Here is a 57671-nt window from a genome sequence, read left to right on the forward strand (position 1 = left end):
CATCAGTCACAGTGCTCATCGTTCCCGAAAATGCAGCTGGTCAGCAACTTTACCCAAATTGAAAACGGAGATACTTTGGCTCAGCCTGTGCATTTGGGCAGAATCAAGATTCTCAACCAGCGTTTTATCCGGTGTACTCAAGAACCCCATTTCATCAAAGAGTTTGAGTAGAGTTTTGTTATTTTCAGCAGTGAGTGCTTGCTTAAGCTGAGCCTGTTGTTGAGCCGAGCATTGGTACATTTTTTCCTGATAAATATACAGCACAACGTGTTTCTGCTGAATTGCGCTGAGTGAATGAAACCAAGCATCGTCTTCGGGGAATCTGACCGAACTATTTTGCTCTTGCGCCAGACACTGGCCGTAAGCTTTGTCCCATTAAGTGAGTGCTTGAACACTATTGACCCGATTCGCACAACCACCCATCAACAGCATGATGAATAGATAAAAAAGGCTATAACGCAGCTTCACTGATACATCTCCAGAATTCTCCTTCTTTTCCGCCAGTATACCAACTCATGGGTTCTGCAACAGAACGGATTCTATAGCGAACGATTTTCGGCACAGAACCCATAGCATCGCCAAATGTTTGCCAATCATATTGGTAAATCCAATGCACCAATACCGGGTTTGACAACCTGCTGCTGATTGGCTTTAAATACCCGAAACGGCTGAGGATGAGCGGGGTAACTGATGAAATTTTGTGATGAAGCGTTGGGGCCGCCAATTATTGCCTATGCCCATAATTATTCTCACGGGGACGTGGAAGCGCCTCATATTCATCAGTGTGCCCAGTTTTTACATGCCTTGAATGGGGTGATTCGTGTCGATACCCAAGCGGGCGCGTGGGTGGTGACAGCGAATAAGGGGTTGTGGATCCCAGCGGGAGTCTCTCATAGTCTGCGAATTACCGGCGATGTGCGCGTTCGCACACTGTTTGTCGATCCGATGGCACGGGCCGATCTGCCGAATACCTGTGTGTTATCGACCGTCTCCCCGTTGCTGACCTGCTTAATTGTTGAAGCGGTTGCTCTCCCGGATGTCCGTATGGCGGGCACCCGGGAAGAACGTATTTTTGAATTGATTCTGGACGAATTACGTCGTTTGAATCCCATCGATTTTGTGGGTCGATCCCTTGTGAGTAGAGATTTAAAGCCAGTGTCACCAAATCAACATTGCCGGAGCGCTCCCCGTTGCCGAATAAACAGCCTTCGACCCGTGTCGCCCCGGTGAGCATTGCCAGTTCAGCACTGGCCACCCCGGTGCCGCGATCATTATACGGATGGACACTGACAGTAACATGATCCAGAGAATCAAAGTTGTTGATGAAGTGTTCGATTTGATCGGCAAACACATTGGGAGTGTTGCGTTCCACTGTGGTTGGCAGGTTGATAATCAATGGCCGTGACGCACACGGTTGCCATACCGCGGCCACAGCCTGACAGATTTCAAACGCAAATTCCGGCTCGGTAAAGTTAAATGTTTCCGGTGAATATTCCAGCGTCCAGAGCGGTTGGGGAGATAAGCAATCGATTTTGTTCGATAGCGTGGTTGAGGTGAGTGTGACACTTGTACTGTGAGAAACTAGCAATTGTGCCGTTTTCGGATGAATGTACTCATTCTGACTCGAGCTGGCTGTCACCTATGTTAGACATGGTGACTGCCAGAACTTACTTCGTTACTCTGATTTATGCACGCTCAGGGTCATTAAATATTTTGTTGTAATCTTCATTACTTTTAACTGATAGAGTGTTGAATACATGCCCAATTGCGTTATGTCGTCCCCAAATATCGTAGTAATCTGGTTCACCTTCAGTAAGATTTGATGCATGCTTCTGACGTTCATATTTGGCATAAACCCAGTCAGTAAACAGCGGTTTTCGGTGGTGAAAATCATGTTGAGGTAAATCCCCGACAAGAATCAAACAACGTACTGGCATATGGTAGATAAACTGTTTCACGTACCACCAGAGTTTTTTCATGACACCGCTTTCTGGGTACATTTCCCCACAAAAGCGTCCCCAAGAAATGTCGGCATAAAAGTAAGGATCTTTGCGTACCTCTTCGAGAGTTTTAATTTCAGTGTCAAACCACGCATGCTCGCTGCAAATCTCAATAAATGCGCTCATTTGGTAGCCGATCACTAAGGGAACACCGAAAACAAAAAATAGTACAATCAACGGGTCACCTAGCGTGGCAGCAAGCCAATACAAAGCAGTTAAGTATGCTAATACACATAAGGTACGTATTGGCCGAACCGCATTAATGTTGTAAGCCGCACGTGCAATTAAGAATGAAGCATGAAATAGCGGTGAAAAAATATTAAAGAAAAAGGTTAGATACAAACTCTTCTTACTTTTGGTAGGTTTAATTCCGAAGTTAGTAAAAAACTGCACAATCGGATCTTTTTTCGTCGCAAATGTATCTGGCCCATGATGCACAATACAGTGATCGTGTTTGTACGATACATAGTCTTGAGTAAACATCAGAGTAGTGACTAGCTCACCAACGAAAAAGTCAACTTTTTCTGCGCCAGATAGACGGTTGTGTACTGCTTGATGAAGAACAACTGCGGCCATACGACGAGACGAAAAAATTAATCCAAACCAAGAACCTGCCAAAATCCAGTATGATGCATTATCAAGGTAGAAAAAGAAAAATCCAGCCGCTAGAGAACATAGAAATAGTGCGACCATGCTAAAGGTGTAACCCAACCAGTTTAATTTTAATCGCGGTGTTTGGCCTTCAAGCGGTTTGCCAGTAAGCCAAGTGGCAAACGATGATGGTAACAATGAGTTTTCATATGAGGCTCGGATCGGATTACTTTGTGATTGTGTGACCATTCCTGCCACCTTTACATTTGTACGATTTTTAAGTTGCTCTTGGGGTAAGAGCGACACGACAACACGCAGGTTTTGTCGTCAGCGATATTTCTCACGGAACCATGCTCCACATAGATTTTGCATTGTCGGCATACACCACTTCCACAACTATAGTTGATATCAATGCCATGATTCAGCGCTGATTCTAAAATTGTCTTATTTTCTTTGCCCACAAACGTTTTGCCGTTGAGATTTATTTCGTACTCATTATGTTTGGGTAAAAAACTACTCCCAATTTTTTTATTTTAGATAACATGTAGTTAACTTTCCTATATATAATATTTTAATAGTAAGAAAATAATCATTCCTAAAAATACGACCATTAATGTGTTTCGTATTATAAGCGCCATAATGATGGTTGCTATTCCACCAATTAAATAAGGGCTATAGATTATTAAATCATCCACCGGTGTAAACATTATTGGTGCAACCATCGCTGACAGCACGCATGGTCCAGTAAATTTAAGGAATTCTTTTGCTTTGTAGTTCAGCTTAAAAGGAAGATTTGTAATGAAAAATAGGTAACGAACACTAAAAGTAATGGCCGCCATCAGAAGAATTGTTATGACTGTCATTATTTCACCTTATTGATGTTTGCCATGAAGCCGATGACCATTCCCACCAGTGTTGAGATGATTAAAGCGTGAGGCATATGAATGACATTGAGGTAAGCGGACAGCGCAAAACTCACGATGGCCCCCAGTATCACTGGATAACGATTTAGACTCGGGATCACAATAGCGATAAAGGTTGCTGCAATGGCAAATTCAAGGCCAAAGTTTTGTAAGTCTGGTATTTTCTGACCGAGAAATATGCCAAACAGCGTAGAAATATTCCACAGAATGTAGAAGGTTAATCCTGATGAAATCGCATAGGGAACACAGAAGTGTCCAATGCGTCCTTTGTAACTCTCCGTCACCGCAAACATTTCGTCAGTCAACAGAAAAGCAAGGATGATTTTTTTATGAAAAGGTAAGTCTTTTACATCATCACGGAAGGTTGCTGAATATAGTAAATGACGTGAACTAATTACAAAGGTAGAACCAAAAATAGAAAGTCCGGGTGCGCCTTGGCCTATGAGTGCCAAGCCACCTAATTGTGCTGCTCCAGCAAAGACTAAGGCGGACATTAAAATCGCCTCAATAATGCTTAGTCCATTATCGATCGACAGAGAGCCGCATAGTATGCCCCAAGGAACGGTTGCAATAGCCAATGGTAATATATCGATAACCCCATCCATGACGAACCGAGTATTGCCTGTTGTCGATATTTCTTTAGTTGATGAACTTTCCATACCACATTTTCCATCAAAGATTACTGAGTCAAATTTACAATAAATTGCTGTAGTTCAATTGTGTTTTGTTGATACTATCCAGTAAATTGAACTAATCAATTCATACTTTGTCACTGTGACAATTAATGTGATTTATCTTTTATATAACTCTCAGGGTAGAACGTTAAATGAAGCAACTTGAGACAAACTGGATACCTGAAATTACAGGTAGTCACCTTCCTGCTTATAAGGCGATTGCGGATGCAATCGCTCAAGGAATCAAGTCTGGTGCATTGCAGGCAGGCCATCAATTGCCGACCCATCGAGCACTTGCCGAATTGCTTGGGCTGAGTATAGGAACAATAAGCCGCGGTTATGCAGAAGCCGAAAGGTTACAATTGATACAATCGACAGTAGGGAGTGGGACATTTGTCTTCTCAAAAAGTCAAAATAATGGTGATTTAGGTATCAGTGCGCCTTGCGCTGAAATACTTGATATGAGTTTAAGTGTGGCTTTACCACTGGAAGATAATTTCATCATTAAGTTCTATCTTGATTTGGCTGCTGATCCTGCGGCTGTCGCAAAAATGAGTCGCTATCAACCCGAGACCTGTCATGCTAATCTTCAGGCTGCTCATGAGAAGTGGTTATCCACCATTGGTGTGAATTTGCTTGAATCTCAGCATATTTGTACCACGATCGGTGGCCAACACGCTTTATATGCAGCGCTTTCATCGGTGTGTGAGGCTGGCGACACCATCTTGAGCGACCAACTGACATATCCTGGGCTTCTGGCAATTGGCCGGCGCTTAAACATTAAAGTTGTAGGAATTGAGTGCGATGAACATGGTATGGTTCCTGAAGCATTGGAACTGGCAATCCAGCGCTATATGCCCAAAGCGGTTTATTTGATGACGCGTCTTTCTACACCGACTTGTGTTTCGATGCCGCAAACACGGATTGATAGCATCGCCAGAATCGTGCAAGAAAAGTCAATTTGGGTGATAGAAGATGATGTTCAAGGTTGTTTGCATCCGACTTCGAACGCGATGTTTATTAATACGATACCACACGCTACCTTACTGGTTTCCAGCTTGTCGAAGGCGCTGCTTGGTGGACTGCGTATTGGTATGCTCTATGTTCCAGAAAGTTTAAGTCATGGTGTACGTCATACCGTGACCACACAAATTTTAGTTCCCCCAATGCTAACGACTGAGCTTTATACCAAATTAATTCTTGAGAGTAATTTGCACGCTTTGATGGAGAAGCAAAAACAAAAGCTGGCTGAACGTAATCGTATTGCGCATGCGCTTCTTGGAGACTATCTCAGTGAGCGCATGACGGACTCGCTCAACATTTGGCTTACCTTGCCAACACAGTGGCGTCCTGAAAGTTTCGTGAAAGCTATGAAAGATCAAGGAGTGATCATTAAATCTGCCGATTCGTTTTGTACCTCGAGAACTTATATCCCCGCGGCCGTGCGTATTTCTCTCGGTGGCACTTTATCTGATACGCAAATCTTTCAAGGGCTTACTGCAATCAAAGCAACCCTGAATACTGAAGCTCATGAGAGCTTTGTTTAATGGACGAAATCGCGGTTCACTTGCTTTTAGCCGAGTTTGACAACCTGCTGCTGATTGGCTTTAAATACCTGAAACGGGTGGGATGAGCGGGTGAGTGATGAAATTTTGTGATGAAGCGTTGGGGCCGCCAATTATTGCCTATGCCCATAATTATTCTCACGGGGACGTGGAAGCGCCTCATATTCATCAGTGTGCCCAGTTTTTACATGCCTTGAATGGGGTGATTCGTGTCGATACCCAAGCGGGCGCGTGGGTGGTGACAGCGAATAAGGGGTTGTGGATCCCAGCGGGAGTCTCTCATAGTCTGCGAATTACCGGCGATGTGCGCGTTCGCACACTGTTTGTCGATCCGATGGCACGGGCCGATCTGCCGAATACCTGTGTGTTATCGACCGTCTCCCCGTTGCTGACCTGCTTAATTGTTGAAGCGGTTGCTCTCCCGGATGTCCGTATGGCGGGCACCCGGGAAGAACGTATTTTTGAATTGATTCTGGACGAATTACGTCGTTTGAATCCCATCGATTTTTATCTGCCTCATCCGAGTTCTGAAGCGTTGATCTCGCTTTGTCGCAATCTCTCGGAGCGTCTTTCCCATCCGTGGACGGCTTCTGATGCCGCCAAATCGCTCGGCCAGAGTGAGAGAACGGTATCCCGTCGCTTTCAGCAAGAGCTGGGATTAACCTTTACCGAATGGTTACGTCAGAAGCGTTTGCTCCACGCGTTAGAACTGTTAGCCAGCGGCTGTAGCGTGTTAGATACCGCCTTAGCCATTGGCTATGACAGCCCGAGTGCATTCAGCGCTATGTTTAAAAGCCGCACCGGGTTGTCACCGAGTGAATATTGCCCGCCGATCCTGCCTCTGGCGCGTGAGTGAGCGCGCTGATCGTCATGCCTGACCTACCGCGCCTGTATGAGCTGCGCATAGGCGTTCAGCAATGCCTGTAACGAGGCTTTGGTGGCATCTTCTTCAATGGCGACGCCGAAAATACTCACATTCGACCTCGCAGACTGCAACTGAACGTAACTCGCCGCTTTACTGTGGGTTTGGGTGCCCAGCGTATGCTCGTGGTAATCCACCACATTGGCCTGACAGTCAAATTGCTGCATTAATCCGGTTAACAAGGCCGACATCAGCCCGATACCACTGCCGACACAGACGATCTCTTGCTCGCAGTAACGGATCTGTGCCTCAATCTGTTGTCCGCCTGCGGTGGGGTGGGTGTGATAGCGTTGCAGGCTCATCACCGGCTTGTGAACTAAGCCATAAGCGGTGCGGAACAGTTGCCATAATTCGGCAATGTTCATTTCGTGCCCGGTGCTGTCGGTATGCTGTTTGACCCGTTGGCTTAAATCGACCTGAAGCATTTTGGGCAGGTGCAAGCCGTGATTCTGTTGTAGTAACCATGCTGCCCCGCTTTTGCCGGACTGGCTGTTGACCCGAATCACTTCTTCATAAGTGCACCCCAGATCCATCGGGTCGATGGGTAAGTAGGGGATATTCCAGTGGCTGGGTGAGGCGCCTTGAGCATGGGCAAATCCCTTTTTGATTGCATCTTGGTGAGAGCCGGAAAATGCGGTAAACACCAGTCTGCCCGCATAAGGATGGCGTGGATGCACCGGCAGCTCATTACACTGCTCGACCAGTTCAACCGTCTGTTGAATGTCGTCGAAGCGTAATTGTGGGTCGATCCCTTGTGAGTAGAGGTTTAAGGCCAGCGTCACCAAGTCAACATTGCCGGTGCGTTCCCCGTTGCCGAATAAACAGCCTTCGACCCGCGTGGCTCCGGCGAGCATCGCCAGTTCAGCACTGGCCACCCCGGTGCCGCGGTCATTATGCGGATGGACACTGATAGTGACATGATCCAGTGAATCAAAGTTGTTGATGAAGTGTTCGATTTGATCGGCAAACACATTGGGAGTGTTGCGCTCCACAGTGGTTGGCAGGTTGATAATTAATGGCCGTGACGCACACGGCTGCCACTCTGCCGCAACGGCCTGACAGATTTCAAGCGCAAATTCCGGCTCGGTAAAGTTAAATGTTTCCGGTGAGTATTCCAGCGTCCAGAGCGTTTCAGGATGCTGTTCACACAAGGCTCGGATCTGCTGCGCGCCTTTGACTGACAGCGCTAAAGTTGCCGCTTGGTCTTGGTTGAATACAATCTCGCGAAAAGCGGGCGCTGTGGCATTGTATAAGTGAACAATCGCCTTGGAAGCACCGATCAGCGATTCGATGGTTCGCTCAATCAGATCCGGTCTGGATTGGGTGATGACCTGAATGGTGACATTGTCAGGAATCAAGGCGTTATCGATCAGCCGGCGGACAAAGTCGAAATCTGTTTGCGAAGCAGAGGGAAATGCAACTTCAATTTCTGTGAAGCCACACGCAACCAGATGATCAAAAAACTTCAGTTTCTTATCGATGTTCATCGGGTTCGCCAGTGATTGATTGCCGTCTCTTAAATCGGTTGAGCACCAACGCGGTGCTTGTGTTAACTGTTTTGACGGCCATGTTCTTTGCGGAAATGTGATCACCGGTGCGGGCGCGTATTTGTCTGAGGGGGTGGCTAACATATGAATTGTCCATCGGTTTGAAAAGGGAACATTCATGCTAGAAGGTTTTGTCTGTGATATCTCAATAGAAGCTGACAAAAATCGTCGGGTTTTGGACACCATACCTTCCCGGCAGGTTTCAGCGATGGTTTGAATTATGGTTGGGTAAACACGCAGTGCATCCCAGTCAGCACCAACAGCAACTATAACGCTTCCATGATCGCCACGGATAACCAGCCGAGTGTGCCGTGAATGGTTATATACAACCGCTGAAATGGCACAGATGCCGACCGGACCAATGATGCCAATTGAGTGTATTCAGGTTTGGTCAATTCACTGGACCTGCACAAAAATTATACGACAGCCATATTTCGTTCCTCAACGAAGCGTCATTTTTTCCGAATAGCTATAGTACCTGTAACAACTAAGTGACATTGATAGGGGAAAAAATGATAGCCGTATTATTTGAGGCAATGGCGGTCGCAGAAAAGAAAGATCGTTATTTCCAGTTAGCTGAACAGTTAAAACCACTTCTCAGTGATATCGATGGTTTTATATCTATCGAACGCTTCCAAAGCACAACGAACCCAGACAAATTTATATCCTTATCTTGGTGGAAAGATGAGGAAGCGATCAAGCATTGGAAGACAAATGTGCAGCACAAGCTTGCTCAAAACGAAGGCAAATCTTCTATTTTCTCTTCATACAAGATTAATGTTTTAACCTCAACTCGCGAATATAGCTCACGATAACATAGGGGAAAAAAGATGTATGATATCCATATAATTTTAAAAAATAGTCTTGGAGAATTAGCTCATTTTGGAGAGCTTCTTGGAAAGAATGGAATTGGATTAGAAGGTGGCGGCGTATTTACGGTTGAAAATCAAAGCCATGCTCATTTTTTGGTTAAAGATGGTGACAAAGCTAGGCATGTTCTTACCGACAACGGATTTGAAGTAAAAAGTGTTGTCTCTCCACTCATACGAAAACTCAAACAAGAACAACCCGGTGAACTTGGTGCAATAGCTAAAGCATTAGCGGATAAAGGTGTTAATATTATTGTTCAGTATAGTGATCATGAAAATCGGTTAATTCTTGTAACGGATAACTATACATTGGCCGAGAATGCGACAATTGATTGGGCTGTCCGAACTTGAGTAAACAAAGTATCCCTTCAATAAAATTAGCAGACTATAGTCAGGAAGCTGATATGGCAGCCTTAGCGACTGCCATGTCGGACACTTCCCGGATGAAGATCCTATGTGCATTGATGGATGGAAGGGCTTGGACAGCAACTGAACTTAGCGTAATAGCAGATATTGCCGCATCTACAACTAGTTCTCACCTCTCTCGTCTGTTAAAAGCCAATCTTGTGACATGTTTATCTCAGGGCCGGCATAGATATTTTCGCCTCTATAACAGCAACATTGCTTCATTACTCGAAAAAATGATGGGAATTACTTTTCAAGTCAGTAATCCGTCTCGCGCCAAAGTGCCGCAAGAACTATTAAAAGCAAGAACATGTTATGACCATTTAGCCGGTGAAATGGCGGTTAAATTGTATGACTCTCTGGTAGAAAATAGCTGGATTGATAAGGATGGTAGTGAGCTCACAGTGCAAGGACAAGAAAAGTTCTTGCAGTTAGGCATCAATATCAATGCGAAAACGAAGCGGAAAAAATGTTGTCCATGCTTAGACTGGAGTGAGAGAAAGTTCCACGTTGGCGGTTACTTAGGTGCATCCCTACTCAGTTTTTTTGATAGTAATAACTGGATAGAAAGGGTTCCTGGATATCGCGAAGTTATTATTACAAGCAAAGGTAATCAAGAACTTCATCGACACTTCCTCATTGTTCAATAGCTTCAACCAGCGATCTGTAAGTAAGGATATCAACAAAGTAAAGTGAGGGCTGAACTTCACGAATCCAATCGTTCTATTGCCGCGTCAGAAATTGTCGCGTCAGAAAATGGAATCGAATTTATCTTTGCAGATGATTCGGAACGATTGGAATCTATATTGATGAAGCTGGATATACCTGTGAAAGATACTATTCCGTCGTCATCATCGTTGTCGGTGCTGAGGGTTTGAGATAACTGCCGATGATAAAGGTGATTAACCCCAGTACCAACGTTGGTACAATCGGATGAATCCCCCCCAGATCAGGCTTGAATGCCACCAGCGAGATATAACTGCCCAAACCAACGACCATGCTACTCAGGGCACCGGTTGCCGAAGCTTTGGACCAGTATAATCCCAGCACCAGCGGCCAGAGGAAGACAGCCTGTAAACCACCTAAAGCCATCAGGTTGAGCCAGATAATCATATCCGGCGGGTGGGTGGCCGCCAGAAATACCAGCAGGGCAAAAATGGCGGTAACCCAGACGGAGAGACGGCTCAGCTTACGTTCGCCCCGCTCTTCGTGCAGCATCCGGGGATTGATATAGTTGAGGTAGAGATCTTTGAGCAGGGTTGCAGAAGCCTGAATCAGTTGTGAGTCGATAGTCGACATAATCGCAGCCATTGGTCCGGCGAGAAATATCCCTGCAACCATCGGGGGCAACACCGTCATCATCAGTGTTGGCATGATAAGATCAGGACTGGCAACTTGCGGGATAATCCCTCGGCCAAGCGCGCCGGCCAGATGGGTGCCGAACATCAGTAAAGCCATCATCACGGTACTGATGACAATCCCTTTATGTAACGAAGCACTGTCTTTATAGGACATACAGCGGACCGCTGCATGAGGTAAACCGATCACCCCGAAACAGACTAATACCCAGAAACTCAGAATAAACGGTTGGCTGAGAAAATGATCCGGCCCGTATGGGGTGACTAGCGCCGGATCGATATGATGCAGCCGGGTGACTAACTCACCGATACCGTGGCCGGCATGGATGACACCCCACAGCAACACGAACGTCCCAATCAGCATCATAATCCCCTGAACTGTATCGGTCAGGACGACCGCCCGGAATCCACCGATGGTAGTATACAACCCGACCGTACAGGCAAACAGCAACAGCCCTTGATGATATGACAGTCCGGTGACCGTTTGCAGTAACCGCGCCCCACCGACGAACTGTACTACCATGGTGCCGAAAAAGGCGAGCAGGAGGGTGAGTGAAGCAATAATGACCACCGTGCGACTCTGAAAGCGGGCAAATAAAATATCATTGAGTGTCACAGCGTTGTGGCGTCTGGCTTCCATGGCAAATTTCTTCCCCAGCACACCTAAGGTCAGCCACGTCGCCGGCAATTGAATCATCGCCAGTAATACCCAGCCAAGTCCCATTTTATAGGCTGCGCCCGGCCCACCGATAAAACTGCTGGCACTGGCATAGGTTGCCGCCAGTGTCATCGCGAGGACAAACCCGCCAAGGCTACGACTGCCAATAAAATATTCGCTGAGAAATTGCCCCGGTCGGTGATGGCGGCGGGTCAGTATAGCCAACGCAAAGACAGCGGCAAGATAGATAAGTAAAGGGATAATCAGTTGACTATTCATGATGATGATTCTGTTGTGAAGTGTCAGGGTGCCGGGATAAATTTTGTAAGTGTCGTTGTGGCTCGTCACTGTCCTCTGCTGTGGATAGCGAGAAATTACGATACACATATTTCACCATCAGGCCGCACAGAAGTGTAAACAGTACCGGGCCGACGACACAAGAAAGCAAAAACCATAATGGCATTCCCCAATAAAGTTCAGGTAATGCCTGAGATTCAGGCGGTGGAGAAAAACCGTAAGCCGTGGCATACCACCAAATAAAATATCCCAGTGCCAGTGCAATTGCCCACAAGGCTTCCCGGTGTGCCTGACGATAAGGTTTGGTCTGTTGATTCATCGGCTATGATTCTCCCTGTTCTTATCATCTAAAAAGACCATCATCTTTGAAATCATTCAGTTGAAGATGATACCTGTCACTAAATTTGGTTGGCGATGATACCAGAATGTAGGCCATGAAGGTAAGTTGAGAATGCGCTTCATGACGGTGAATCCGGGCTCGACCTCGTCAAATAATCGTGACGAACAGCACTCAGAGGTGATCCGGTGATTTGTCAATGGTGTCCCTGACAGATTGGTTGTTGCATCAATAATATGAGTATTATTTCACGTAATTTATGATTAATTTTTGTGTTTGGTACACCTTCTGACCATATTTTCTCTATGTTCCGGGAAATGTTCAGAGGGAAATTTCCTGCTAAGTACTCGGTTTCGTCCTGATAATGAAGCGTTGCTCAGATGCGTGTCCGGTGCCTGACGTGTTGGATTCATGGCGTTAGAGACATGGATAGATAATGAGCAAGGATATTCCCTGTTTGAAATCCGGGTCCCTTTAATCGGGAGATGAATTTCATGGTATTGACTCAATTATTTCGCAGCCGTATTGGGATCGGGCAATCTCGATACCGGCGGGCTGTCCTTGCGATGCTTTACCCGCTGTTGGTGATTTTTTATGCCCCTTTTAGTCAAGCCGATGGGGTGGTACGTGGTGATACGAGTAACAAAAGGATTGCATTTAGTAATTCCTATGCGGGTAGTGATTTTCGCAAAGTGATGGTGCAAAACTGGAAAGATGTTGCCTCTCAGGCGCAGCAGGATGAGTTGATCAAAGATGCTCCGGTGCTCAGTGCGAATAATTCCGTGCCTGAACAGGCTCAGCAAATCCAGAATATGATTATGGATGGCTACGATGCCATTGTGATTCTGGCGGCATCGGATACCGCACTCAGAGGCTTGGTTCATGATGCCTGTCAGGCTGGCGCTATCGTCGTGGTTCTTGCCAGTAAAATACATGACCCTTGTGTTTACGAGGTGAACTACGATTGGGATGAGATGGGACGGGCAGAGATTGAATATGTTGCCAAACGCCTGCAAGGCAAAGGGAATTTGCTGGAAATCCGGGGCATTGCCGGTGATACGACCGATGAGGATATCAGTGCCGGTATTCATAAAGCCGCCCAACAATATCCGGAGCTGAAAATCGTGCATACCGTTTATGGTCAATGGACCAATGCAGTTGCGAAAAAGGAGGTGGCGTTAGCCCTGCCTGCCCTGCCGAAAATTGATGCGGTGGTGGTTCAGGGCGGAGATGGATACGGTGCGGCGATGGCTTTTCAGGAAGCCGGAAGGCCGTTGCCGATTATTGTGATGGGAAATCGCCAGAATGAGCTGGCATTCTGGAAGCAAGAGCGGGATGCGCATGGTTATGAGACATTTTCTATTTCGGCGACCCCAAGTATTTCCCAGGTCGGTTTTTGGGTAGCGCAGCAAATTCTGGCCGGAAAAGACGTTCCGAAGATGGTGCATGTCCCGTTAGTGACCATATACAGCGACGAACTGGATGCATGGCTTGAAAAGATGCCCGTCGGTGGTGCTGCAAATCCGTCATACTCTCAGCAAGATGTGGCGAACATGATTGATGCTGCCTTGCATCAGTAAGCGCGTGGATACGGTGTTATGCTGAAAATCAGGTCATTTGAGCACTGGTCGATTACCACCAAGATTACGGTATCAGTGGTCTTGTTGGTGTTACTGAACATGGGTGTTTCGATTGTGCACTTCTATAGTTTGACCCAGTTGAAAAAGTCAGTGGAAATGATCGGCTACGGTTCAGCAGTGATGGTCTCGGTGAATGATGCAGCAGAGCGGATCGAAAATTTTATCTCTTCTCATCAACCCTCTCGTTTGAATGAAGTTAAAGCGATTATAGAAGAGAATGTGGAAACGCTTGCTCATCTGGATTTGAGTGAATTGGAGAGCGTTCATGCAGAAGAGGTCTCCGCACTGAAAAGAAGAATGCGCTATTTCTCCAACTCGGTCGATATTTTGGGACTGGCGACCGAAATGATGAATACCGAAACAAACAATATGGCTCGTCAGCAAGCGCAGTTACAAAACGTAGCAACTGCGATTGAAACACATCTGACGCAACGACGGGAACAGCTCGAGCAGCGGATGAATTTGCAGGATGCCGAGATGGATAAAGTGTATCAGTCCCACCAGATTATCCAAAGTCTCCGTGCGGGGGTGCATAAAATGTCTTCTGTGTTGCTACCGCATGTGGTCGGGGAGGTTGATGAGCCGCTGATGGAAATCAGACAGGCTTTGCAGGCGATGCTTCCGGTCGTGAATATGCTAAAAGAACTCAGTGAGCAAGAGCAATGGCTGACTACCATCGAGCAACTGCAACAGGAGATCATTGTTGCCCGGCAAAATATTGATGCATTAAACGATGTCAAATCGGAGCGCAGTGCGGTTTATATGCAGTTGATGGTGCATTTTAAAACCATTGAGCGGGTGCTTGACCAGCTTGAAAACCTCGTTGCAACGCGCGAGGACGAAGTGGGAGAGAAGATGGATTATCTACGGATCGAGATTGGCTTACTGCAAAATTCAGTCAATATTTCCAGACGATTCGCGGAGCGAGTGGCCTATTTAGAAGCGAAGACATTGACTTTTCTGTTGCGTTCAACAGATGCCGAGGCGGCATTTGTCCATGAAACGTTGGATCAATTGAGTCATTATTCGCGTATTTTACCCGCTGTGAACACCTTGGAATCGGCGCAGAATGCGGCGGTGACGGTCAATTCGTTGATTGATGGCTACCGTGATGCTTTTATTCGCTTCCGGCAGGCAAGCTATGCACTGTCTCGGGTTCACCAAAAAGTTCGTGAAGAGGTTGAGCGAACGTCATTACTCGTATCCCAGTTTGCTAAAGAACAACAAGTTGCCGCTGATAAACATAATGAATGGAGTGAACTCTCCGGCATGATTGTCGGTGGTATTACTGCGTTGACCGCACTGTTCATTGCCTGGTCAACTTCTCGCTTGATCGCCAGACCGATTATCTCGCTGGCTGCGGTGATGCGTCAGTTAGCCTCCGGTCATCTGGATGTGACGATTACCGGAGTAGAACGTGAGGATGAAGTCGGCAGTATGTCTCGTGCAGTGAAAATATTTCAGGAAAATGCTGTCAAGGTTCAGGCAATGGAAGCTGAAGCCGAATCGGAACGACAACAGATTATGGCGCAACTGGAGCGGCGTGTTGTTGAACGGACAGAAGACTTACAGCACAAAACGGAACAATTGGAAGCACAAGCTCGTGAACTGAATCGTGCTCGTATTCAAGCGGAAGCTGCAACCCATGCCAAATCGGTTTTTCTGGCGAATATGAGTCATGAACTGAGAACACCGCTCAATGCAATTCTCGGTTATGCGCAGTTGATGCACCGGGCGCCTGAATTGAATGAACAGCAAAGAGAGGGACTGAATACCATCATCCAGAGTGGTCATCATTTACTGACCCTGATTAATGACTTACTGGACTTGTCGAAAATTGAAGCCGGACGGATGGACATGACTCCGGAGGCGGTTGATTTGACTCGCTGCTTCCAGAATGTGCTTGAAATTATTCGGATTAAAGCGTCTCAGAAAGGCTTGGCGCTCAAGCTTCAGGTCAAGCCCCAGACACTGCCTTGGGTCTTCGTGGATGAAAAGCGCCTGCGTCAGGTTTTACTGAATTTGTTAGGCAATGCGGTGAAGTATACCGACGCGGGCTATATCTATCTCAAAGTTGTCGCTGAATCGGTTGATACGGCTGATCCGGTGCGGGTCACATTTTCAGTCGAAGATAGTGGTATCGGGATTGATCCCGAAATGCAGAGCATTATTTTTCACCCCTTTGAGCGGGTCGGTGATAAAAAACGTCGCATTATCGGTACGGGGCTCGGCCTTGCGATTAGCCAACAGCTGGTCAAGCAGATGGGGGGCGAGATTCAGGTGACGAGTCAGGCTGGTGTGGGGAGCCAGTTTTTCTTTACGCTGACGTTGCCTGTTGTAGCAGAGAAGCGCGAGCAAGAAGTTTGCTTCAGCCAAGAGAATATTATTGGTTATGAGGGGAGTCGCAAGCAGATTCTGATTGTCGATGATGTGCTGGAAAACCGTATGCTATTGGTTGATTTATTGGGTGAAATTGGCTTTGAAACCAGTGAAGCCGTCGATGGTCAGGATGGTGTTGAGCAGGTGTATGCGAAGCGACCGGATTTGATTTTGATGGATATCGTGATGCCGGTGATGGATGGACTGGAGGCGACACGGAATATCCGACAGATTCCGGAACTGGAGGATATTCCGATCCTGATTGTGTCTGCCAGTGCATCACAAACCGAGCTGACGCAAGGAGAAGAAGCCGGAGCAAGTGGTTTTGTAAGCAAACCGATTGATAGAAATCGGTTACTGATTCAGATCGGTGAACAGCTGAACCTGACGTGGATCGTCGATGTACAGACATCGGAATTGGATGCATCACCGATGATGTCCGATACTTCAGAATGGGTGACGCCACCGAGAGAGCAATTAGAGGAACTTTATCATTTGGCATTGCTCGGCAATATGCGTCATATCCGCAACTGGGCTGAAGGCTTAAAAGCAGAAGATTCCCGTTATAATGCTTTTGCTGCGCAATTGATTGATATGACGAAAGCGTTCCAATCCCGGGCGATATCCCAGCTAGTCAATGAGTTATTAGAAAGGAAATCTGCCATATGAGTATTGTGGAGTATCCGACAGTGAAGCATCAGGAGCAAATTATCTTGATCATCGATGACACCCCCGCCAACTTGGGCGTATTAGTGGATGAACTCGATGGTCGGCACTTTCAGGTTTTGATCGCGGAAGACGGAGAAGAGGGGTTACTGCGGGCTGACTATGTGGTGCCGGATTTGATTTTGCTGGATGTGATGATGCCGGGCATGAATGGTTTTGAAGTGTGTACTCACTTGAAGCAGAACGATAAAACTCGCCATATTCCGGTGATTTTCATGACGGCCTTGAATGATGTGACGGATAAAGTCACAGGATTTGAAGTGGGCGGTGTAGATTATATTACCAAGCCTTTTCAGATCGAAGAGGTTGTGTCCCGGATTAAACTTCATCTGTCTTTGTGTGACATGCAGCAGCGATTAACCGAAAAAAACCGACAATTGGTTGAAGAAAGCCAAGTTCGTCAAAAAGCGCAAGTGGAACTGAATCAGATTTTACAAGAGCAGCAACGCTTACTGGAATACTCCGGAGTGGGGATCGCATTTTTACAGCAGCGACGGATTGTCAGATGCAATCAAAAACTGGCGACACTGTTCGGTCAGGAGATCGAGACTTTAAAGGATCTGCCGCTCGAATCGCTTTATTCGGCTGAGTACCATGATGATTACATTCATCAAGCTGCCCATCAATCACTCGTCGAGCAAGGTGAGTATGTTTTGGATATTCGCTATCAGCGCAGTGACGGTCGTTGTTTCTGGGGAGAAACGATTCTGACCGCGATTGATCGCGACGATCTGTCCAAAGGCGAAATTCTGGTCATTCATGATATCGATCAGCGTAAACGGACAGATGCATTGCGTATCGGTCAAGGGCAACTGTTTGAAATGATGGTCACCGGCTCACCATTGGATGATATTCTCAACCGTTTAATTCAATTGATTGAAGCCCATCAGGTGAAGACGTTGGGCGCTATATTTTTGAAAAATAATGATCGGTTAACGTTGCGCACAGCGCCAGAGCTACCGGATATGTTTGCCGTGCAGTATGAGACATTATTTCCCGAAGGCGAACTGGTGACTGAGTCATCGAGTCCGAATAGTGAATCAGTGATACGGGAACAAGCCGTCTGGTGCGAAAATCCGCTGGCACCGATGCCCGGATGGGAAGCCTACGGTACGTTACTGAATCAGTTTGGGATCCAAGCGTGCTATACCATACCGATGGTCACCTCACAGGGAGACATATTAGGTACACTGACACTTTATTTTCTTGAAAAATATCAAATAAATCAGTTGGATATGACGTTTGTTGATATGGTGACACGGATTGCGGGTATCGCGATTGAACGCCAGCATAACGAAGAGCGGATTCAATATTTGGCACATCACGATACATTAACGGCATTACCGAATCGAACTTTGTTGAATGACCGTTTAAATCAGGGGCTGTTATGGGCGCAACGCTATAGTCGGAAGGTGTCCGTTGTTCTGATTGATCTGGACCATTTCAAAATGATTAATGACAGTCTGGGTCACAGCGCCGGAGATGCGTTATTACAAATTATTGCGAAACGGATGGAAACCTGTATCAGGAAAACCGATACCTTGGCACGTTTGGGGGGCGATGAGTTTGTCGTGATCCTGTATAACGCGAACCCGATTGAGCTGGTACTCAATCGAATCAAAGAAGTGATTGCCCAACCGATACAGATTGCCGATCACGAAATCAGAATGACCGGCAGTATTGGGTTTGCGAACTACCCTGATGATGGTCAGAGCGCTGATGTCCTGTTAAGAAATGCTGATGTTGCCATGTACCATGTCAAAGAGTTTGGACGGAATAGTTTTCAGCATTATAGCCTTGATATGAGTAATGAGATTCAGGAACGGATGGTTCTGCAGGAGAACCTGCGTCATGCATTGGAAAATCAAGAATTCATCTTGCACTATCAGCCTCAATATTGTTTTCATACGCAGCGTATTGTTGGGGTTGAAGTTCTGTTGCGTTGGCAGCATCCTGAATTCGGTATGGTTCCTCCGGTGCGTTTCATCCAGTTGGCTGAAACGACAGGCATGATTGTTCCGATCGGGGATTGGGTATTGCAGACTGCGTGTAAACAGAATAAAGCCTGGCAGGATGCCGGCATTAAAGATCTCTGCGTGGCGGTGAATGTTTCTGCACGTCAGTTTCATGAGAAAGACTTACCGGAGCGGGTGGCTGCTGCTTTGGAAATGAGTGGATTAGAAGCCCGTTATCTGGAATTGGAAATCACTGAGAGTGTGGTGATGCAAAATCCGCAAGAAGCGGTTGAGATCATGCAAAAAATTAACCGCATGGGCGTTCAGCTGTCGATTGACGATTTTGGAACGGGTTACTCCAGTCTCAGTGCGTTGAAAAACTTTCCGGTTCACCGTTTGAAAATTGATCGCGCTTTTGTCACGGATCTACCGGACAATCCTGAAGGGTGCAGCATTGCGCAAGCGGTCATTGCGTTAGGTCATAGTTTAGGGCTGAATGTGATCGCAGAAGGGGTTGAAGATGACCGGCAACTGGCTTTCTTGCATCAGCACCAATGTGATGAGATTCAGGGGTATTACCTTTGTCGTCCTGAGCCGGTTGATCGCTGCGAAGCCTTTTTGCGGTCACGTCCCTGCCCACTGAATTTGTTGGGTTGATAAATGAAACTGTGGGCGGAACAAGCAAATTGACGTTGGGCATGGCTATATTCTGTCACCCTTGAGTTTGGCAGGGAATTATTTTACCCATCATTTCAATTCAAGAATAAATGAGATGGCTCACTGTATTTTTATGTTTATCGTTACGCGATCAAATTTTTGAATGCTTTTGCTTTATTTTTGTTACATTTTCTGGAAACTTATCAATCTTTTTCTATGATTTTGTTAAGTAATTGTATGAGGCCTACCCAAGCAGTCTCGAGGTACTGGGTTCAGAATGCCTTCAGACAGCTTTCTGAGTCGTATCGTACAGTCACTTGGGGAAATCAATATAACAATAGAGTATTACCCCTTGAGAGTTTTTTATGAATTATAACAATATAAAGAAATTGAGTCAGTTGAGTGCTCAACAATGGAATCTTATTCTATTTATTCTGCAACTGCCTTTCTTGGCCTATTTTATTTCACAGCAACTTTGGTGGTGGACAGGGGGGCAAATCCTGTTCAGTACGGTGGTGTTTTTGACGTTACAGTCATTTCATCGTTTACTCGTGGTAACCCAAAGTGTTGCGATTGAGTTGTCTGAAGGTGACTTGCGGGCCAGAATCGAGACTGAACGTGAAGGTGCTCATCCGCTTTATCGCTCCTTTAATCGAATCGGTGAAGATGTTTCAAGAACGGTTGGGGCATTAGGGGAGACCTCTGCGGCGTTGCTCAATGTTGCTGAATCGGTAAAAAAAGATTCGGAAGTGTCTAAAACCGGTGCTTTACGGCAAAGGAGTGATGTCGAACAGGCGGTAGAAATTGTCGGGCATCTGGTTGAGACGACTCGGCAAGTTGCTCGCTTTACCGAGATTTCATCCGGCTATGCCAATGAAGCGAAAATACAGGCTGATGAAGGTTGCAACGGGATGGCACAACTGGAACATGCGTTACATACGGCCAGCGAGCAGATTGAAACATCGCATCAGCACATTACAGCGCTGGAAGGAGAGAGTGTCAGTATTGGTCAGGTGATCGGTACGATTAGTGACATCGCGGAGCAGACCAATTTGCTGGCATTGAATGCCGCGATAGAAGCCGCCCGGGCCGGGGAGCAAGGACGCGGATTTGCCGTTGTTGCCGACGAAGTCCGGACACTCGCGACACGAACACAAACGGCAACCAATGATATTCATATGCGGATCGAGGCGCTGCGCTTGAGTATTAACACTGTAGTTGAAGCGATGCAGAGAAACAGTGAATGTATGCATGAATCCATGGGAATTGTCGAGCAGACCAGTCAATCTTTCACGCAGTTGTTGGATAAGATCGCAGAAATTAAAGGGCAAAGTAGTCAAATTACGAGTTCTCTGGATGAGCAGGTCAATGCGACGGTTGATTTGGAACACTGTTTGTCGGAAATCACGGTTGTGGCAAAAGAGAATGTCAGAGCGACACAAGAAACATTGATGGCGAGTGTCACGGTGCAAAATATATCCGGTGAAATTAACTCACTCTTACACCGCTTTGCCATTGATAGTCGTCAACTGGAAGCTGAAGATAAGCAAAGAAATAAGTTAATCGAGTGGGGGCCATCGCTTGATTTGAATATTAAGGAAATTAACCGGCAGCATCAGACTTTAGTCCACTTGATTAATGAACTGAATCACTTACTGAATAACGGTTATGGGTTGGCATCGATTAAACGGGTCGTACAAGGCTTGATAGATTATACAGCGAACCACTTTCAGTATGAGGAAACGCTGTTTGAACAGTTTGGCTATGTGAATGAACATGAACACGTCGGGGCTCACCATCGATTGGTTGAGCAGGTGCTTGATTTCCAAAAACGGGTCGAAAATGGGGAAAACATTGGCAAGGAGCTGATGTCGTTCCTTCAAGATTGGCTCACGCTACATATTCAGAAAGAAGATAAACAGTACGTTGAGTGTTTTCGTGAGCATGGCGTGAACTGAAGACATGGCATGAACTGAAGATGAAGGGGTTCCGCCCGGAATCCCTGAACATGACGACAGGCGTGATAAAAATATCCCTTCAGAGACGGATCATCTGAAGGGATGGGAAAAATGAAAAAAGTTGAAGATGTAGCTGATCAAATGATTATTTTTTGATCAGACGATGGCCAACAGGATACTGCCAACGGTTGCCGCTGCGGAAAGATATTGCCCCGCAGAGTATGAGCCGTCTTCTTCCTCTTCTAATTTTTTAGGATGTTCCATTCCCAGAGCACCATAAGTAAATGATTCGACTTTATCACCAACACTTTTATCTTCACTAACTTTGTTTTCTTTGTCGATTTCTTTCAGTGCGGCAAGCAAAGCTTTCCCTTCGTCAGATAAGATGACTTTGTTCTGCTCAACTTTTGTGAATTCATTGGTTTTATTTGGCGCACTCTGAGCTGTCGGCGCAATCTGTTTCGCTTTAACCGACTGAGGTGAATACAAAGTTGTAGATCCTGTTGCTTTTACTGGGTCCATAACATTCTCCTGCCCATCTCCTTAAATGTTAACGGAGGTTGAAGGAAAAACTTGAGTCATTTTTTCTCAAAATTCTTCCTGCAAAGAAGACAGCAAAAAATATGCCCGAATTGGAGTGGTGTTTATATTTTTCGATAAACCCGCAGTGTGAAGTCCGCTTCACAGTGAAATGTCTCTTGCTGTTGTAATGTTGTTTTGACAGCGTCACTGGCGCGCCAGGCAAAAGGTGTCATTTGAAGTAAGTTAAATGCGTCTGTACCACTCATCTGCATCGGATAATGTAACTGCTCTTCATGAACCGGGATAAATCCTTCAATGGACTCTACCTGTGGATTATGGAGACGAACATCTTGATAAATCAGTGCTTTTAACTGATATAGATGACGTGCGGCCGGTGTCACGGTGACCACAATGCCCTCAGCTTTCAGACAACGTTGGAGTTCTTCTGATTTACAGGGTGCGTAGATACGCAAGATCGCATCGATACTTTGTGCGGCAAAAGGTAGCCGGTGACTTGATGCAATACAAAACTGGCAATTGGGGTATCGTTTGGCAGCATAGCGAATCGCAGGTTTGGAGACATCCAGACCATAGACCTCCAAATCGGGAATGTCGGTGTGCAGGGTTTTGGCAACATGCGTGGTGTAATACCCTTCGCCACAGCCGATGTCCAACAGCAAAGCAGCAGGTTGTGAAATAAATTGTGCGCAGAGCTGAGCCGCTTTATCACGCATGGCAATATAGTAACCCTGTTCCAGAAAATGACGTCTGGCTTGCATCATCGCTTTGTTATCACCGGGATCTTTGGAACGTTTATGCTGGACGGGCATCAGATTGACATACCCTTCTTTGGCAATATCAAACTGATGGCGATTGATACAACGGAATGTACCGGATTCTTGCTGAAGTGGGGCGTCACACAATGGACATTGATAAGACATAATCAGCCTTGTATTTCGTATCGATTGGAGGCGGGCAGTGTATCGGGTTCCACCGCAAATAAAAAGCGCTTGTCAGGCTTATCGCCATGCAAGAGACAAGCGCTAACGATAGACCGGTTAATCTGCTGCTGAGAGTTTCGTTTTCAATTGATACTGTTCACCCGGTTGCAAAGTAATCCCGGCAGAAATACAGGGAGCGTGAACGGTGGATTCAATACACAGCATGGTTTGATAGCCTTCGTCAGTCATATCTGCCATTGACTGGGCTCCTTGTGACCAAGGATTCCATAGGACAGCTGAATTGTGGCCCTCGTTTTCAACCTGAATCGTCCGTTTTAGCACCGGATCATGCAGGTGAATCTGTGGCGCTGGCTTGGTGTAAACGCGGTCGATAGTATCCGTCAGTTGTAACTCATCATCGCCCTGACACATCATATTATTTTGCAGGCTATCAATATATTCGTTGCCCATGCCAGTTGTTGTGGTTTGCCGGATATCACCGACATGCAAATAGGTATGTAGTGCCCCGGAGAAGTGCCAGGCTCTTTCGTCTTCGTTGGTTATCTCCAGCGTGACTTCAAGCGTGTCGCTAATGGCAACGTGCAGCAGTAAGCTGAATTGATATGGCCAGATTGCCAGTGTTTCAGGATTGTCTGTCAGACCGAGTGTCACCACTACACCCGCTTCACTTTCCCGGTGTTCAACCAGTGCCCATTGTTGGGTACGGGCAAAACCGTGAGACGGTGAACCAATCCGGGCAAACCAAGGCCAGCAAACGGGGATACCACCACGTAGAGGGGTTACGCCATCAAATTTGGCAGCGTCACTCATCCAGATTAAATCTGCTTTGCCGCTTGGCTGAAAGGAAATTACATGTCCACCGTATAAAGAAATGCCGGCGGTTGCCTTATCGTGTATGACACGCACTATTTTCGTGTTCTCTCGCTCTACGATTGAGACACAGTCAGAAAGATTGGTCAGGGTGGGGAAAGCATGTAAATCCATTTTTTCATCCTCGCATTTTGGTGTCACCGGAGATTAGGTTTAACAAGTGATCGGTCTGAAAATATAAAAGGCGGCTGAAAGCCGCCTTTTGAACAAGTTCAGATTGAATCCGGATTACTTAATTACTTAGAGATATGAGCAATCAGATCAAGAACTTTGTTTGAGTAACCGATTTCGTTATCGTACCAAGATACAACTTTTACGAATTTGTCAGTTAGTGCAATACCGGCTTTCGCATCGAATACTGAAGTGCAAGTTTCACCGATGAAGTCTTGAGATACGACTGCATCTTCAGTGTAACCAAGTACGCCTTTCAGTTCGCCTTCAGACGCTTCTTTCATTGCTTTACAGATATCTTCGTAAGAAGCACCGTTCACAAGGTTGACAGTCAGGTCAACTACAGAAACGTTTGCTGTTGGTACACGGAAAGCCATACCAGTCAGTTTGCCGTTCACTTCAGGAAGTACAACGCCTACTGCTTTTGCAGCACCGGTTGATGATGGGATGATGTTCTGAGAAGCACCACGACCACCGCGCCAGTCTTTTGCAGAAGGACCGTCAACAGTTTTCTGAGTTGCAGTTGTTGCGTGAACTGTAGTCATCAGACCAGATTCGATACCAAATTTGTCGTTCAGCACTTTAGCGATAGGTGCCAGACAGTTTGTTGTACAAGAAGCGTTAGAAACGATGTCTTGACCTGCGTAAGTGTCGAAGTTGACACCATTAACGAACATTGGCGTAGCGTCTTTAGAAGGACCAGTCAAAACAACTTTTTTAGCCCCGGCAGTGATGTGCTTACGCGCAGTTTCGTCAGTCAGGAAGATACCGGTTGCTTCAGCAACAACGTCAACACCGATTGCATCCCATTTTAGATCTTCTGGGTTGCGCTCTGCTGTGACACGTACAGTCTTACCGTTAACGATCAGGTTACCGCCTTCAACTTCTACAGTTCCGTTGAAACGACCATGAGTTGAATCGTATTTTAACATGTATGCCATGTAATCTACGTCGATCAGATCGTTAATACCAACAACTTCGATGTCGTTACGCTCTTGTGCTGCACGGAAAACAAAACGGCCGATACGGCCAAAACCGTTAATACCTACTTTGATAGTCATTGTAGTTGCTCCACAACTTAATTTCTTGATGAAAGATACTGGTAGTAAAATTACAGAAACCGACTCATCTCTGCAACCAATAATCCTACTTTAGTTGTTTAAAATCAAAAAAGTGAACCTTTCTTTCTATTGGTTACATTTATTCTACAATCTAGTCTCTGCCAATCACCAGTTGGTCTAGAATACCGAAGCATCCATGGTATTCTAAAAAATCTCAACGAATGATGTTAAGGTGTTGAAGTATGTGCTACAACACCGAGGATGTGCAAGTTTTTCATGAAAAAAACATGATAAAACCGAGCACGTGAAAGTAAAGTTCCAAGTATGAGTTGTGAGGATATGAAACAGGTTAAAAAATCAGAATCTCAGTGGCGTCAAGCGCTTACCGATGAGCAATTTCGCGTTTGTCGCCAGCAAGGCACCGAGATGCCGTTTTCAGGGACGCTACTGCATAACAAAGAGACGGGCATCTATACATGCACTTGTTGTCAGGCTCCGTTGTTTTCCTCAGCGAGTAAGTATGATTCTGGATGTGGCTGGCCAAGTTTTGATGCACCGATCAGTGCCGATGCAATTCGATATTTACAGGACGACAGTCATGGTATGCGCCGGATTGAAATCCGTTGCGCTGCTTGTGACAGTCATCTCGGACATGTTTTTGATGATGGTCCTCAGACGACCGGCGAACGTTATTGTGTCAATTCGGTGTCGTTAATTTTCAACAAAAATGATCAAGAGTGAGTGTTTTTTCATCACTATTGTATGATTTGTACAGAATGGTTATTTTTTGAACTCAGGTATCATAGATGGGTGATATTCTTGATTTTCTACAGCATCAATAATCATATCAGCGATATCATCTAACATGCTGAATTTTTCATCACTGAAACCGTACATTAGCTGGATATTTTGGGTTGATGCGATAGGTACACCAAAGTGTTTGCCGACCATCGCCCAAATATAAGACGCTTCTTGATGACGAAGCAGTTGGTTCAAACTGGCTAATGATTCTAGGATACTGGTATTTAATGACTCCGGATCAGAGAGTTCCAGTGCGTGATTGAGCAGTTTGATGGTTTTTTCTCTGTCTCTGTCAATGTAGAACGTCGCCAGTGCATATTGAAGGGCCGCTGTTTCCATCTCTGGTTTGCCTTCCAACTGTAAAAATTGCCGACGAGCTTGTGTATCACCCGTTTGACTCCATAAAAAATAGAGTGAAGAGGGGGTGTTAAATTGCATAAGCTCTTTTTCCAGGCGTTCCATATTTTTCCCGGAATTGAGTAGGGCATTGAAGCGCCTTTTCTTGAGATCGGCTTGATCAATCGGTTGAATCTGAGCGGCAACTTCCAGACATTTTTTATATTGCTGAGTGAGTTGGTACTCAGTAATTTTATTGATATCAGTCGGGTCTTTGTTGACTTCGAGACGATGCCAGATGAGATTGGTTCTGGCGACACGGCATTGCCCGTCATTAATGTTCAGCTCTTCACATCGGAGCTCAGGGTGATCCAGACAGAGTCTGTCTGTGTTTCTGGTATTTTCAAAACAACCGTTCAACAGGAGAACAGCGATAGCAAGACTAGTATACTTCATTGGTTGTTGCATATAACGATAGCCTGTGATCATATACAATTATTTATACGACATATCTTGACGTTAGCAGCTGAAACTTCATTATGTTGAATTGTTTGTACAACCAACCATCCGGGATATGTAATGGATACTCAACAACTCATCGATGCGATTACACCTGAGGCTTACCAACGTTTACTCTATGCTGTTGAAACAGGTAAGTGGCCCGAAGGTACGACACTTTCTGCACGACAGCGAGATTCATGTATTCAAGCTGTGATGTTGTACCAATCTAAGCATAATGCACAGCCGGAACATATGACAGTTGCTGCGGGCGGAGAAATTTGTTTCAAATCGAAGTCTGAGTTGAAAAAGCAGTTCCAAGCGGGGTCGGCAGAAGAAGATATTTTGCGGGTTAATCCCCATCAAGCCGAGTGATGTTGGGTGTCGTTGATTGAAGTCGCACTCCCAGTGTTAGCTGGGAGTGCGTAGTGAATTGTCGTCGTAGATACATCTGTATTGATATTGTGAAAGAAGTGTTTACCTGAAAAACATGTTTATTTTGGTAAACAGGACTGTTCTACAGACTCATTTCTCCCCGTAGGACTTTTTGCATCTCTGATTTGACAGTTTCGTAGTCAAGCCCTTTACTCAAAAGATAATGCAGTTTTGCCAGTGCAGCTTCCGGCGTCATGTCGAACCCGCTGATGACTCCCGCTTCTGCCAGTGCGCTTCCGGTCGCATAGCCGCACATATTGACTTTCCCGGCAAGGCATTGAGTGAGGTTAACCACAATCACACCACGTTCTGAAGCCGCTTTGAGTTGTGCGAGTAACTCTGGATTTTGCGGGGCATTGCCGACACCGAAGGTCAGCAGAATCATGGCATTGACGGGTTGAAGCAGTGTATTGCGGATCACCTCGTGGGAGATGCCCGGATACATGGTAATCACCCCGATGGGTTGTGGGGTGATATCACTGACCTGAAAAGGGCCGTTTGGCTGCTTGCCGACGGTCACATGACTACTCACCGAGATATTGATACCGGCTTCCAGTAGTGGCGGCAGGTTGGGTGAAGTAAATGCATTAAAGCCGTCTGCATGGGATTTGGTGCTGCGGTTGCCTCTCATGAGCTGGTTGTTGAAAAACAGCGTCACTTCGTTGATGGGATAGTTTGCAGCAATGTGCAGCGCGTTGAGCAAGTTGGCTTGTCCATCGGAACGCAGTTCGGCCAATGGAATCTGTGAGCCAGTTACAATGACCGGTTTTCCCAGATTTTCTAGCATGAATGACAGCGCTGAAGCGGTGTAAGCCATCGTATCCGTTCCATGCAGAATGACGAAGCCGTCATATTGCTCGTAGTTGTTGCGGATATCATCAGCGATGAGTTGCCAGTCTTCAGGCGTCATATCTGATGAATCGATCAGCGGATCGTATTCGTGGATGGTGTATTCAGGCATTTCCGGACGATGAAACTCGGGCATACCCGCGAGTTGCTTTTCCATAAAGCCAGCCACCGGGACATAGCCGTGTGATGATTTTTGCATACCAATCGTGCCGCCCGTATAGGCAATGTAGATATGTTTTCTTGCCATGACTGAAATTACTCTTCTATCAAGTTCAGGGAGTGCGATTATAGCGGAATCATGCGTAATAAAAAGGGCGACAGTGTCGCCCTTGATCACGATTAATGCTTATTCGACCTCACAATTGAGACAGAATGCATACTGTCCTTTGGGGTCGTTCAACTGGTTGAGTAGCGTTGCATCACTGAGGATTTTCTGGGTTGTTGAACGCAGACTCTCGGGGAGGAGCGCCGTCACATCCAGCCCCAGTGATACCCGGGCTTCCGAGAAGAGTCCAATCAGTAATTTTTGCATGGTTGAAACCGGTTCTTCCAGCCAGTTGAGTTGATAGTCATCCACTTTGGCAAGTTGGGCAGCCAGAGCTACGGCATCATCAAAATCACCCATTTTATCGACTAAACCGAACTTGAGCGCATCCTGACCCGTCCAGACGTGTCCCTGTGCTACTTTATCTACGTCTTGCAGAGACAAGTTACGATGTTCTGCGACCAACGAAATAAAGCGCTGGTATCCGTGCTCTATCGTTAACTGCAAGGCTTGTTTGGTACCATCAGACAGCCCGGTAGTAATACCTTGGCCGGAAAATGGGGTTGTCCCCACACCGTCGGTGGATACACCGATACGATCCAGACTGTGTTCAAAGGTGGTCAGCACACTGAATATGCCGATCGAACCGGTGAGTGTCGTGGGTTGGGCAACAATTTGGTCAGCACTGGTTGACAGCCAGTATCCCCCTGAGGCGGCAAGGCTCGACATCGAGACAACAACCGGTTTGCCCGAGGCTTTCAACGCATCAATTTCGCTGCGGATGGCTTCAGACGCTGAGGCACTGCCTCCCGGGCTGTCAACCCGTAACACAACCGCTTTAATATGTGGATCATTGCGTGCTTCTCTCAGCAACACACTCATATTCTCTGAGCCAATCGCTTCACCACGAGGTTGATTGCCATCCATGATTGTTCCTGAAGCGACAATTACAGCGATTTCGTTTTGCGATGTCAGGCTTGGTTTCAACTGTGAGTCGAGAGAGTTAAGGTAGTCGTAGTAACCAATCGAACGATAACCATCTTGGCCATCGCTGCCAAATGTCTCGGTTAATTCCGCACGCATTTGTGGACGGGATGCCAGTTCATCAACCAGCCCGAGATCGAGTGACAATTTGGCGATATCGCCGTGGACGCGTTTCAGTTGCGTCAGAAAATCATCCATCGACAAGCGTAACTTTTCCGGCGGGATATTTCTGTTGGCTGCAACGTCGGTCAGATAGGCATCCCAGAGTTGTTGTAGCCAGCGCTTGTTCGATGCTTTTGCTGCGTCCGACATATCATCGCGCATAAACGGTTCAACCGCAGACTTGTAAGTGCCGACGCGGAAGATATGGGTCGTGACATCAAGCTTGTCGAGCAGGGTTTTGTAATATAAACCGTAAGCACTGTAGCCTTTGAGCATTACCAGTCCGTCGGGAGACATTAGAATTTTGTCAGCGTAACTGGCCAGATAATACTGGCTTTGTGTGTACAGGTTACCGACTGCAAATACCGGTTTGCCACTGGTTTTAAATTCATTAATTGCTTTTGCGATATAACGTAACTTAGTCAGGTTGGTTTCAGACATCTCTCCGAGTGAGAGCACCAGTCCCGAAATCTGTTCATCATCCTTTGCATGGCGAATGGTATCGACGATATCAAACAGAATATTTTCTTTCGGCAGTGAGTCACCGAGTAGTGAACTGGCAATTGAATCAATCGATTGAACATAAGTGGCTTGTTCACGGATGGGGCCGGATAAGTTCAGCACCAGCGCAGAGGGCTGATGAATCTGAATGTTTGTATCCTCTTGTGTGGATTGAGTATACAGGATGTAAATGATGACAAGAGTGAACAGAAACAACAAGTTCGTAACGAGATGGCGGAACAGGGTGATCGTTTTCCAGATAAACCGAAAGATCATACCGATGGCTTTTAGTATTGTTTTCATAATCGCTTTAACATCGTGGCTGATTAGGCACCATGGTCGATAAAACCGATGGTACACGGTGTATGGTGATATGATCCTACGTGATAACCCAGAGAGGAACAACTATTCCGTTATGAGGCAGGCTGGATTGCCGTGTCAGAAGAGTCAATACGATTTATTGGGCGGGGTTCAAAGGGGATTTCAGATGGGACATTCTGCCATCGAATCATCCCCAACAGACGAAAATCCATTGGGGACATGATTGACTCGGCGTCTACAGAATAACGGTTTTATTGCCGTAGACAAATACCTTGTCATTCAACACATTTGCCAACGCTTTGCTTAAAACATTCTTTTCGACATCACGTCCTGCTTGCGCCATATCCTGAGCACTGAATGTATGATCAACAGGGATGACATCTTGTTTGATGATTGGCCCCTCATCGAGATCATCAGTGACGAAGTGTGCGGTCGCACCAATAATTTTGACACCCCGTTCATAGGCTTGCTGATAAGGCTTGGCACCGATAAATGCCGGCAGGAAGCTGTGGTGGATGTTGAGGATACGGTGATGGTATTTTTCAACAAAGGTGGGGGTCAGAACACGCATATATTTTGCCAGCACAATATAATCCGGCTGATACTGATCGATCACTTCAAGCATTTTCTGTTCGTGTTCCTGACGATTGAGACCATCATGAGAAACACAGTGATAAGGGATATCAAACCGTTCAGTCAGCGTTTGTAACTTATCGTAATTGCCGATGACCGCTGCAATGTCTACGTCCAGACTGCCGTCGTAGCTTTTGATCAGGATATCGCCCAGACAGTGAGCCTCTTTGGTCACCAGAATCACGATTTTCTTGCGTGAAGAACCGATCAATTTATATTTGGCACCTTCGGGGAGCGCCTGATCTAAATCAGCGTTCAGGGTTGTGTCGTTAAAATAGCCTTCCAGCTCGGTACGCATAAAAAAATGGCCGCTGGTATTATCGACATATTCATTGTTGTGAATGATATTGAGCTGATGCTTGTAACAAATATTGGTAATTTTAGCGATCAGGCCCGGTTTATCCGTGCAATGTGTGAGGAGCGTTTTCTTTTCCATCAATGATGACTTCCGATGATTTTTTTTGAATTAAAAACTATTTCAGAGTACCCAAAACGGTGATGAGTTCCACAATACTGCGGCTATAATTAATCTATTCTCAATAGACTTTCAACCTAATAACAAAAGTAATTTCCCTCGGCTTATCTAGTTGGTCTTTATTTCGGGCAACCGTTGTGTATCACATTTTTCATCAAGGTGGTGGTTATGGATAAGGAATTGCTGGCTCGTAAATTATATGTTGAGCGTGTCCACGAGTTAATGGGAACTCATGAAATCGATGAGATCGTCTTGAATGCGATGTGGGAAAGTAAAGCCTCTCCTGCTGATGCCGCCAGAGTGATGTTGGAGCAGCCGACCAATGTACTGGAAGCCGCCTCTTGGTTACAACGGTACCTGAACCGCAAGTAACCCCTTCATCGAGCGTTTTGCAGCGTGAATCGTAAGAGAAAGGTTCGCGCTGCTTCATCAAACCTGACATAATCGCATATTATATTTTTAAATCCTCTATGCGATGATCGAACAGACTTTTTCAGCTCATGGTGCTTTGGGGAAAGCCATCCCCGGATTTCAGCCGCGTCAGGCTCAGCTCGATATGGCCAGAGCGATTGAATCCGCTATCCGTAATCAGTCACAGCTGGTGGTTGAAGCAGGAACGGGGACCGGAAAAACCTTTGCCTATTTAGTCCCGGCGTTGATGAGCGGCAAAAAAGTGGTCATCAGCACGGGCTCGAAAAACCTGCAAGAGCAGTTATTTCATCGTGATTTACCGTTGATTGTTAAAGCTATCGAATTTTTCGGCCAGATTGCCTTACTTAAAGGGCGCGCGAATTATTTATGTCTGGAACGCCTGAATCGACAGATGGTTGAGAGTCACGGTCATGAAACGGATTCCCAGCATTTTGCCCAGCTGTTTCAGATCCGGCGCTGGGCATCGGAGACCAAAACCGGTGACCTCGGCGAGTGTGAAACGTTACCGGAAGATAGCCTGATCATTCCGACCATTACTTCGACCAATGATAATTGTCTGGGCAAAGACTGCCCGGATTTTCAGGATTGTTTTGTCTCGAAAGCACGTCGAAAAGCGATGGATGCGGATATTGTGGTGGTCAATCATCATCTGTTTCTGGCTGATCTCGCAATTAAAGAGACAGGCTTTGGCGAGCTCATTCCCGAAGCCGAAGTCTTCATTTTTGATGAAGCCCATCAGCTACCGGATATCGCGAGTCAGTATTTCGGACAGTCACTGACCAGCCGTCAGATTCAGGAACTGGCGAAAGATATTGAGATCGGCTATCGCACCGAAGCGAAAGATATGCGTCAGTTGCAAAAAATCAGTGATAAGCTGATTCAAACCGCGATGGATGTCAGAATCGCACTGGGCGAGCCCGGTTATTGGGGCAACTGGCGCGAAGCTCTCCGCCAGCCCAAAGCGGGTCAGGCGATTGAACGTTTGGCGGACAGTCTTGAGTTTGCATTAGAGGTACTGAAACTCGCGTTAGGACGCAGCCAGTTACTGGATACGGCGTTTGAACGAACCAGTACCATTCATGCGCGTCTGAAACGAGTCTGTGATGTCTCGATTACCGGCTATTCCTACTGGTTTGATACCACGCCTCGCCACTTCGGACTGCATATCACGCCGCTTTCTGTCGCAGATAAATTTCAGGAACAGATCAAGCTTAAGCCGGGCACGTGGATTTTCACTTCGGCAACATTGGCGGTCAATCATGATTTTAGTCATTTCAGCCATCGTCTGGGGCTGATTCCCGAACAACAGTTTTCCCTGCCGAGTCCGTTTGATTATCAAAAGCAGGCTCGGCTGTGTGTCCCGCGTTATCTGCCTGAACCAAATTCACCGGGGCTGGCCGACAAATTAGTCGCTATGCTTACGCCCGTTATCGAGCAGAATCAGGGGCGCTGTTTTTTCCTGTGTACGTCACACCAGATGATGCGAGATTTAGGCGAACGATTCCGTCAATCTCTGGCATTGCCGGTACTATTACAGGGGGAAACCAGTAAGCAGAAAACTCTCTCTGAGTTTATGTCGCTCGGCAATGCTTTGCTGGTTGCAACCGGTGCTTTCTGGGAGGGGATTGATGTTAGAGGCGATGCCCTGAGCTGTGTTATTATTGACAAATTACCGTTCACCGCACCGGATGACCCATTACTGAAAGCCAGAATTGAGGACTGTCGTCTGCAAGGCGGAGAACCTTTTCAACAGGTGCAACTTCCGGAAGCGGTGATTACCCTCAAACAAGGGGTTGGCCGACTGATTCGCGATGCAAGCGATAAAGGGGCGCTGATCATTTGCGACAATCGGTTAGTGACCCGGGATTATGGCGGCGTGTTTCTTGCAAGTTTACCCCCGATCCCGCGCACTCGTGATTTAGAACAGATACAAGCGTTTCTCCGTGATATATCGGAGCCGTCGCACTCGGAAAGTGATGAAGTGAGTACAGAGAGTTAAATGAGTCCAAAAATTCTTGCAATTGATACATCAACAGAAAACTGTTCTGTTGCATTGATGGTCGATAATCAATGCTTTGTCCGGCGTGACATTGCCCCACGGGATCATGCAAAAAAGATTCTGCCGATGGTCGATGAAGTGTTACACGAAGCGAACATTCAACTGACCGATTTAGATGCGCTGGCATTTGGTCGTGGTCCCGGCAGTTTTACCGGTGTTCGTATTTGTATCGGGATTGCTCAAGGATTGGCGTTTGGCGCCGGATTGCCGACGGTCCCCATTTCGACGCTGGAAGCGATGGCGCAAGGGAGTTACCGCTTATACGGTGCCAACCATGTGGCAACCGCCATTGATGCGCGGATGAGTGAGGTATACTGGAGCCGCTTTACCCGTCAGGATAATGGCGCTTGGCAGATCGTCGATGCGGAGTGTGTGATTCCGCCTCAGACATTGGCACAACAGCTTGAGCCGGACTCGAATGCATGGCGCTGTGCCGGAACGGGGTGGGCGGCTTATCGTGATGAACTAGCTCAATTACCGTTGCTGGCGGAACCGGGTGAGGTGCTTTATCCCGATGCCGAAGATATTGTATTTTTAGCCAAAATTGCGTTTGAGAACGGAAAAACGGTTCCGGCAGAAGAGGCCAGCCCGATTTATTTACGTGATCAGGTGGCCTGGAAGAAAATACCGGGTCGTGAATAGCCGTATCTCGCGAGCCAGATCATGCAGCATAAGCGGGCGGTGATGTGTCACCACCGATACACGAAGATAGGTGAGGAACATTATGGTTTCGATTCAGGGATTACCACCTTCGCGGATACCGGGAACCGGAAAATCATCGAAGGCAGCGAAAGCAAAACGGCAGGGTGATGCTTCAAGTGCTGCTTCCGGCACCTATGAACCGACTCCTGTTGCCAATGCTGTCACTCATTCGATGCGTTCGATGAAAGAGACCGAGCGTTTTCAGGAAAACCTGCAATATGACTTACCGGAGGGGCAGGCCCGTAAAGCGCTGGAGGCGTATTTCGGTGTCATGACTCAAGCCCGGCGGGAGGAACTTGCTCAGATGCTCGGGGTCGATATTTATATTTAATATGAGGGGAAACTCATGGTTCGCTATCATTTCAATCGTCGTATTGGCAAAGGCATGGCGATAGCCTTCGTCTGTTTGGTGCTTAGTGCCTGTGTGTCACTGCCGGATGAGTTGTCAGTACCTGACGGCGCAGCGGTGATTCAGGATTATCAAACTTTTTCCGCACTGAAGGGGACTCAGGCACCTTATGTACGGCTGGGTGGGGTGATTGCTGAGATTAAGAACCTGCCGAACCAAACTCGTCTGGAAATGGTCAATTTGCCCATTGATGCCAGTGGTAAACCTGATATCCGAGAAGAACCAAAAGGGCGGTTTATTGTGTATGTGAACCACTTTCTTGATCCGGTGACTTATGCAAAAGGCCGATTACTGACGGTACTCGGCAGTGCCATTGCACCGGAAAAGAGTCAGGTCGGTGAATACCGTGCTGAATTTCCGGCCTTGTCAGCATCGGCTTATCATTTATGGCGGGTGACGGAGCGTGTTGTCATTCATGAACCGGGCTCATTTTTACGTGATTGTGATCACTGGCGTTGTCGGGAGAGTTTCGGCTCGCAAACCGGTAAGGTGATACCTGAGGTCAAATAATTTTCTATGCTCGTGCAACACACTTATTCTATTGCTGAGCGGAACATTGCGGTGATTGAAACTCGCAATCATCAAACCGCAACATGTTCCGTCGTTTTCCTGCATGGCTGGCTGGATAATGCTGCCAGTTTTATGTCCGTGATGGAGGCTGTCGCGTATCAGGTTGCACCCCAGATTCATTTATGCGCGATTGATTTACCGGGACATGGTCTGTCAAGCCATAAGTCTGCAGACAACTTTTATGCATTTCATGACTATATCGATGACGTTCATCAATTTTTAGTGACATTGCCAGCGAAAAATAAGATTTTAGTTGGCCATTCGCTTGGTGGATTGATTGCAAGTTGCTATAGTGCCGCCTTTCCTGAATATGTCGATGGACTGTTTTTGATTGAGAGTCTCGGACCCTTGACCGAATCAGCAGAACATAGTGTCCAACGGTTACGGGATGGGGTGAATAGTCGTACCCGCATTCGACGTAAATCGCGCAGCAAAGGTTATGACCATTATGAGGCGGCTCTGAAAGTTCGGGCGGCACATTCGGCACTGCCGGAATCGATCATTGAGCCCATTGTTGCACGAGGTCTCGAATTGCGAGACGGGCAGTGGATGTGGCGGGCCGATCCGAAATTGTCTGCCCAGTCGTTATATCGAATGTCTGACGCTCATGCTGAAGCCGTGCTGGCTGCGATTCAATCTCCCTTTCACGTCGTTTTAGGGGACCAAGGGTACCCATCTTTAAAGTCATATTCCCAAGCTTTACTACCAGAGCAAATTGAGATTCAACATGTGAAGGGCGGCCATCATTGTCACTTAGAGTGTCCTGAGCGCGTTGGTCAGTTGATATCACAGTTTGTAATGAAAATTGATGAAACACCATTTTTTTAAATTAGAGTCTATACTTTAAATACTTTGATAATTTAACAAATAATTAACATATATAATAAGGCAGGGCATTGACCTGCCAGCACGAGGAGTATCTCTGTGGAGCATCCATGGCTTGCACGTTACCCAAATGATGTGCCTGAAACTATTAATCCAGATGTCTATTCATCTCTGGTTGAGATGTTTGAACAGTCGATCACGAAATACGCTGATCAGCCTGCTTTTGTCAATATGGGAACGGTGATGACCTTCCGCAAGCTGGAAGAGCGTAGTCGCGCTTTTGCCGCTTATTTACAAAACGAGCTACAACTCAAAAAAGGTGATCGCGTTGCTCTGATGATGCCGAATTTGCTGCAATATCCGGTGGCGTTGTTTGGTGTGTTACGGGCCGGTTTGGTCGCCGTCAATGTCAATCCGCTGTACACGCCCCGAGAGCTGGAACACCAGCTTAATGATGCTGGGGTCACCACGATTGTGATCGTCTCGAATTTTGCCGGAACCTTGCAGAAAATTGTACAACGGACATCGGTAAAACACGTCATCCTGACCAGCCTGGGGCAGATGCTGCCACGCGCGAAAGGGACCGTGGTGGATTTTGTCGTTAAATATGTCAAAAAACTGGTACCGCACTACCATTTACCCGATGCCGTTTCGATGCGGACAGCATTGAAACGTGGTCGTCATATGCAGTACGTCAAGCCTGCTATCGAAGGCGATGATACCGCGTTTTTACAGTATACCGGTGGGACGACGGGGATTGCCAAAGGCGCGATTCTCTCTCACCGGAACATGGTTGCCAATGTTTTACAGGCGAAAGCGGCTTACGGGCCGGTTCTGACTGAAGGACGAGAGTTGGTGGTGACTGCTTTGCCTTTGTATCATGTGTTTGCACTGAGTGTGAATTGTTTGCTGTTTATTGAATTGGGCGGACAAAACCTGCTGATCACCAATCCGAGAGATATTCCGGGATTCGTAAAAGAGTTACAACGCTACCCTGTTACGGCAATTACAGGGGTGAATACGCTATTCAATGCCTTGGTTCACAATGAATCATTCCGCAACATGGATTTCTCACGACTACATTTGTCTGTCGGCGGTGGGACTGCGGTTCAACGGGCGGTTGCCAATGAGTGGAAAAAGGTGACGGGTTTACATCTGCTTGAAGGGTATGGTTTAACCGAATGCTCGCCTTTGGTGGCCGGTAATCCCTATGACTTGACTGATTACAGTGGTGCGATCGGGCTGCCGGTGCCATCAACGGAGGTGCGGATTGTTGATGAGCATGGCCAAGTCGTTGGGTTTGATCAGACCGGTGAATTACAGGTTCGCGGGCCGCAAGTCATGACAGGATACTGGCAGCGTGAAGATGCAACCAAAGAAGTTTTAACTGACGATGGTTGGTTATCTACCGGTGATATTGTTCGGATGGATGAGCAAGGTATGTTATATATTGTGGATCGGAAAAAAGATATGATTCTGGTCTCCGGTTTTAACGTTTATCCGAATGAAATTGAAGATGTTGTTTCTATGCACAATAAAGTGCTGGAAGCCGCAGCGATCGGGCAACCTCATGATGTGAGTGGCGAAGTGGTGAAATTGTTTGTCGTCAAGAAAGATACCTCGCTGACAAAAGAAGAAATTATTGCTCACTGTCGCCAATATCTGACCGGATATAAGATTCCAAAACTGATAGAATTTCGCGAAGAGTTGCCGAAAACCAATGTCGGAAAAATATTGCGCCGTGCATTGAAAGATGAAAATCAGACGATGTTGAGTATGGAACAAGCCTAGTCGTCTGTGATTGAGACGTTTTGAGAAATGCCGACATCATGTCGGCATTTTTCTTGTACACAGACAACCTTGTTTGCATACAACCTTGTCTAAATACGATCTTGTCTGAATACAATGACCAGCGATACGATGGTCGGTTGCCCGACAATGAATGATAAAAGTGAGTAATTTTGAACTATCAAATGATTACCAGCTCAGATGAGCTTGAAGCGGTCTGCCGCAAAGCATTGCAGTGTCCGGTTGTGATGTTGGATACGGAATTTGTCCGGACCCGGACATTTCATGCCCAACTGGGGTTAATCCAGCTTTATGACGGAGAGTCCGTTGCGTTGATTGACCCGACAACCATTGAAGATATGACATCATTCGTCAATCTGTTAAAAGCACCGCAGGTGCTCAAAGTGCTTCATGCTGCCGGTGAAGATTTGGAAGTGTTCTACCATCAATTTGAGTGCGCACCGACACCGTTTGTCGATACACAGATTCTGGCAGCATTTATCGGGTATGGCCTGTCTACGGGATTTGCCGCGCTGGTGGCGGATTTCACAACGGTTGAGCTTGATAAAAGTGAATCCCGGACCGACTGGATGGCAAGGCCGCTGAGTCTCAAACAGCTCGATTATGCTGCCGCTGATGTGTTTTATCTGATGCCGGTTTATCAGCAATTGTGTGAAAAAGTTCAACAGAAAGGCTGGTGGGATGCTGCATTGGAAGAATCCCGGCTACAGGTTGAAAAGCGGACCCGAAGCTATCAGCCGACAGACGCTTATCTCGATATCAAAGGCGCATGGCAACTGGTACCCAAACAATTAGCGATCTTAAAACGTCTTGCGACCTGGCGTTATGAAGAGGCCTTAAAGCGTAATCTGGCTCTGAATTTTGTCATCAAAGAACAAGACCTATTGACCATTGCCCGGCTGGAATTAGTCAACTTCAAACGGATGGAAGCAGAAGGTATTGATCCTCGCTCGGTGAAACGCCACGGTGCAAAAATCAGCCAACTGGTCAAAGAAGGGCAGGCGGTCAGCGAAGCTGATTATCCGGCACGTATTATTCCTGTTTCAGATTATCCCGGATATAAACAGCTGTTTAAACGGCTCAAAGATCAAGTCAACGTGCAGTCTGAAAAGCTGGGGTTATCTCCGGAGTTTCTTGCTTCCCGTAAGCAGTTGAATCAATTACTGGGCTGGGTATGGAAGATGCAGACCGATCCGCAATATTTACCGGATCTCATGCAGGGATGGCGTAAAGAAGCGTTGGGCGATACCTTATACGAGATGGTGTCAGCCATTTAATGGTGTGCGATGAAGGTGAGTTGTCATTGAAAGGTGAAATGCGCATCAGCGGAAGATCATCATATAACCGGTGCTGATACCGATTATATGATGGCGAGCGGCCGTCGTGCTCGAGTGAGTTACTTCTCTTCTTCCGGCAATTTGACATTCAGTTCCAGTACAGACAGATCATCGCCTTTGTGTTCGAAAGTCAGTTCAACCATATCAGGGTCAATGGCAACATACTTTGCGATCACTTTCAGAATATCCTCTTTCAACTGCGGCAGATAGTTCGGAGCCGGATCGTTCTGACTACGGCGTTCGGCAACGATAATCTGCAAACGTTCTTTCGCAAGACTCGCGGAGGTTTGCTTCTTCGGGCGGAAAAACTCCAGTAATGACATACGTTCTTAACCTCCAAATAATCGTTGAAAAATGCCTTTTTTCTGCTCAGACAGAAAACGAAACGCCAGATCGTTGCCTGTCAGGCGCTCTACCGCATCATGATAAGCCTGACCGGCATCCGACTGATCATCAAAAATCACCGGCACCCCTTTATTTGATGCGTTGAGCACTGCCTGACTTTCGGGAATCACACCCAGTAATTTAATATGTAGAATCTCTTCGACATCTTCCACACTCAGCATTTCTCCCTGACTGACGCGAGTGGGGTTATAGCGGGTCAGTAACAGATGTTGTTTGATCGGTTCAAGACCTTGTTCGGCACGACGTGATTTCGAATCGAGAATACCAAGAATGCGGTCGGAGTCGCGCACGGAAGAGACTTCGGGGTTGGTGGTGATAATGGCTTCATCTGCGAAGTAAAGAGCCATGAGCGCGCCTTGTTCAATCCCTGCCGGAGAGTCACAGATAATAAAATCAAAGCCCATGCTGTCTAATTCATCAAGCACACGTTTGACACCATCATGCGTCAGAGCTTCTTTATCCCGGGTTTGAGATGCAGGCAAAATAAAGAGATTTTCAGAGCGTTTATCTTTGATCAGCGCCTGATTGAGCGTTGCTTCGCCCTGAATGACATTCACGAAGTCATACACCACCCGGCGCTCGCACCCCATAATGAGGTCTAGGTTACGTAAGCCGATGTCGAAATCGATGACTGCGGTTTTCATGCCTTTGATTGCCAAACCGGAGGCAATTGCTGCACTTGATGTCGTTTTCCCAACACCGCCTTTACCTGATGTAACAACAATAATGCGTGCCATTTGTTTCCCTTAAATTTACTTAAGTTTCCTTTGAGTAGGATTTAAATAGTGATTGGTTCAATGTGGAGCGTGCCGTCATGATAACTGAGCATCGCTTTTGTCTGCCAGTGTTCACTCGAAATTTGATCACTGAGCCAATAATTACCTGCGATAGAAATTAATTCAGCCTGTAAATCGTGACAGAATATTTTCGCCTGCTGTTGTCCGCTGGCGCCGGCAATGGCTCTGCCGCGTAAGCTACCGTAAATATGAATTGAACCATCGGCAATCACTTCAGCACCGGCACTAACGTGATTGAGAATGACTAAGTCAGAATTTTTCGCGTAGACCTGTTGACCGGAACGGATCGGGGTGGTGATGGTCTTAGTCGGTGTGATTGCTGCGGGTGCCTGACTTGGTGACTTGCTGGCAGTGAGAACGGCAAAGCCGGCTTCGGATGCGAGATTTTGCGTGCGCTTATCCCGGACACCCGTGATGCCGACAGGCACCATGCCCGTCTCATGAATCCCATGTTTTAACTGGTGAAAATCAAGTTCACCGTCAACTTGGGCAATGTTGAGCACAATGGGCGCAGCGGTGAAAAATGCCGGTGCCTGAGTCACTTTTTCTTTCAAGAACTCGACGGACTTTGAAATTTCACTGTCTGCAAGATGTAACACGGAGAGTGTAAAACTACTACCTTTAAGATCAGGTGTGATTGACATAGGTAATTTGGGCCTCAACTCATAAAACACTTTAGAAAGGGCATTGCCTGAAAGTAGGGCTGTCATGTTATAGTCACAGCTCAAACTCAGCAAGATATCTTACTTTTAATTGACGCTTTTAACCTCAAAACTAGGTTAACTTTATGTGTTGAGATCGTAAGTCTTGACATTCTGGTCGGGAAATATACAAAAGGCTCAGTAATGCTTTGTTCTATTTATAAAAGTCCTAAAAAAGAAGGCACCTATTTATACATTGAGAAAAAAGACGATTTCTCGAAAGTTCCGGAAGCACTGCTACAGATGTTCGGACGGCCGGTTTTAGTGATGACGATGAGTCTGGCAGGGAAAAGCCTTGCAAACGTTGATATTGAAAAAGTGAAAGCATCACTCATCGATGACGGGTTTTTCTTACAACTACCGCCGCCACCGGAAAATTTATTAGAAAGCTATAAAGCAAGGAAAGCAGCTCGACACGAACAGTAGTAGCGAAGACTTATCAGGATGAGAGGAGAGAAAATGAAAAAATTATGGTCAGTTGGATTGGGATTGATTCTGAGTTGTCCCCTCTATGCCAATACAGAGAGCTTCGAACAGTATGTCGATGGCCTCAAACAACAAGCGAAGCAGGAAGGGATTAGCCAAGCAACGATCAATGCAGCTTTTGAGAAGGTCACCTACCGTCCCAGAGCGATTGTTGCCGATAAGAATCAACCGGAGAAAAAGCTCACTCTGGACGAGTATATTCCTCGTGCCGTGCCGGACTGGAAAGTCGCTAAGGCGAAAAAGCTCTATCAGGAACACTATGATGAGCTGGTGAGAATCGGGAAACAATATGGTGTGCAACCTCGTTATATCGTCGCTCTGTGGGGGGTAGAGAGTAACTTTGGCTCGCTCACCGGCGGATACAACGTTGTTGATGCGTTGGCGACACTGGCTTATGACGGGCGTCGTGAACGATTCTTCCGCAGCGAAATGATGGCCGCACTGAAAATCCTTGAACAGCGACATATCACACCGCAGGCAATGAAAGGCTCATGGGCCGGAGCGATGGGGCAGTGCCAGTTCATGCCGAGCTCTTTTCTGGCCTTCGCTGCCGATGGTGACGGCGACGGGAAAAAAGATATCTGGGGCACGAGAGCCGATGTATTCGCATCAACGGCGAATTACCTGAGTCAGTCCGGCTGGAATGAACACATGATTTGGGGACGTCAGGTGCATTTACCGCGTGGATTCGATATGGGCTTGAGTGGACGGGGCAAAGATCAGGGTAAAATGCTTCACCAGTGGAGTGAGCTGGGCGTGACACGTTATGACGGTAGCCCGCTGCCTAAACTGAAACAGGATATTGAGGCTTGGCTCATCGCTCCCGATGATGAGCAGGGGCGCGTCTATTTGGTATATAACAACTATAACGTGCTGATGAAGTGGAACCGTTCTTATTATTTTGCGCTTGCGGTCAGCCACCTTGCGGATCGAATCATTATGAATTAGCCGGACGAGAACCGATATGCAAAAGGCTCCTTACCGGAGCCTTTTTTACATCTGTGCTATGAACCCTCATCAATGATATGAGGTGTTGTTCATATCAATAAACATCTCACTACGCATCAGTGTGGAACTGTTCACAAGCGAGCATGGTATTTTCAATCAGAGTAGCGACGGTCATCGGCCCGACACCGCCGGGAACCGGGGTGATATAGCTGGCTTTATTTTTGGCAACGTCATACTCGATATCACCCACCAGTTTGCCATCATCCATACGATTGATACCGACATCAATCACAACAGCGCCTTCTTTAATCCACTCACCCGGAATAAAATGTGGCTTGCCGACTGCGACAACCAGAATCTCTGCCTGACGGATAAATTGTTCTAAGTCTTTGGTAAAGCGGTGGCACGTCGTGGTAGTACATCCAGCCAATAGTAATTCGAGTGTCATCGGGCGACCGACAATATTGGATGCTCCGACGACAACCGCATGTTTGCCGCGTGGGTCAATGTTGTACCGTTCAAGCAGTGTCATGATCCCTTTTGGCGTGCATGAACGGAGGGTCGGAATCCGTTGTGCAAGACGTCCGACATTATAAGGGTGGAAACCATCGACATCTTTATCCGGCAGGATTCTTTCCAGAACCTGAGTTGCATCAAGACCGGCAGGGAGGGGAAGCTGAACTAAAATACCATCAATGCTTGGATCTGCATTGAGCTGATCAACTAACTCAAGTAACGCTTGTTGGGTGGTATTGGCCGGTAAATCGAACGATTTTGAAATAAAGCCGACTTCTTCACAAGCCCGACGTTTACTCCCGACATAAACATGGGAAGCAGGATCTTCCCCGACAAGAACCACGGCAAGTCCCGGAGCCCGAAGCCCAGCATCGGTTCTTGCTTTCACCCGTGCAGAGACTTCAGCACGAACGGTTTTGGAAATTAGGGTTCCATCAATATTTTGAGCAGTCATGGCTTACCTTCATGAGTCGCGAAACAAAAGAATAGCAAAATTTTTGCGCGCATTGTCGCAGATATTTCGAAGAACATCTATAAGCAAACGTTTGCTTCCGATATGTTTTCTGAGCCTTTTCCCAAGCTGGCAATTTTTTAGGCATTTAAAACATTCAATTAGAGAAACTCATTGATTTACTCAGGTGAATTCGTATAATCCCACCCCGTAACGCGCCCTTAGCTCAGTTGGATAGAGCACGTGCCTTCTAAGCATGTGGTCACAGGTTCGAATCCTGTAGGGCGCGCCACTTATTTCGATAAGGCCCCGATGATACTTGTATCGTCGGGGCTTTTTTCTTTGGCTGGATAGTTGAAAACAACGTTGTTCACAGGGTAATGTAGTTCGAAGTGAGTCAAGTGTTCAACCAGTGATACTGATGCTGTTGGATAGTATTTGCCGAACACGCTGAGATCAAAGGACATGATGAAAATTCGAAACGCGGAAATAGCAGATTTAGACGCGGTGTTGGTTTTAAGTGAGCAAATCGGAATGCTACACTTTGAGAATGCACCGCTGGCATTTAAAAAGCCTTCAGCCGCTGATAAACCATTCTGGCTGAATGTGTTGAATGACGAATCAACGCTTTTTTTGCTGGCGGAGACAGAGCGTCAGGTTGTTGGCTTTCTGACCGCAACGATCACCAAAAATGAAACGATTCCATTTATCGTCAGCTGTCCGATATGCTGTATCAGAACGATCGTCGTTGATGAGAAACATCGTGCTTCCGGTATCGGTACAAAACTGATGTCCGTCTGTGAACGGTGGGCAAAATCACAAGGTGCTGCGCAAATCAGGCTTGAGGTAATGGCCTTTAATCAATCCGCGCAACAGTTTTATCAGCAACTCGGCTTTCAAGACCAATCGCACATCATGTGTCGGCAACTGACCTGACGCGATAAATACCTCGGCTGCCGAATGTTACTCTCTTAAACAGGGTGTTCGTCGAACACAAGGAAGACAGGAGATACATTTTGATTAGTCATATTGATCACATCGTTTTGACGGTTTCGGATATTGAACGGTCGGTAGAGTTCTATAAGCGCGTGCTACACATGGAAGAAGTCTCATTTGCCAATGGCCGCAAAGCGGTGAAATTTGGCTGTCAAAAGATCAACTTTCAAATCTTAGGCCAAGAAACCAGAAACGCAGCGCAGGTCGGTGCGGGAGATTTGTGTTTAATCTCTGACTGGCCTTTAGGTGATGTCGTTAATCACTTAGTCAGTGAAGAGATTGAAATTTTAGAAGGGCCGGTAGAAAAATCTGGGGCGAGCGGGCTGATCCAATCTGTTTATTTTTTGGACCCGGATTCAAATTTGATTGAGGTGAGTGTTTATGCGTAGAACGTGAGCCGCAGTCTGCGGTATAACGGTTTATACTTTTCCAGCCTCCTGCCCGGAAAAGCTTAATCATTCTTCCTAAAAGCATTGATTGAACTGAACCCACAGTACCTTGGCTACCAATGTTCCCGCTGGAGCATCGAGTTAATGGCAATGGAAGTGAACCTTTTGTTGTTTCAGCCGGTTTATTCTCCGCGGATGAACAAAATAGAAAAGCTTTGGTACGCCTTGCATGAAACAGTGACCCGGAATCATCAGTGTAAAATGATGTGGCAATTATTACAGTTATTACAGCGGGTCCGTTACTTTATCGATAATGTTTCACCATTTCCTGATGGCGGTCATGGCTCGATGAAAGTGGAGCATAATTAGGAACAGTTATTTAGGCCTGCTCGATGAGCTCTTGGTTCTGGTTTTCCAGCGATCACAGTAGTAGGGTAATTTATCCACATTTCAACTGAATAATTCAATACAGTTACCATCTTTATCCAAGTTAGTAATAGGAACACATTTTTATGTGGTAACAATCAATTCTTTTATTCAGTCATATTTTCAAAGAGGTAGATAAGGTTGGTGGTAGACAAAGAGTAGTTGATTACCATAGATCTTAAACTAGCTTTGTGAACTTTTTAAAGAAAGCTCACAACATACGGTTTGGATTGCATGTGTGGTATTTTAATTTAAAATCAACTGTAAATCGCATCCCCTTTGGTTCAACGTCTATACTTGGCTATGAATTGAATTCGCTTGGTCACTGGTGAGCTAAACTGTTATTCAATGGTAATTTCCACTCGTTCTTTTCCTCGCCCCGGGTTTTTTCGTCGTAATTTGACTTTACCAACTTCAGACGTTTTACGGATATGCGTACCGCCGCAGGGAACCTCGGAGAACCCGTCAATCTTCCAATATCTTCGCTCCTTACCGATGTCGGAAAAGCGACTTTCAATTGCAAGATCCGCATCAATGATTGCTTGTACTTGTTTTTCTATCTCTTCAGCTAATTTTCCAATATTGCCGTCATAATAAAAATCGATCCTGCTTTTGTTTTCGGCAATATGCGCCCCTGTTTTTTCAATGGTCAGATGCTGATAAAAGCACTCAAGTACCAACTCAGCGGCAAAATGGAGCTTCATCAGCGCATATCTTCGGGGCCAGTTTATTCGTGTCATGACACTATCTCCAACGGAGAAAGGTGGGGCAGACTTGAGCGTATAAAGAATACGTGTCCCTGCTTTCTCGGCATGAATGACTTCAATGCCGCCGATGGTGCCGTGATCGCTTTCCTGACCGCCGGATTCTGCATAAAAGATCGTTTCGGATAATTCGATAATTTGACCATCGATACTCGTCACGTGAGAGGTTAATTCTGATTGATAGGGGTTTTCCCAGAATATTTTCTTAGTCATGATTTACCTTCTAAAATCCATTGCAAATAAAATCAATGATGATGTCTTTTTTATCGCAATTGAATCAGTAATCCGCAGCCGGATAATGAATGATGTTGTGAAAAATGGCGCGACCATTGCCAATATTTTTATATGCATGAGGTTGTGCGCCATTGAAACGAATCCCTTGTCCTTCCCCCAAGACGTGCCAGGTGTCATCACAGTAAATAGCCATTCGACCAGTCACACATATAACGTGCTCAATAACCCCCAGATTGTGAGCTTCTGATTGATGTTCGTAATGTTCTTTCAGCCCGAGTTCATAAACCTCAAAGCCAACTGATGCCTCATAAGGGAAAAGTACGTTGACATAAAAGTCATCATTCACCCAGTCGTCAATCGCTCGTTCATGACTCACTTTGGGGATGTTAAGCTGAGTATTGATTGTCTGATTCGGAACAACGAAGTGTGAGAAGGATACATTCAGTCCGGTCGCAATTTGCCACAGCCTTGCAATCGTTGGGCTGGATACGCCGCGTTCTATCTGACTCAGCATGGCTTTACTTACCCCAGTCAATGCTGCTGTTTGATCTAAAGTCAGACCTTTTTCATGCCTTATACGGCGTAAATTCTGACTGACATCTTGGTCGATTTTCATGATGTCTTTATCCAAAGTCTGTTATAACAGATAATAAGATAGCATAAATCTGTTATAGCATACAGTGGTGTGAAATAAATGAAATTTAAATTGGCTATAACGATATGGAATGTATTCTGTAAAAAAGTGTATTTTAAGCGGCTCAATCACTGATGTTTCTTGCAGGCATATATTGGGCCGATCATATTAAATGAATCATCAATACATATTGACCCAAAATGACACATAAATAAAATTGACATATTTGAAAAAATTAATAATCTTCTGTAATCATAAAAATGATAGAAATGTTTTTATAAAATAATTAAGTTAAGTGTATGGATGAATATGGAAATAAAAATAATTTAATTATGTCAGATTAGGAGAGTTCGGTCAGTTAAATGGTTTATATGAAATAAAATATTATATATATTGTCAAAATTGTTAGTAAATGCTGAGTGCTTTGAACTGACAAAGATAGCAGGAAATTATAGTTTACTGTTATTCGATTAAAATACATATTTATATGATGATTCTCAATAGCTGAATTAATTTAAACTCATTTTTTAAATAATTCTGCTTATAAATTGAGAAGTCAGTTAATTCTATTATAATTTGGTTAGTAGGCTAATTATGCAACAAGATGAACTATCCCGCTCTCTGGCTGATGCTGATCAGTCCGTCAAAGACTTTATTGCAACGCTGTATGAGACATTTAGCTCTCAACTGAAACAGAAGAATGAACCGTCGATACGACTAGAATTTTTTGGTGCGGTGATGGAAGTTCGGCTTTTATCCTTTGATGGGGTTTATGACGGTCAAAAAGAAGACCAGTAGGGGATTGATATCGTTTGTGAGATAAAACAAATAAATATAAATCTAAGTTCGGTATTGTTTGCCAGAATGATACAGACCATGTCTGATTAAAAAGTACAGGAGAAGAATGGACAAGATTGTAGAATTAATCAAACGGGATCCGATAAGAGTTGAGGCACTCGATCACGTGTTTCATTTGAGGCTGCCCCAATGCTATATAGCAGCCGGTTTCGTCCGGAATTTAGTTTGGGACTCACTGCATAATTTCAAAGTGGCGACTCCCTTGAATGATGTGGATGTGATCTACTTTGACCCTGATGAGCCTGATCCTCACGCCTATTTGGAATACGAAGCACAGCTGAAAGGTTGTATGCCGCAGCTTAACTGGCAAGTGCGTAATCAAGCGAAAATGCACGAGCGTAATGGTGATAAACCTTACCAAAGTTCAGTGGACGCGATGCGTTATTGGCCTGAAAAAGAAACGGCAGTCGCAGTTCGTCAAATTGGTCTCAATCAATATGAACTTGTGGCTGGGTTTGGGATTGAATCTCTATTGAGTTACTGTATCACTCACAACCCCAGAAGGTCACGAGCAACCTTTGAAACCCGTGTCAATTCAAAAGGGTGGTTAGTTAGATGGCCCTCTTTGAGCATTACGCCATAACAAGAAATTTCAATGGATGTATATAACGTTCGGCTTAAATATTGTATGTCCCCCGCATCATTCTCACCAATCCCTTACAGCGCGACAACGGCCTCAATTTCGATTTGCAAATCAGGGTGAATTAACTTTGACACTTCAACAAGAGAGCAAGCGGGGAGATGGGTATCATAGAATTCAAACAACTGCTCTCGAATGGTCGCTAACTGGCTTATATCGCGGACAAAGATTGTGAGTTTGACCAGATCACTTTTTAAGCGCTGCTCACAATTCAGAATTGTTGCGATTTGATTCAGGATCTCCTGACTTTGTTGAGGCAGATCCGATGATTGCGCCTCTGTGCCATACGCAGTCAACCCTGATATATACAGTGTTTGATTATGCTTGGTTACGTGAACGTAAGGACCGGCAATTTGCGGTAATCCTTCATAATGAATTCTTTCGACCATTTTCTTCCTCTTCAAACGTCATGTGTTTCCCTTGCATCATTTGTATGTTTAGAGCCAGATGAGGCCACGACGATATGGTTTCGCTTTCAGTATTTCGAGTCTGCTTTTGAGTGAGCCGACATATAACTCCAATTTGTACCCATCGGGATCCAAAACCGACTAACAATTATGCGAGGATCCTAACAAAGAAGAGATGAGTCAATAATAAGAAAAAAGAATGTTCAATAAGCGTTACCTAGGTTTCAGTTTTGCGGGAAAATATAGAAAAAAAATACGGATAGACTACGTTTTATATTGTATGCGTATGTTTTTTTTGTTTTTGATTTGATTGTCTTTGTGATTTATCAAAGTATGACGATCGTCATTGTTATGTGCCGGAAATTGGCAGATAAAGTTAGGATACGTTTTCATATGAAAATATGTCGTCACTGAACAATATGCTCATTAGGGAATATGTTTTATCACCTCAGTCAAACAAGGTGTGCCTATGTTTAAAAATCTATCATTAAAAAATAAATTAGCGATATCTGCCAGTATTGCCATCGTTGTCGGTTGCATATTGGTCGAGATCATTTCATTTAATGCCTCTTTGGATCGATTATCCGTTTCTGTCGAACAGCGCTTACTGAGTACCAGTGCTTCTTATAATCAATATGTGACTGACTGGCTAAAGTCGAAAGAACTGGCTTTGACTTCTTTATCTGAAGAAATTCAGGAAGGGTCTATTGTGACTCATTTGAAGCAGATGAAACGAGCTGCGGGTTTTGAGAATGTATTCCTTGCTTATCCTGATGGCAGTCAGAAAAATGCCAATGGGGTCGTGTTGCCACCGGGCAATAATGATCCCAGAAAGTGGGGTTGGTATATCAATGCGAAGAAAAACCCGGATAAGGTTTTCATGGACAACCCGACGGTTGCTGCAGCCACAGGCAAAAATGTCGTGTCGATGGGGAAAGTCGTTAATCTGTTTGGTTCAGAGTTGGTGCTGGGGATTGATATTGAGCTGAGTGATATTCTCAATAGCCTGAAGCAGGTGATTCTACCGGGTGATGGCTATATGTTTATCACCAATAAGATGGGGCATATCTTCACTCATCAAGATGTTTCTTTACTGAATCAGCCGATTGATAAGTTGGGGATTCCTTTTGCGGATATTCAGAATATTGTCCGCTCTGGTCAAGATGAAGTGATAGAGATTCAGGGTAAAAAATATGTGGTTTACGCACGGTCGATCCAAGACAGTGATTTGATCACGGTGGCGGTGATTGATCAGCAGTCTTTGGTCAAGCCGCTTTATCATACCTTGTATAGCCAACTTGCGGTAACGGGGGTATTGGTCTTGATCGGTGTCGCGCTATTCAACTGGATTTGTAATATTTTGTTCCGTCCGTTGAAGAACGTTTCTGATGCATTGGAGCAGATCGCAGGGGGCGGTGGTGATCTGACGCAGCGGATTGAGATCCGTAGTAATGATGAAGTGGGTAGAGTCGCGCATGGATTTAATACCTTCGTCGATAGTCTGCAACAGTTAATCGGTCATATTCGTCAACAATCCGATGCGCTAACCGTGATGTCGCAAAAGAGTACCGAACGGGTTAATCAGACCGCCGAGGATCTCTCGGTTCAGCAGCAGGAAATCACCATGGTTGCAACTGCAGTGACGGAGATGGCCTCTGCAACGCAGGAAATTGCCTCTCATGCAGAACAGACCGCACACTCGGCTCAGAGTTCTTCTGAGAGTACCCAGCACGGGCATCAGTTGGTGATGAATACCAGAAAATCGATCAATCATCTGGCGAGTGAAGTGACTCAAGCCAGCTCAGTGATTTCAGAGCTTGATCAGCATTCTGCGGCAATATCGGCTGTGCTGAGCACGATTCAGGGGATTGCGGAGCAGACCAACCTGTTGGCCCTGAATGCCGCAATCGAGGCTGCCCGGGCCGGAGAACAGGGACGTGGATTTGCGGTGGTGGCTGATGAGGTTCGGATGCTGTCTCAACGGACACACACTTCAACCGAAGAGATCAAATCGACGATTCAAACGCTGCAGGAAATGACCAAAAGAGCGGTCGGTTTTATGGAAAATAGTGCCAAACTGGCCGAAAGCTCGGTTCAGGATGCCGATCATGCCAGCCAAGCTTTAGAGGAAATCCTGTCTTCTGTCGGTCTGATTAGTGATATGGCGACGCAGATTGCTACCGCAGCAGAAGAGCAGACCCATGTTACCGGTGAGATTACCCAAAATATTACCGCGATTAAAGATGTCACGGAGGGGCTGGCAGGTGGTGCCGAAGCCGGGTTGCGTCAGACTAATGAAATGAAAGATCAGGCAATCGCTCTGAATTCAAAAGTGGCAACGTTCAAACTGGATTAATCTGTCGATTGATACAACGAAAAAACCACATGGATATCCATGTGGTTTTGTTGCTTCAGTAGCGTTTATCATCAAACGGTTTGTAATGACCACAGTCAGCAATGACAATCGTCTGTTGTGGTATCTGTTATGGCAATGACGGTTACGATAAGAGTGCGGTAACCACACCGATGAGCCCACCGAATACACCCCCCCAAATCACCAGCCAGCCCAGATGTTCTTTAATCATTTTCTGCACCATCTCTTTGACCAGTTGCGGGGTTAATTCACTAAGCCGCTGATCGATGATCTGTTCGATGTTCTGACGGATATCTGCTTTCATCGTCTCGGACTCTAACTGCTCTTTCAGGGCATTTTGGACCGAATCACTATGGCTGATTTCAACCATCGCTTGCTGCATCTTTTCGACAAAAGGTTGTTTGAGCGGTTGCAGCGCATCGGTTCCGCCAAACATGGCGAGCATTCCTCCGAAAGATGACTGAGCAATGGTTTCAACTAATGCATCGAACGTCGGATTAAAATCAACTTGCGCGATCACCGGTTCCAGACTGAATTGACTGGTTTGATTCAGTTCTTGATCAAGAAATTTATCAATATTGGTATCGGTAAAAAACTGTTCCATCATCAGAGACTTGATCGCGGAACGAAACGCGTCAAAGCGTTTAGGAATCACACCTGAGCCGTATAATCCGGGTACTTTCTCGAAGAGCATATGAATGGCGAGCCAGTTGGTGATCGCACCGGAAAAGGCAAATAGTCCCGCAGTGAATAGAATATCTTCATTCAGCTGATAGCCTGCAATCATGCAGAGAATCGCAATCAGGTTGGTATAAAGGCTTTTGTTGATCATGTTGGTGTCTCATCTCCTGAAAATCTCGAAACAGGCGGATTTTAGAAGAAAACGGTTAGTTTTAGAAGGAAAGCCTTGATTGCAGGGAAAGAAACTATCAAGGCTGATTGATGAAGCGGCGCATCGGATGAGAAGATCTATATGAGCACCGCTATGGTTCATGCTACGGATTTACTTATAACCGATAAACCCACCGGTCTGATGTTCCTAGAGGTGTGCATAAATACCATGTTTGGCGAGTAACGCCTGATGCGTCCCTTCTTCGACGATTTTGCCTTGATCGAGCACGATCAGGCGGTCCATGGCGGCGATGGTTGAGAGGCGGTGGGCAATCGCAATCACGGTTTTGCCTTCCATCAGCTCATAAAGGCTTTCCTGAATGGCGGCTTCCACCTCTGAGTCGAGTGCTGAAGTTGCTTCGTCGAGAATCAGGATCGGAGCGTTTTTCAGCAAGACCCGGGTAATGGCAATGCGCTGGCGTTGCCCGCCGGATAACTTGATACCGCGTTCTCCGACTTGAGCATCATAACCTCGATTACCATGCGGGTCAGAGAGGGTTTCAATAAACTCATGAGCATGAGCTTGTTGTGCAGCGCGAATCATCTGCTCTTCAGTAGCTTGGGGATTACCGTAGAGAATGTTTTCACGGATGGAACGATGCAGCAAAGATGTATCTTGTGTCACCATACCAATCACACGGCGGAGTGAATCTTGTGTTATCTTATCGATAGCCTGACCGTCAATGCGGATTTGACCGCTTTCGACGTCATGAAAACGGAGCAGTAGGTTGACCAGTGTTGATTTTCCTGCTCCGGAACGTCCGACGATTCCGACCTTTTCTCCGGGTCGAATATGCAAGTTTAAGTCATTGATGACATTGATATCGGTGCCATAGCGGAAATGGACGTGATCGAACTCAATTGTCCCTTGGGTGATCTGTAGCGGTTTGGCATCCGGTTTATCTTGAACTGAAATCGAGCGGGAGAGCGAATTCATCCCGTCCACGACGGTCCCCATGTTCTCAAATAATCCGCCGATTTCCCACATGATCCATTTTGACATCCCGTTGATTCGCAGTGCCAGTGAGATCGCCACAGCGATGGCACCGACGGTAATGGCTTGTTGTGACCACAGATAAATCGAAATTGCAGAAATAGCAAAGAGCAGCAGGTAATTGGCGACTTCAACCGAGAGATTAAATCCGGTGACCAGACGCATCTGGCGGTACACTGTGCCGAGAAAACCTTCCATGCTCTCTTGAACGTAGCTTGTTTCCCGGTGATTGTGCGAGAACAGCTTTACCGTCTGAATGTTGGTGTAGCTGTCAACGAACCGTCCTGTCATGGTTGAGCGGGCATCAGCTTGGAGTGACGAGACATGTTTGAGCTTCGGTACATAGAAAAACTGGATGCCGATGTAACTGATGAGCCAGAGCAACATGGGAAGCATCAGACGCCAGTCAGAATCGCCAAGCAACACCAAAATAGCGGTGAGATAAACACTGACGTAAATAAAGACATCAACCATTTTCATCACGGTTTCACGGATGGCCAGTGAGGTTTGCATGACTTTAGTTGCAATACGGCCGGCAAATTCATCCTGATAAAAAGCGAGGCTTTGTTTGAGCAGGTAGCGGTGTGCCAGCCAGCGAATTGACATCGGGTAGTTGCCGAGCATCGTCTGGTGGATCAACAGCGAATGAATCGCGACAATCAGTGGCATGGCGATTAGGATCAAAACCGTTAGTCCGATCAAGAGTGATTGATTATCAGCGAGGAACGTTTCCGGCTGACTGGTAGAAAGCCAGTCCACCAATCGGCCCATAAATCCGAATAGGGCGACTTCAATAATGGCGATTGCCATACTTAATACAGCGATGATGATTAATGGTTTGATAAATCCTTGGGTGTAATGACGACAAAACGCCCATAAAGTGGCTGGTGGTTGTTGTGGCTCTTCTGAGGGAAAAGCCTGCGTAAACCCCTCAAATCGCTTAAACATAAAGGTCCTTTGGTTGCGGTAATCACTCGGTAAATCACGGAGAAATCGTGTTGTTCTCAGAGCAGACTGTCACCCTGCGACGTGGAAAAAAACAATAAGCCTCCATTATAATCATCTTTGGAGGCTTTCACAGTCTGCTACGATCAGGACATTTGCTGAGATGCACAATCCTGAGATGCACAATAGAGAATGGCAAAAGACATGGCAGGTTGTAACCGTTCACTCTTGATGGTGTTGGTGGACATCATTTCAAAAGATGCGGTATCACATAAAACTTGCCATACCTGCTGACTTTCGGGGAGAGAAAATCGAGCCGGTGCCTTGGTTCGGTTGATCAGGTAAAGGATTTCGTCACCGGTATCACCGATTCCCAGATGCAACGACACACTATTGAGTTGGTTCCAGTCGTCCTGAGTCATCAGCGAGCCGTCCACTTTGCGCCAGAAAACACGGTTTGAGTTGCGTGAGTCGCCACTGAACGCCTGAATAAACGGCACCATATATTTTTCCCGGGCGGTGACGAGTCTGCCCAGCCAATCCTGAAACTGTTGTTCATCCTTGCCTAACTGCCAATTGAGCCAACTGATCTCGTTATCCTGACAGTAAGCATTGTTGTTGCCTTGTTGCGTATGAGACAGCAAATCGGCGGCCAGTAAATGCGGAATGCCAAATGAGAACAGTACCGTGACCATAAAGTTCCGCTTCTGCTGCATCCGGATTTTATTGATCTCGGCATCTTGAGTCGGGCCTTCGATACCATAGTTTTCAGAGCGGTTATCTCCGTGTCCGTCTCGGTTTTGTTCACCATTGGCTTCGTTATGCTTGTGTTTGTATGACACAAGGTCTTGGAGTGTGAAACCGTCATGATAAGTAATGTAATTGACCGTCAGCTTGAAAGGCCAGTTTGCGGCGCTGTACAAATCTCGGGAACCCATAATTCGGGTGGCGAATTCTTTGAGGTACCCCTGATCGCCACGCCAGAAGCTGCGACTGATATCTCTGAGTTTGTCGTTGGTTTCGTTCCAGCCGAACGGAAAGTTACCGACTTGATAGCCGTTCGGTCCAATATCCCAAGGTTCTGCGATTAGTTTGGTTTGCTTGAGCACAGGGTCTTGAGCAACGGCTTTAAAAAACGGTGCATCCGGACTGAATGTTTCTCCGGATCTGCCGAGGGTTGCAGCAAGATCGAAACGGAAGCCATCGATGTGATATTCACTGACCCAATAACGGAGTGTATCCATGACCAGATTGAGAGACGGCTGGTAAGCCAGATCGACGGTGTTGCCACAACCGGTGAAATTGGCGTAAGTATTTTCATGGGTGATGTAGTATTTGGGGTCTAATCCTTTCAGGTTGAAGATTGGCCCATCGGTACCACCTTCAGCGGTATGGTTGTACACGACATCCAGAATCACCTCGATACCGGCCTGATGCAGTGTGCGAATTACCGTTTTCAGCTCAGTAACCGGATCATCAATGGCGTAGCGCGGATCGGGGACCATAAACAGGTACGGGTTGTACCCCCAGTAATTGACCTGCTGCGTTTCCAACAGGTGAGACTCATGCATACACGCAGCGATAGGCAGGAACTGTAGCGTTTTAATGTGCTGTTTTTGGTAAAACGCCATCATTTTGGGATGAATCAGACCGAGATATTTTCCGCGCAACTTGGACGGGATATCCGGATGCTGTTGCGTCAACCCCTTCACATGAGTTTCGAATAAAACGGTCTCTTCCCGTGGGATATTGGGGCAAGATGTATCCTGCCAGTCAAAGCTATCATCGACAACCACACATTTGGGGAGTCGAAAGCTCGATTTAATGGTGAAGGGGGGCTTATAGCTCAATGACCCATCAAGTGATTTTGCATAAGGGTCGGAGATATATTGCCACTTTTTTTGGTCTGGCTGCTTGATGAGATACCCATATTTTTGACCGGCGCGAATCGCAGGAATATAAGTAAACCGGATTCCGGCGTATTCACCGTCAAGGGTATATGTGTCGTAGCGTCCTTGTTCATCGAACAATGCGAGCCGAATAGACGGGTTACCCGGTGCATAGATAGAAAAGTTGCATCCTTCGGCATCCAGTGTGGCACCTAAAGGATAAGGTTGAGATTGAGATTGGACCGTATCGTTCACTTTATGCATTTAGTTTTCCACCCGGTTATCCTTACTCGTGTTGTTTCTGCTGAAAACGGTTCTAGTAAAAAACTTTGTTGTGCATTGGTCAAGTGTTCGCCACAAAATGTACACAGATCACGCGAGTGTCAAAAGATTAACGCAAACGAAGGTGACACACGCTATATATTTTATATACCACAGGATTTGCATTTTTGCTGGGGAAATCGGTGAAAGTCCATCGGGAGTGACAAATCTTCGGCATCGATTCTATTCTTATTTTAGGTAGATATCACTTTGTGAGGAAAATGACTCGCGTCATTACATCTGTTGCTGATATTCTTTTTAACACGGGTATCGTCTGGCATCAGAGTCTGAATGCTCTGTTTTGCAACCAACCAGAAATAGGCATGAATGAATATTATCGGATTTTTAATGGGACTGGCTGGTCTGTCACTGATTTTATTGGTGTCTTGGATGATGGTCCTCTCGGTAAAACAAAAACGGCTGGAAGCTGAACGTCAAGCCCGGGAGAGTTCGGATCGCCGTGCGAGAGAAAAGGCTGTTGCAGAAGACCGGAAAGATCGCCAGAGAAAAGCCGAGGAAGGCCATATTCCGACCATTCTCTATTTGGCTAAAGAGGCTGAGAAACGTGATCTGCGGGAAGCATTATTTTGGTATGAAAAGGCAGCGTCGCTGGAAAATATTACCGGGATGTATGGTGTCGTGCGGATTTGTCAGCGTTCCCGCAAGGATACGGTGTTGGAAGAAAAAGCTAAATTCTGGCAAATGTATATTCGCGGCATGGAAGGCGATTTGCATTCACTTTGTGAGACAGCGAAGGCCTATTTCGCCGGTCTGGGGATTTCGGTGGATATCGAGAAAGGAGTCCGGATTCTTGAGAAGGTGGCGATGTCAAACTTCATCCCGGCTCAACTGATTTTGGGAGATTGGTACGTCTCCCGCGACAATCCGGTCCCGAAGCCTGAAGATGCTTGTTTTTGGTATGCCAAGGCCGCCAGACTCGATAGCTCGGAAGGGATGATGAAATTAGGCTTGAGTTATCTCAAAGGCAATGGCGTGAGCCAGGATCATCGTAAAGGCTGCTACTGGCTGGAATGTGCCGGAGAAAGGGGCAATGCTGAGGCGATGTATCATGCCGGGAAAGCGTGGATGGATCATGGTGCGTACGGTAATTCTGTGGCTTATATCTGGCTTTTTTTATCGGCGCATTGTGGTTAT

52 protein-coding genes, 1 tRNA gene and 3 pseudogenes (1 of these 56 running past the window's edge) are annotated in these 57671 nt (G+C 46.2%); 30 read left to right on the forward strand and 26 right to left on the reverse strand.

The window, feature by feature from the left end; genetic code table 11:
- Nucleotides 1-690 precede the first annotated feature (690 nt).
- Nucleotides 691-903, forward strand: a pseudogene (locus tag AC55NX_RS10575) (AraC family ligand binding domain-containing protein); the annotation flags it as partial.
- Between the two features lies 1 nt (nt 904).
- Here the strand turns inward: AC55NX_RS10575 and AC55NX_RS10580 are convergent.
- From AC55NX_RS10580 to AC55NX_RS10600, 5 genes are read right to left on the reverse strand one after another with little or no spacing between them, the layout of a single operon-like run.
- On the reverse strand, nt 905-1639 hold the full coding sequence (locus tag AC55NX_RS10580; RefSeq protein ID WP_496995700.1) for a hydroxymethylglutaryl-CoA lyase-like TIM-barrel protein: 735 nt from the start codon (nt 1637-1639) through the stop codon (nt 905-907).
- 46 nt (nt 1640-1685) lie between these two features.
- On the reverse strand, nt 1686-2840 hold the full coding sequence (locus AC55NX_RS10585) for a fatty acid desaturase (protein ID WP_496995701.1): 1155 nt from the start codon (nt 2838-2840) through the stop codon (nt 1686-1688).
- 11 nt (nt 2841-2851) lie between these two features.
- Entirely contained in the window at nt 2852-3115 is a 264-nt protein-coding gene (locus AC55NX_RS10590) for a 2Fe-2S iron-sulfur cluster-binding protein (RefSeq protein WP_496995802.1), read from the reverse strand.
- A gap of 33 nt (nt 3116-3148) precedes the next feature.
- Nucleotides 3149-3454 (reverse strand): AzlD domain-containing protein, encoded by a 306-nt coding sequence (locus AC55NX_RS10595; RefSeq protein WP_496995702.1) that lies wholly within the window; start codon nt 3452-3454, stop codon nt 3149-3151.
- Nucleotides 3454-4173 carry an AzlC family ABC transporter permease gene (locus AC55NX_RS10600; protein WP_496995703.1) on the reverse strand — a complete coding sequence of 240 codons (720 nt, stop codon included), beginning with the start codon at nt 4171-4173 and terminating at the stop codon, nt 3454-3456. The genes AC55NX_RS10595 and AC55NX_RS10600 overlap by 1 nt, the downstream gene beginning before the upstream one ends.
- Before the next feature lie 167 nt (nt 4174-4340).
- On the opposite strand from AC55NX_RS10600, the gene AC55NX_RS10605 reads away from it, so the two are divergent.
- Both AC55NX_RS10605 and AC55NX_RS10610 read left to right on the forward strand, forming a co-directional pair.
- Complete coding sequence (locus AC55NX_RS10605; protein ID WP_496995704.1) at nt 4341-5735, forward strand: aminotransferase-like domain-containing protein; 1395 nt, start codon at nt 4341-4343, stop codon at nt 5733-5735.
- Nucleotides 5736-5832: 97 nt separating this feature from the next.
- Entirely contained in the window at nt 5833-6609 is a 777-nt protein-coding gene (locus AC55NX_RS10610; protein ID WP_496995803.1) for an AraC family transcriptional regulator, read from the forward strand.
- A 23-nt stretch (nt 6610-6632) separates the two neighbouring features.
- Here the strand turns inward: AC55NX_RS10610 and leuA are convergent, their stop codons facing one another.
- The gene (leuA, locus tag AC55NX_RS10615; protein WP_496995705.1) at nt 6633-8306 is read right to left on the reverse strand and encodes a 2-isopropylmalate synthase; all 1674 of its coding nucleotides are present in this window, start codon (nt 8304-8306) and stop codon (nt 6633-6635) included.
- Nucleotides 8307-8734: 428 nt separating this feature from the next.
- On the opposite strand from leuA, the gene AC55NX_RS10620 reads away from it, so the two are divergent.
- Genes AC55NX_RS10620 through AC55NX_RS10630 form a run of 3 tightly spaced genes read left to right on the forward strand, consistent with a single transcriptional unit; the run spans nt 8735 to nt 10146 of the window.
- Entirely contained in the window at nt 8735-9037 is a 303-nt protein-coding gene (locus AC55NX_RS10620) for an antibiotic biosynthesis monooxygenase family protein (RefSeq protein WP_496995706.1), read from the forward strand.
- A gap of 15 nt (nt 9038-9052) precedes the next feature.
- On the forward strand, nt 9053-9442 hold the full coding sequence (locus AC55NX_RS10625; RefSeq protein ID WP_496995707.1) for an amino acid-binding protein: 390 nt from the start codon (nt 9053-9055) through the stop codon (nt 9440-9442).
- Nucleotides 9439-10146, forward strand: coding sequence for an ArsR/SmtB family transcription factor (locus AC55NX_RS10630; RefSeq protein ID WP_496995708.1), 708 nt, complete (start codon nt 9439-9441; stop codon nt 10144-10146). The genes AC55NX_RS10625 and AC55NX_RS10630 overlap by 4 nt, the downstream gene beginning before the upstream one ends.
- Before the next feature lie 187 nt (nt 10147-10333).
- Here AC55NX_RS10630 and panF read toward each other — a convergent pair whose 3' ends face one another.
- Both panF and AC55NX_RS10640 read right to left on the reverse strand, forming a co-directional pair.
- Nucleotides 10334-11791 carry a sodium/pantothenate symporter gene (panF, locus tag AC55NX_RS10635; protein ID WP_496995709.1) on the reverse strand — a complete coding sequence of 486 codons (1458 nt, stop codon included), beginning with the start codon at nt 11789-11791 and terminating at the stop codon, nt 10334-10336.
- 70 nt (nt 11792-11861) lie between these two features.
- A pseudogene (locus tag AC55NX_RS10640) lies at nt 11862-12128 on the reverse strand (YhdT family protein); the annotation flags it as partial.
- Between the two features lie 512 nt (nt 12129-12640).
- Between AC55NX_RS10640 and AC55NX_RS10645 the strand changes: the two are divergent.
- From AC55NX_RS10645 to AC55NX_RS10660, 4 genes are all read left to right on the forward strand, one after another.
- Nucleotides 12641-13726 (forward strand): ABC transporter substrate-binding protein, encoded by a 1086-nt coding sequence (locus AC55NX_RS10645; RefSeq protein WP_496995710.1) that lies wholly within the window; start codon nt 12641-12643, stop codon nt 13724-13726.
- An 18-nt stretch (nt 13727-13744) separates the two neighbouring features.
- On the forward strand, nt 13745-16834 hold the full coding sequence (locus AC55NX_RS10650) for an ATP-binding protein (RefSeq protein WP_496995711.1): 3090 nt from the start codon (nt 13745-13747) through the stop codon (nt 16832-16834).
- On the forward strand, nt 16831-19503 hold the full coding sequence (locus tag AC55NX_RS10655; protein WP_496995712.1) for an EAL domain-containing protein: 2673 nt from the start codon (nt 16831-16833) through the stop codon (nt 19501-19503). Before AC55NX_RS10650 ends, AC55NX_RS10655 begins: the two co-directional genes overlap by 4 nt.
- Nucleotides 19504-19868: 365 nt before the next feature.
- On the forward strand, nt 19869-21461 hold the full coding sequence (locus AC55NX_RS10660; RefSeq protein ID WP_496995713.1) for a bacteriohemerythrin: 1593 nt from the start codon (nt 19869-19871) through the stop codon (nt 21459-21461).
- 156 nt (nt 21462-21617) lie between these two features.
- Here the strand turns inward: AC55NX_RS10660 and AC55NX_RS10665 are convergent, their stop codons facing one another.
- From AC55NX_RS10665 to gap, 4 genes are all read right to left on the reverse strand, one after another.
- Nucleotides 21618-21983, reverse strand: coding sequence for a hypothetical protein (locus AC55NX_RS10665; protein WP_496995714.1), 366 nt, complete (start codon nt 21981-21983; stop codon nt 21618-21620).
- Between the two features lie 122 nt (nt 21984-22105).
- Entirely contained in the window at nt 22106-22924 is an 819-nt protein-coding gene (gene rlmA, locus AC55NX_RS10670; protein ID WP_496995715.1) for a 23S rRNA (guanine(745)-N(1))-methyltransferase, read from the reverse strand.
- 117 nt (nt 22925-23041) lie between these two features.
- Complete coding sequence (locus AC55NX_RS10675; RefSeq protein ID WP_496995716.1) at nt 23042-23929, reverse strand: D-hexose-6-phosphate mutarotase; 888 nt, start codon at nt 23927-23929, stop codon at nt 23042-23044.
- 122 nt (nt 23930-24051) lie between these two features.
- Complete coding sequence (gap, locus tag AC55NX_RS10680) at nt 24052-25047, reverse strand: type I glyceraldehyde-3-phosphate dehydrogenase (protein ID WP_059120424.1); 996 nt, start codon at nt 25045-25047, stop codon at nt 24052-24054.
- 339 nt (nt 25048-25386) lie between these two features.
- Between gap and msrB the strand changes: the two genes are divergently transcribed.
- Complete coding sequence (gene msrB / locus AC55NX_RS10685; RefSeq protein WP_496995717.1) at nt 25387-25788, forward strand: peptide-methionine (R)-S-oxide reductase MsrB; 402 nt, start codon at nt 25387-25389, stop codon at nt 25786-25788.
- 39 nt (nt 25789-25827) lie between these two features.
- On the opposite strand, the gene AC55NX_RS10690 is transcribed toward msrB, so the two are convergent.
- Entirely contained in the window at nt 25828-26640 is an 813-nt protein-coding gene (locus AC55NX_RS10690; protein WP_496995718.1) for a DUF2989 domain-containing protein, read from the reverse strand.
- Between the two features lie 123 nt (nt 26641-26763).
- On the opposite strand from AC55NX_RS10690, the gene AC55NX_RS10695 reads away from it, so the two are divergent.
- The gene (locus AC55NX_RS10695) at nt 26764-27057 is read left to right on the forward strand and encodes a YeaC family protein (protein ID WP_496995719.1); all 294 of its coding nucleotides are present in this window, start codon (nt 26764-26766) and stop codon (nt 27055-27057) included.
- Between the two features lie 142 nt (nt 27058-27199).
- Here AC55NX_RS10695 and ansA read toward each other — a convergent pair whose 3' ends face one another.
- The 3 genes from ansA to purU all read right to left on the reverse strand — a co-directional run bounded on the left by ansA (nt 27200) and on the right by purU (nt 31268).
- Nucleotides 27200-28213 (reverse strand): asparaginase, encoded by a 1014-nt coding sequence (gene ansA, locus AC55NX_RS10700; RefSeq protein WP_496995720.1) that lies wholly within the window; start codon nt 28211-28213, stop codon nt 27200-27202.
- Nucleotides 28214-28312: 99 nt separating this feature from the next.
- Nucleotides 28313-30181 (reverse strand): signal peptide peptidase SppA, encoded by a 1869-nt coding sequence (sppA, locus tag AC55NX_RS10705; protein ID WP_496995721.1) that lies wholly within the window; start codon nt 30179-30181, stop codon nt 28313-28315.
- A gap of 253 nt (nt 30182-30434) precedes the next feature.
- Nucleotides 30435-31268, reverse strand: a complete 834-nt coding sequence (gene purU, locus AC55NX_RS10710; protein ID WP_059120429.1) for a formyltetrahydrofolate deformylase — start codon at nt 31266-31268, stop codon at nt 30435-30437.
- A 207-nt stretch (nt 31269-31475) separates the two neighbouring features.
- Here purU and AC55NX_RS10715 point away from each other — a divergent pair, with 207 nt between their 5' ends.
- The 8 genes from AC55NX_RS10715 (at nt 31476) to rnd (ending at nt 39390) form a co-directional block, all read left to right on the forward strand.
- Entirely contained in the window at nt 31476-31679 is a 204-nt protein-coding gene (locus tag AC55NX_RS10715) for a hypothetical protein (protein ID WP_038178474.1), read from the forward strand.
- 103 nt (nt 31680-31782) lie between these two features.
- Nucleotides 31783-33738: a DNA repair helicase YoaA gene (gene yoaA, locus AC55NX_RS10720; protein ID WP_496995722.1), complete on the forward strand. Its 1956-nt coding sequence runs from the start codon at nt 31783-31785 to the stop codon at nt 33736-33738.
- Nucleotides 33739-34440: a tRNA (adenosine(37)-N6)-threonylcarbamoyltransferase complex dimerization subunit type 1 TsaB gene (tsaB, locus tag AC55NX_RS10725; protein ID WP_496995723.1), complete on the forward strand. Its 702-nt coding sequence runs from the start codon at nt 33739-33741 to the stop codon at nt 34438-34440. It begins immediately after the preceding gene.
- A gap of 82 nt (nt 34441-34522) precedes the next feature.
- Nucleotides 34523-34831, forward strand: a complete 309-nt coding sequence (locus AC55NX_RS10730; RefSeq protein ID WP_059120433.1) for a hypothetical protein — start codon at nt 34523-34525, stop codon at nt 34829-34831.
- 15 nt (nt 34832-34846) lie between these two features.
- On the forward strand, nt 34847-35419 hold the full coding sequence (locus AC55NX_RS10735; RefSeq protein WP_496995724.1) for a Slp family lipoprotein: 573 nt from the start codon (nt 34847-34849) through the stop codon (nt 35417-35419).
- Between the two features lie 6 nt (nt 35420-35425).
- Nucleotides 35426-36307: an alpha/beta fold hydrolase gene (locus tag AC55NX_RS10740; protein WP_496995725.1), complete on the forward strand. Its 882-nt coding sequence runs from the start codon at nt 35426-35428 to the stop codon at nt 36305-36307.
- Between the two features lie 96 nt (nt 36308-36403).
- Nucleotides 36404-38095, forward strand: coding sequence for a long-chain-fatty-acid--CoA ligase FadD (gene fadD, locus AC55NX_RS10745; RefSeq protein WP_496995726.1), 1692 nt, complete (start codon nt 36404-36406; stop codon nt 38093-38095).
- A gap of 170 nt (nt 38096-38265) precedes the next feature.
- The gene (gene rnd / locus AC55NX_RS10750) at nt 38266-39390 is read left to right on the forward strand and encodes a ribonuclease D (protein WP_496995727.1); all 1125 of its coding nucleotides are present in this window, start codon (nt 38266-38268) and stop codon (nt 39388-39390) included.
- A gap of 119 nt (nt 39391-39509) precedes the next feature.
- Here rnd and minE read toward each other — a convergent pair whose 3' ends face one another.
- The 3 genes from minE to minC are packed head-to-tail and all read right to left on the reverse strand — an operon-like array spanning nt 39510 to nt 41296.
- Nucleotides 39510-39773, reverse strand: a complete 264-nt coding sequence (gene minE / locus AC55NX_RS10755) for a cell division topological specificity factor MinE (protein WP_059120437.1) — start codon at nt 39771-39773, stop codon at nt 39510-39512.
- A gap of 6 nt (nt 39774-39779) precedes the next feature.
- The gene (minD, locus tag AC55NX_RS10760; protein ID WP_059120438.1) at nt 39780-40592 is read right to left on the reverse strand and encodes a septum site-determining protein MinD; all 813 of its coding nucleotides are present in this window, start codon (nt 40590-40592) and stop codon (nt 39780-39782) included.
- Between the two features lie 41 nt (nt 40593-40633).
- Nucleotides 40634-41296: a septum site-determining protein MinC gene (gene minC, locus AC55NX_RS10765; RefSeq protein WP_059120439.1), complete on the reverse strand. Its 663-nt coding sequence runs from the start codon at nt 41294-41296 to the stop codon at nt 40634-40636.
- Nucleotides 41297-41497: 201 nt separating this feature from the next.
- Between minC and AC55NX_RS10770 the strand changes: the two genes are divergently transcribed.
- Both AC55NX_RS10770 and AC55NX_RS10775 read left to right on the forward strand, forming a co-directional pair.
- Nucleotides 41498-41779: a YcgL domain-containing protein gene (locus tag AC55NX_RS10770; protein WP_496995728.1), complete on the forward strand. Its 282-nt coding sequence runs from the start codon at nt 41498-41500 to the stop codon at nt 41777-41779.
- Between the two features lie 33 nt (nt 41780-41812).
- Nucleotides 41813-42787 (forward strand): lytic murein transglycosylase, encoded by a 975-nt coding sequence (locus AC55NX_RS10775; RefSeq protein WP_496995729.1) that lies wholly within the window; start codon nt 41813-41815, stop codon nt 42785-42787.
- Nucleotides 42788-42896: 109 nt separating this feature from the next.
- On the opposite strand, the gene folD is transcribed toward AC55NX_RS10775, so the two are convergent.
- A complete protein-coding gene (gene folD, locus AC55NX_RS10780; protein ID WP_496995730.1) occupies nt 42897-43757 on the reverse strand; it encodes a bifunctional methylenetetrahydrofolate dehydrogenase/methenyltetrahydrofolate cyclohydrolase FolD in 861 nt (286 codons plus the stop codon).
- A gap of 212 nt (nt 43758-43969) precedes the next feature.
- Between folD and AC55NX_RS10785 the strand changes: the two genes are divergently transcribed.
- The 4 genes and pseudogenes from AC55NX_RS10785 to AC55NX_RS10800 all read left to right on the forward strand — a co-directional run.
- Nucleotides 43970-44046: transfer RNA gene (locus AC55NX_RS10785), tRNA-Arg, on the forward strand.
- A 176-nt stretch (nt 44047-44222) separates the two neighbouring features.
- The gene (locus tag AC55NX_RS10790; RefSeq protein WP_496995804.1) at nt 44223-44690 is read left to right on the forward strand and encodes a GNAT family N-acetyltransferase; all 468 of its coding nucleotides are present in this window, start codon (nt 44223-44225) and stop codon (nt 44688-44690) included.
- Nucleotides 44691-44770: 80 nt separating this feature from the next.
- Nucleotides 44771-45139, forward strand: a complete 369-nt coding sequence (locus tag AC55NX_RS10795) for a VOC family protein (protein WP_496995731.1) — start codon at nt 44771-44773, stop codon at nt 45137-45139.
- Nucleotides 45140-45304: 165 nt separating this feature from the next.
- Nucleotides 45305-45508 (forward strand): annotated as a pseudogene (locus AC55NX_RS10800) (IS630 family transposase); the annotation flags it as partial.
- A 398-nt stretch (nt 45509-45906) separates the two neighbouring features.
- Here the strand turns inward: AC55NX_RS10800 and AC55NX_RS10805 are convergent.
- Nucleotides 45907-46542 (reverse strand): alanine--tRNA ligase-related protein, encoded by a 636-nt coding sequence (locus AC55NX_RS10805; RefSeq protein ID WP_496995732.1) that lies wholly within the window; start codon nt 46540-46542, stop codon nt 45907-45909.
- Nucleotides 46543-46606: 64 nt separating this feature from the next.
- Complete coding sequence (locus tag AC55NX_RS10810; protein WP_496995733.1) at nt 46607-47179, reverse strand: helix-turn-helix domain-containing protein; 573 nt, start codon at nt 47177-47179, stop codon at nt 46607-46609.
- 612 nt (nt 47180-47791) lie between these two features.
- Here AC55NX_RS10810 and AC55NX_RS10815 point away from each other — a divergent pair.
- Nucleotides 47792-47995, forward strand: coding sequence for a hypothetical protein (locus AC55NX_RS10815; RefSeq protein WP_496995734.1), 204 nt, complete (start codon nt 47792-47794; stop codon nt 47993-47995).
- 106 nt (nt 47996-48101) lie between these two features.
- Nucleotides 48102-48638, forward strand: a complete 537-nt coding sequence (locus AC55NX_RS10820) for a nucleotidyltransferase family protein (RefSeq protein WP_496995735.1) — start codon at nt 48102-48104, stop codon at nt 48636-48638.
- A 74-nt stretch (nt 48639-48712) separates the two neighbouring features.
- On the opposite strand, the gene AC55NX_RS10825 is transcribed toward AC55NX_RS10820, so the two are convergent.
- A complete protein-coding gene (locus tag AC55NX_RS10825) occupies nt 48713-49084 on the reverse strand; it encodes a RidA family protein (protein ID WP_496995736.1) in 372 nt (123 codons plus the stop codon).
- 487 nt (nt 49085-49571) lie between these two features.
- On the opposite strand from AC55NX_RS10825, the gene AC55NX_RS10830 reads away from it, so the two are divergent.
- Nucleotides 49572-51458 (forward strand): methyl-accepting chemotaxis protein, encoded by a 1887-nt coding sequence (locus AC55NX_RS10830; protein WP_496995737.1) that lies wholly within the window; start codon nt 49572-49574, stop codon nt 51456-51458.
- A 142-nt stretch (nt 51459-51600) separates the two neighbouring features.
- On the opposite strand, the gene AC55NX_RS10835 is transcribed toward AC55NX_RS10830, so the two are convergent.
- The 3 genes from AC55NX_RS10835 to glgX all read right to left on the reverse strand — a co-directional run bounded on the left by AC55NX_RS10835 (nt 51601) and on the right by glgX (nt 56459).
- Complete coding sequence (locus tag AC55NX_RS10835; protein WP_496995805.1) at nt 51601-52305, reverse strand: DUF445 domain-containing protein; 705 nt, start codon at nt 52303-52305, stop codon at nt 51601-51603.
- 210 nt (nt 52306-52515) lie between these two features.
- Complete coding sequence (locus AC55NX_RS10840; protein WP_496995738.1) at nt 52516-54309, reverse strand: ABC transporter ATP-binding protein; 1794 nt, start codon at nt 54307-54309, stop codon at nt 52516-52518.
- Between the two features lie 143 nt (nt 54310-54452).
- On the reverse strand, nt 54453-56459 hold the full coding sequence (gene glgX, locus AC55NX_RS10845) for a glycogen debranching protein GlgX (RefSeq protein ID WP_496995739.1): 2007 nt from the start codon (nt 56457-56459) through the stop codon (nt 54453-54455).
- 384 nt (nt 56460-56843) lie between these two features.
- On the opposite strand from glgX, the gene AC55NX_RS10850 reads away from it, so the two are divergent.
- On the forward strand, nt 56844-57671 hold the 5' portion of the coding sequence (locus AC55NX_RS10850) for a tetratricopeptide repeat protein (RefSeq protein WP_496995740.1). The gene runs 354 nt beyond the window's last position; the window shows 828 of its 1182 coding nt (coding positions 1-828); it begins with the start codon at nt 56844-56846; the stop codon falls past the right edge of the window.

The sequence above is a fragment of the Vibrio rubrogenes genome, assembly GCF_059641415.1.

Excerpts from the sequence above, each read along its gene's own strand:
- AC55NX_RS10825 (WP_496995736.1), bottom strand. The coding sequence starts at position 49,084 with ATGGTCGAAAGAATTCATTATGAAGGATTACCGCAAATTGCCGGTCCT.
- AC55NX_RS10660 (WP_496995713.1), top strand. The coding sequence starts at position 19,869 with ATGAATTATAACAATATAAAGAAATTGAGTCAGTTGAGTGCTCAACAA.
- sppA (WP_496995721.1), bottom strand. The coding sequence starts at position 30,181 with ATGAAAACAATACTAAAAGCCATCGGTATGATCTTTCGGTTTATCTGG.
- AC55NX_RS10655 (WP_496995712.1), top strand. The coding sequence starts at position 16,831 with ATGAGTATTGTGGAGTATCCGACAGTGAAGCATCAGGAGCAAATTATC.
- purU (WP_059120429.1), bottom strand. The coding sequence starts at position 31,268 with ATGGAAAAGAAAACGCTCCTCACACATTGCACGGATAAACCGGGCCTG.
- AC55NX_RS10715 (WP_038178474.1), top strand. The coding sequence starts at position 31,476 with ATGGATAAGGAATTGCTGGCTCGTAAATTATATGTTGAGCGTGTCCAC.
- AC55NX_RS10620 (WP_496995706.1), top strand. The coding sequence starts at position 8,735 with ATGATAGCCGTATTATTTGAGGCAATGGCGGTCGCAGAAAAGAAAGAT.
- AC55NX_RS10595 (WP_496995702.1), bottom strand. The coding sequence starts at position 3,454 with ATGACAGTCATAACAATTCTTCTGATGGCGGCCATTACTTTTAGTGTT.
- minC (WP_059120439.1), bottom strand. The coding sequence starts at position 41,296 with ATGTCAATCACACCTGATCTTAAAGGTAGTAGTTTTACACTCTCCGTG.
- folD (WP_496995730.1), bottom strand. The coding sequence starts at position 43,757 with ATGACTGCTCAAAATATTGATGGAACCCTAATTTCCAAAACCGTTCGT.
- AC55NX_RS10730 (WP_059120433.1), top strand. The coding sequence starts at position 34,523 with ATGGTTTCGATTCAGGGATTACCACCTTCGCGGATACCGGGAACCGGA.
- AC55NX_RS10610 (WP_496995803.1), top strand. The coding sequence starts at position 5,833 with ATGAAATTTTGTGATGAAGCGTTGGGGCCGCCAATTATTGCCTATGCC.
- AC55NX_RS10830 (WP_496995737.1), top strand. The coding sequence starts at position 49,572 with ATGTTTAAAAATCTATCATTAAAAAATAAATTAGCGATATCTGCCAGT.
- glgX (WP_496995739.1), bottom strand. The coding sequence starts at position 56,459 with ATGCATAAAGTGAACGATACGGTCCAATCTCAATCTCAACCTTATCCT.
- AC55NX_RS10740 (WP_496995725.1), top strand. The coding sequence starts at position 35,426 with ATGCTCGTGCAACACACTTATTCTATTGCTGAGCGGAACATTGCGGTG.
- rlmA (WP_496995715.1), bottom strand. The coding sequence starts at position 22,924 with ATGTCTTATCAATGTCCATTGTGTGACGCCCCACTTCAGCAAGAATCC.
- AC55NX_RS10650 (WP_496995711.1), top strand. The coding sequence starts at position 13,745 with ATGCTGAAAATCAGGTCATTTGAGCACTGGTCGATTACCACCAAGATT.
- AC55NX_RS10675 (WP_496995716.1), bottom strand. The coding sequence starts at position 23,929 with ATGGATTTACATGCTTTCCCCACCCTGACCAATCTTTCTGACTGTGTC.
- AC55NX_RS10625 (WP_496995707.1), top strand. The coding sequence starts at position 9,053 with ATGTATGATATCCATATAATTTTAAAAAATAGTCTTGGAGAATTAGCT.
- msrB (WP_496995717.1), top strand. The coding sequence starts at position 25,387 with ATGAAACAGGTTAAAAAATCAGAATCTCAGTGGCGTCAAGCGCTTACC.
- AC55NX_RS10770 (WP_496995728.1), top strand. The coding sequence starts at position 41,498 with ATGCTTTGTTCTATTTATAAAAGTCCTAAAAAAGAAGGCACCTATTTA.
- gap (WP_059120424.1), bottom strand. The coding sequence starts at position 25,047 with ATGACTATCAAAGTAGGTATTAACGGTTTTGGCCGTATCGGCCGTTTT.
- AC55NX_RS10790 (WP_496995804.1), top strand. The coding sequence starts at position 44,223 with ATGAAAATTCGAAACGCGGAAATAGCAGATTTAGACGCGGTGTTGGTT.
- AC55NX_RS10805 (WP_496995732.1), bottom strand. The coding sequence starts at position 46,542 with ATGACTAAGAAAATATTCTGGGAAAACCCCTATCAATCAGAATTAACC.
- AC55NX_RS10605 (WP_496995704.1), top strand. The coding sequence starts at position 4,341 with ATGAAGCAACTTGAGACAAACTGGATACCTGAAATTACAGGTAGTCAC.
- AC55NX_RS10585 (WP_496995701.1), bottom strand. The coding sequence starts at position 2,840 with ATGGTCACACAATCACAAAGTAATCCGATCCGAGCCTCATATGAAAAC.
- ansA (WP_496995720.1), bottom strand. The coding sequence starts at position 28,213 with ATGGCAAGAAAACATATCTACATTGCCTATACGGGCGGCACGATTGGT.
- AC55NX_RS10810 (WP_496995733.1), bottom strand. The coding sequence starts at position 47,179 with ATGAAAATCGACCAAGATGTCAGTCAGAATTTACGCCGTATAAGGCAT.
- AC55NX_RS10690 (WP_496995718.1), bottom strand. The coding sequence starts at position 26,640 with ATGAAGTATACTAGTCTTGCTATCGCTGTTCTCCTGTTGAACGGTTGT.
- AC55NX_RS10840 (WP_496995738.1), bottom strand. The coding sequence starts at position 54,309 with ATGTTTAAGCGATTTGAGGGGTTTACGCAGGCTTTTCCCTCAGAAGAG.
- AC55NX_RS10645 (WP_496995710.1), top strand. The coding sequence starts at position 12,641 with ATGGTATTGACTCAATTATTTCGCAGCCGTATTGGGATCGGGCAATCT.
- AC55NX_RS10820 (WP_496995735.1), top strand. The coding sequence starts at position 48,102 with ATGGACAAGATTGTAGAATTAATCAAACGGGATCCGATAAGAGTTGAG.
- AC55NX_RS10775 (WP_496995729.1), top strand. The coding sequence starts at position 41,813 with ATGAAAAAATTATGGTCAGTTGGATTGGGATTGATTCTGAGTTGTCCC.
- leuA (WP_496995705.1), bottom strand. The coding sequence starts at position 8,306 with ATGTTAGCCACCCCCTCAGACAAATACGCGCCCGCACCGGTGATCACA.
- AC55NX_RS10735 (WP_496995724.1), top strand. The coding sequence starts at position 34,847 with ATGGTTCGCTATCATTTCAATCGTCGTATTGGCAAAGGCATGGCGATA.
- panF (WP_496995709.1), bottom strand. The coding sequence starts at position 11,791 with ATGAATAGTCAACTGATTATCCCTTTACTTATCTATCTTGCCGCTGTC.
- minE (WP_059120437.1), bottom strand. The coding sequence starts at position 39,773 with ATGTCATTACTGGAGTTTTTCCGCCCGAAGAAGCAAACCTCCGCGAGT.
- tsaB (WP_496995723.1), top strand. The coding sequence starts at position 33,739 with ATGAGTCCAAAAATTCTTGCAATTGATACATCAACAGAAAACTGTTCT.
- AC55NX_RS10815 (WP_496995734.1), top strand. The coding sequence starts at position 47,792 with ATGCAACAAGATGAACTATCCCGCTCTCTGGCTGATGCTGATCAGTCC.
- AC55NX_RS10600 (WP_496995703.1), bottom strand. The coding sequence starts at position 4,173 with ATGGAAAGTTCATCAACTAAAGAAATATCGACAACAGGCAATACTCGG.
- AC55NX_RS10695 (WP_496995719.1), top strand. The coding sequence starts at position 26,764 with ATGGATACTCAACAACTCATCGATGCGATTACACCTGAGGCTTACCAA.
- yoaA (WP_496995722.1), top strand. The coding sequence starts at position 31,783 with ATGATCGAACAGACTTTTTCAGCTCATGGTGCTTTGGGGAAAGCCATC.
- AC55NX_RS10665 (WP_496995714.1), bottom strand. The coding sequence starts at position 21,983 with ATGGACCCAGTAAAAGCAACAGGATCTACAACTTTGTATTCACCTCAG.
- minD (WP_059120438.1), bottom strand. The coding sequence starts at position 40,592 with ATGGCACGCATTATTGTTGTTACATCAGGTAAAGGCGGTGTTGGGAAA.